This is a genomic window from Modicisalibacter sp. MOD 31.J, from assembly GCF_020147985.1.
GTDB lineage: Bacteria > Pseudomonadota > Gammaproteobacteria > Pseudomonadales > Halomonadaceae > Modicisalibacter > Modicisalibacter coralii.
Genome location: NZ_JAGXFF010000002.1, coordinates 223,810 through 278,557 on the forward strand (window position 1 = coordinate 223,810; position 54,748 = coordinate 278,557).

Consider the following 54,748-nt stretch of genomic DNA (forward strand, 5'->3'; position numbering starts at 1 on the left):
CGTGCACTCCCAGGTGATCAAGCAGGAACTGCCGCTGCTGGCGGTGGCGACGCTGATCGCCGGGGCACTGCTGCTGAACGGCCGCATTTCGCGGCTCGATGGCGCCGTGCTGCTGGTGCTGCTGGTCGGGTTGATGGGCCTGACCATCTGGCGCGCCAAGCGCGGCGCGGGCGATACGCTGGGTGTCACGACCGAGGCGAACATGGCCGAGCATGCCATGTCACTGCGGGCGGGCATCGTCTGGACGCTGATCGGGCTGGTACTGCTGATCGTCAGTTCGCGGCTGCTGGTCTGGGGGGCGGTATGGATCGCCCAGGCGCTCGGGGTGAGCGATCTGATCATCGGCCTGACGGTGGTGGCGGTCGGCACCTCGCTGCCGGAACTGGCCTCGGCGATCACCGCGGTGCGCAAGAACGAGCACGATCTGGTGCTGGGCAACGTGGTGGGCTCCAACCTCTTCAATCTGCTGGCGGTGGTGGGCCTGGCCGGGGTGATCACGCCGATCGACGTCAGCAGCGAGGTGCTCTGGCGGGACTGGCCGGTGATGGCGGTGCTGACCCTGGCGTTGATGATCTTCGGCATCGGCTGGCGCGGCCAGGGGCGCATCAACCGTTTCGAGGCCGGCGCGCTGCTGCTCGCCTACCTCGGCTACAACGGCTATCTGATCGGCACCCTGGTGCAGGGCGCCTGACAGGGCCGAGGGCGGCGGCGACGGCATTGTCTCGGCGGCGGTTTTGCCGACTACACTCTTGGCACCGAGGGAGACTCGCCGGTCGGCCTGCGTCAACGGACCTCACCGGCGCGTCTTAAGGTGGGCCTCCCCGGACGGGTATCATGAGGTCGTGCCAGTACTTGGCCGATGGTCATTCCGCGCGTCCGGGGATGGCTGGCCAAATGCTGGATGCTGGGTCGTTGTGACCGACAAGAACGGCTTTTGGGCCGACAACAAGCAGAAATGCGCACCAAAACCCTGTCGACGACGGCCCCAACCGATGCTGGGTTGAGGAGTCGCCATGGAGCTTGATCCGATTCTGCTGTCGCGATTGCAGTTCGCGTTCGTCGTATCCTTTCACGCCATCTTTCCGGTCTTCACGATCGGTCTGGCGTCCTATCTCGCGCTGCTCTACGGGCTGTTCGTGAAGACCGGCAACCCCGCGTGGGAGCGGCTCGCCGAATTCTGGACCAAGGTGTTCGCCGTGGTGTTCGGCATGGGGGTGGTGTCGGGGATCGTCATGTCGTTCCAGTTCGGCACCAACTGGAGCAACTTCTCCCAGGCGGCCTCCAACTTCATCGGCCCGATGCTCAGCTACGAGGTGATCACCGCCTTCTTCCTCGAGGCGGGCTTCCTGGGGGTGCTGCTGTTCGGTCGCGAGCGGGTCTCGCCCAAGGTCCATCTCTTCGCCGCGCTGATGGTGGCGCTGGGCACCTTCGTCTCGGCCTTCTGGATCCTCGCCACCAACAGCTGGATGCAGACCCCGGCCGGGGTCGAGATGCGCGACGGGCTCTTCCACGTCACCTCCTGGCTGGAGGCGATCTTCAACCCGTCCTTTCCGTATCGCTTCGCGCACATGGTGATCGCCTCCTTCCTGACCGGCGGCTTCGTGGTCTCCGGGGTGAGCGCCTGGTATCTGCTGCGCGGTCACGACGTCGAAGCCAACCGCAAGGCGCTGTCCATGTCGATGTGGCTGCTGCTGATCGCCGCGCCACTCCAGGCCTTCGTCGGCGACATGCACGGGCTCAACACCCTCGAGCACCAGCCGGCCAAGGTCGCCGCCATGGAAGGCCACTGGCAGCAGGAGGGCGATGGCGTGCCGCTGCTGCTCTTCGCGCTACCCGATCAGCAGGCCCAGACCAACCACTTCGAGGTGGCCATACCGCACGGGGCGAGCCTGATCCTCACCCACTCGTGGAACGGCACCTTCCCCGGTCTCAGCGAGGTGCCGAAGGCGGAACAGCCGCCGGTCTGGATCGCGTTCTTCTCGTTCCGGATCATGGTCGCGCTGGGGCTGGCGATGATCGGTTTCGCCCTCGTCGGGCTGCTGCTGCGACGCGGCGGTCGACTCTACACCCATCGCGCCTTCCTGCAGGGGCTGCGGTTGATGAGCGTGGCGCCGTTCATCGCCGTGCTCGCCGGCTGGTTCGTCACCGAGACCGGTCGCGCGCCCTGGCTGGTCTACGGCATGATGACCCAGGCCGAGGCCGTGACCCCCTCGCTGACCGGCGGCATGGCGCTGTTCACGCTGATCGGCTACGTGCTGGTCTATGCCGTGGTGTTCTATGCCGGGGTCTACTACCTCACGCGGGTGATCCGCCAGGGCATGACCGAGGGCGAGGTCCACGACGTGGAGAGCGCCATGCGGCCGATGTCCGCCTCGCACGTGGCCTATGACGACGACTATCCCGACGGCTACACCACTTCAGGGAGCTGAGCCATGGCGACTATCGACCTTTCTCTGATCTGGGCGGTGATCATCGCCTTCGGCGTGATCATGTACGTGCTGATGGACGGCTTCGACCTGGGCGTGGGCATCCTGTTTCCCTTCGCCCCGGACGAGGAATCGCGCGACGTGATGATGAATTCCGTGGCGCCGATCTGGGACGGCAACGAGACCTGGCTGGTGCTCGGCGGCGCCGGGCTGCTGGGGGCCTTCCCGCTGGTCTACTCGGTGCTGCTGCCGGCGCTCTACATCGGCGTGTTCCTGATGCTCGCCGGCTTGATCTTCCGCGGTATCGCCTTCGAGTTCCGTTTCAAGGCGCGCCGTTCGCGGCAATGGTGGAACGCGGCCTTCGCCGGCGGTTCGGCGGTGGCGACCTTTGCCCAGGGCGCGGTGGTCGGTGCCTACATCCAGGGCTTCGAGACCGCCGACCGGGTATTCACCGGCGGCGCCCTCGACTGGCTGACGCCGTTCTCGGTGCTCACCGGGCTGGGCATGCTCGCCGGTTACGCCCTGCTGGGCGCGACCTGGGTGGCGATGAAGACCGAGGGGCACATCCAGCGCTGGGCGCGTCGCCTGGTGCCGTCGCTGCTGGCCGCGGTACTGCTGGTCTTTGCCGGGGTCAGCCTGTGGACGCCCTACATCGATCCCGGGGTCTGGGAACGCTGGTTCAGTCACCTGCAGGTGATCTGGATCCTCCCGGTGCTGGCATTGGGCTGTGCCGCGCTGGTGTGGTGGGGCGTGAAGCGCGAGCGCGACATCCTGCCGTTCCTGGCCACCATGGGCATGTTCGTCTTCACCTATCTGGGCCTGCTGGTCAGCCGCTGGCCCTACGTGATCCCGCCCGAGTACACCCTGTGGGACGCCGCTTCGGCACCGGGATCGCAGCTCTTCCTGCTGGTCGGGGTGCTGTTCGTGATTCCCATCATTCTCGGCTATACCGGCTGGGCCTACTGGGTGTTCCGTGGCAAGGTGCGTCCGGGTGAGGGCTACCATTGACGCCGCCGCTGGCGGCGGACACCACACCCCGGGGCTGGCTGCGTGACCTGGCCGGTGGCGTTCGCCACTGGCTGGGACTGGCCGCTGCCGCTGCCTTGCTGGCGGGTCTTTGCACCCTGGTGCAGATGGGCCTGCTGGCCTGGCTGGTCGCGGTACTGATCAACGACTCGCGGTCGGTGGCGAGCCTGACGTCGGTGTTCGTCGCGCTGCTCGGCGTGCTGGTCCTGCGCGGGCTCGCCCAGTGGGGTCAGGAGCGGGCCGCCTTCGAGGCGGGATTGCGGGTCCGTGAGCGGGTCCGCGAGTCGCTGCTCGACCATCTCGCCGCGCTGGGCCCGGTGCGCCTGGCGGACCGCCACAGCGCGGCGCTGGGCCAGCAGCTCGTCGAGCAGGTCGAGGCCCTGGACGGTTACTTCGCGCGCTTTCTGCCGCAGTTGCGGCTGGTCATGCTGTTGCCGGCGATCATCCTCGCGGTGGTCGCGTATCTCGACTGGCTGGCGGCGCTGTTGCTGCTGCTCTCGGCACCGCTGATTCCGCTGTTCATGGCGCTGCTGGGGATGGGCGCCGAGCGGCTCAATCGCGAACAGTTCGTGGCGGTGAGCCGGCTCGCCGGGCATTTTCTCGACCGGGTACGCGGGGTGAGCACCCTGCAGCTCTTCAACCGCACCCGCGCGAGCATCGACGAGGTGTACGCCGCCGCCGACGACTACCGCAGGCGCAGCCTCAGGACCCTGCGCCTGGCCTTCCTGTCGTCGGCGGTGCTGGAATTCTTCGCTTCGGTGGCGATCGCCCTGGTGGCGATCTACATCGGCTTCGGCCTGCTCGGCTACATTCGTTTCGGCCCCGCCGACGGACTGACGCTGTTCAGTGGGCTGTTCGTGCTGTTGCTGGCCCCGGAGTTCTTCCAGCCGCTGCGCACCCTGTCCCAGCACTATCACGATCGCGCCGCGGCGCTGGGGGCGGCAGACGGGTTGATCGAACGGCTCAAGCAGCCGGCGCCGTCCATTCCCGCGTTCGCGACGGGCGATACGGTCCCGCCGCGTATCAGCCTGCGCGGCGTATCCCTCGCGCATGCCGGCCGCGGGCGGGTGCTCGGCCCCCTCGATCTGGACGTCGCCCCGGGCGAATGTCTGGTCCTGGTCGGCCCCTCGGGCAGCGGCAAGTCCTCGCTGCTTCAGGCGATGGCCGGGTTCGTCGAGCCGGCAGCGGGCACCCTGGACGTCGAGCCGCGCGGGCCGAGCGCCTGGATGGACCAGCGTCCCTGGCTGATCCAGGGCAGCCTGGCCGACAACCTGCGGGTGGTGGCGCCGGACGCCGACGACGCGGCACTCGAGGCGGCGATCGCCGGGGCGCATCTCGGCGAGGTCGTCGCGGCGTTGCCCGACGGGCTGGCCACCCCGCTGGGCGAGCGCGGCTTCGGCCTCTCCGGGGGCCAGGCCCAGCGGCTGGCGCTGGCGCGGGTGTTCCTGTCGCGGGCCCCGCTGATACTGCTCGACGAGCCGACCGCCGGGCTGGATGCGATCACCGAGGCGGCCATCGTCGAGGCCTTGCAGGCGTTGCGTCGCCAGGGCGTGACGCTGGTGATCGCCACTCATCATCCGGCACTGGTCGCGTTGGCCGATCGTGTCGTCGATCTGGCGCGGCCGCCAACGGCGGAGGAGAGGCCCAACGATGTCTCGGCATGAGCGGCGGCGCGTTCCGAACGGCGATCAGGGTGCTGGGTCGCTGGGCGCGGATTTTCGTCCCTGGCTGACCCGTCTGGGGCGTCGCCGACGGCGCCTGTGGCTGGGCGCCGCTCTGATGCTGCTGACCGCGGTCTCGGGGATCGGCCTGCTGGCGCTCTCCGGCTGGTTCATCACCGCCACGGCGTTGACCGGCGCGCTGATCGCCGCGGGGGTCGCGGCATCGATCGACGTCTACGTGCCCGGGGGCGGCATTCGGGCCTTCGCGATATCGCGGACCGTGGCGCGCTATGCCGAGCGGCTCTACAACCACGACACGGTGCTGCGCGTGCTCGCCGACCTGCGGCGCGATGCCTTCGCGGTGCTGACCCGCCTCGATGGCCGCGAGCTGGCCAGGCTGCGTGCCTCGGAGTGGCTCAATCGGCTGACCGCTGACATCGACACCCTGGATGGCCTCTATCTGCGGTTGCTGGCACCGCCGCTGGTGGCCCTGCTGGCGGCCCTCGGCGTCGGCGTGCTGCTGGGTGTCTTCGTGCCGATCGCGGCGCTTGCCGTGACGTTACTGCTGCTGGCGTTGTGGGCCTGGTTGGTGATCGGTCAGGCGCGGTTGGGCATGGCGCCCGGTCAGCGGCGGGTCGCCACTCAGGATCGCCTGCGCAGTCGGATCATCGAGCTGCTCGAAGGCCTCGCCGAGCTGCGTGGCCACGGGGCACTGGATGATTACCGGAGGCGTCTCGGCCTGGAAACGCGGGCGCTCTATGCCGATCAGCGGCGGCTGGCCAGCCGTCAGGCGCTGGGTAGCGCGCTGGCGGGGTTGGGCGTGAGCGCCGCTGCCGTGCTGGCGCTGTGGCTGGGCGCCCGGGCCTACGAGGCACAGCGGATCGGCGGCGCCGTGATGGTGATGCTGCCGCTGGCGGTGCTGGCGCTGAACGAGGTGTTCGGTGCCCTGCCGACGGCGTTCACGCCACTCGGCGGTACGCGCGCGGCGGCCCGGCGGCTCAATGCGCTGGAAGCCCGGCAGGGTGGCATCGCGGCCCCCGGGACGCCACAGCCATTGCCCGACGGCCGGCCCGGTATCGCCTTGCAGGCTGTCACACTGCATTATCCCGGCGCCCCGGTGCCGGCGCTCGATGACGTCTCGCTGGCGATCACGCCCGGTGAGCGGCTGGCGCTGCTGGGGGCCTCGGGAGCCGGCAAGTCCTCCATCGGCCAGTTGCTGGTCCGCCAGCTCGATCCCACCGCGGGTACGCTGCGTTTCAACGGCGTCGACCTGCGCCGGGTCGCACCGGCCCGGCTGCGCCGGCGTATCGGCTATCTCACCCAGCGCAGCGAGCTATTCCAGGCCAGCCTGGCCGACAACCTGCGCCTCGCCGATGCCCAGGTCGACGAGGCGGCCCTGTGGCGGGCCCTGGAGATCGTCGAACTCGCCGACTGGGCGGCCGCGCTGCCGGTGGGGCTGGAGACCTGGGTGGGCGAGTCGGGGCGCCGGCTTTCCGGCGGTCAGGCGCGGCGTCTGGCATTGGCGCGGGTACTGCTGACCCGGGCCGAGCTGGTGATCCTCGACGAGCCGTTCACCGGCGTCGATGCCGCCACCGCCGCGCGTATCGCCGCGCGGCTGGACGCCTGGCTCGAGGGGCGCACGGTGCTCTACCTGGCCCATGACGACGCCTGGCTGCCCGGCGTGACGCGAACCCTGACGTTACGCGAAGGGCAGCTCTGAAGCGGACTTTGCCCGATCGGTCAGCTCAGGCAATATGGCATGGACTCATATTGCGGGAGACCCCCATGCACGACTGGTTGAAGGGCCTGCCCAAGGCCGAACTGCACCTGCACATCGAGGGCACCCTGGAGCCCGAGCTGATGTTCGAGCTGGCGGCGCGCAACAAGGTGTCCTTGCCCTACGCGTCAGTGGATGAGGTCCGCGCCGCCTACGATTTTCACGATCTGCAGTCGTTCCTCGATCTCTACTACCAGGGCATGGCGGTCCTGCGCACCGCCGACGACTTCCATGACCTGGCGATGGCCTACTTTCGCCGGGCCCATGCCGACGGCGTGGTGCATGTCGAGTTGATGTTCGACCCGCAGGCGCATCTGGCCCGAGGCGTGGGACTGGCCCCGCAGATCGAGGGCTTGCGCCGGGCGATGCGCGCGGCCGCCCGCGAGCTGGACCTGTCGAGCGCGCTGATCCTGAGTTTCGTGCGCGACCGCCCGGCCGACGAGGCGATGCAGGTGCTCGAGCAGGCCAATTCCTACCTGGAACTGGTCGATGCCGTGGGGCTCGACAGCGCCGAGCAGGGCCACCCGCCGGACAAGTTCGCCGAGGTCTTCGCCCGGGCCGGGGATCTGGGCCTGGCCCGGGTCGCCCATGCCGGCGAGGAAGGGCCGCCCGAGTACATCCACCAGGCGCTGGATACCCTCGATGTCTGCCGCATCGACCATGGCGTGCGCTGTCTCGAGGATCCGGCGCTGGTCGCGCGGTTGCGCGACGCGCGGATGCCGCTGACCGTGTGCCCGCTGTCCAACACCCGGCTCAAGGTGGTCGAGACGATGGACGCGCATCCGTTGCCGGCCATGCTCGACGCCGGTCTCACCCTGACCCTCAACTCCGACGATCCGGCCTATTTCGGCGGCGGCATGCTCGACAATTTCCTGGCCTGCCACGCGGCCTTCGATTGGGACCGCGCGACCTTCCGCACGCTGGCTCGCAACGCCGTGGAAGCGGCCTTCATCGAGGAGCCGCGGCGCGAGGCGCTGCTGGCGCGTATCGATGCCCACTGAGATTGAGCCGCTCGACGTCGCCTCCTGTCCGGAAATCGAAAAAGCCCGCCTGACGGCGGGCCAATAAGGGAAATGATACGCCGACCGACGTTCAGTCGACCGGTTCCTCGGCGCCGGCCGTCGCCGCCGGAGCGGTGCTGGTGTCGCGCATCTCGCCCGAGGGCAGCAGCAGGCTGCAGGCGATGGCGGTGAGCCCGCCGGTGGTGATCGACGACGAGAAGATCTTCTGCGCCAGCGGGGGCAGGCCGGAGAGCACGTCAGGAACCAGCAGCACGCCGAGGCCGGTACCCAGCGAAGTGGCAATGGTCATCAGCGTCTTGCGATCCATGGTCTGCTGACTGAGGATGCGGATCCCCGATACCGCGATCAGGCCGAACATCAGCGTGGTCGCGGCACCCAGCACCGGGCGCGGTATCTGCTGCAGCAGCTGGCCGAGCGCCGGAATCAGCCCCAGAACGATGAGGATCCCGCCCACGTACCAGCCCACGTGGCGACTGGCGACGCCGGTCAACTGCACGACACCGGTGTTCTGGCTGAAGGTGGTGTTGGGAAAGGTGTTCAGCACCGCGGCCAGCGCGGAGTTGACGCCGTCGGCCATCACGCCGCCGCGGATTCGCCGGCGATAGAGCGGGCCGTCGACGGGCTCGCCCGAGGCGCGGGAGGTGCCGGTCAAATCGCCGACGGTCTCGATGGCGGTGATCAGGAAGATGAAGGCCACCGGGATGAAGGCGGCGAGATCGAAGTTCAGCCCGTAGCGCAGCGGTTGCGGCACGCTCAGCCAGGTGGCGTCATTCAGCGCGGGCAGGGTCATGTGGCCGGTCAAGGCGGCGACCAGGCAGCCCACCACCAGACCGATGAAGATCGAGCCGATCCGCCACCAGGGATGGCGCGCGAGCTGACAGCCCAGCACGGTGACGATCACCAGCCCGCCCAGGCCGAGGTTGGCCAGGCTGCCGAAGTTCTCGGCACCGAAGCCGCCGGCCATGTCGGTCACCCCCACTTCGATCAGCGACAGACCGATCAGCGTCACCACGATGCCGGTGACGGTGGGCGTGATGATGCGCTTGAGTTGCCCGAGCACGCTGCCCAGCGCCACCTCGATCAGGCTGCCCGCCAGACATACGCCGAACAGCGTGGCCAGTACCCCGGTGTCGTCGGCGCCGCCCGCGCGGGCGGTCTGTCCGGCGATGATCAGCGCGCCGACGAAGGCGAAGCTGGTGCCCTGGATGCTCAGCAGGCCCGAACCCAGAGGTCCGAGGCGCTGCGATTGCAGCAGGGTGGCGAGCCCCGAGACGAACAATGCCATGCTGATCAGGTAGGGCACGTAGCCCTGCAGGTCGAGAGCGCCGGCGATGATCATGCTCGGTGCGATGATGCCGACGAAGCTGGCGAGCACGTGCTGGAAACCGGCGAGCAGCGCCTTCGCCGGGGCCGGTCGCTCGTCGAGCCGGTAGAGGGGCGTGTCCACGGACATGAGGGTTCCTCGGTATGCTGTTGTATACAAAAGATGCGCGATGCGTCTTCTCTTCTGTATGCAATTCTTCTGCCAGACGCCCGCGGTGACGGCAAAGCGCCTATGACCGGTCGCTGAGGCGGCTAGGCGGCGAACGCAAACGCCGCGGTACGCGACGCAAAAAGAGCGGCAGGCCCGAAGCCATGCCGCTCGACAGCGCGAGACAAGTCGCAGGAAGAGGGGGCTGATCAGGCGGGTTGGCCGATGCGCTCCGATGGTGCGTCGTGCGGGGCGCTTGCATCACGCTGATGCACGAGCCGGCCGTGGGCCCAGGTGGCGTACACGGCCCGGTCGTCGCCGAGGATCATCAATGCGAAGAGCCGTTCGGCCAGGCACTGGGTGCGAGCGGTGCGCCGGGCGAGCAGCGGCGTGGCCTGGGGATCGAGCACCACCAGGTCGGCCTCACCGCCCTCGCGCAGGCTGCCGATGTGAGCGTCCAGATGCAGGGCGCGGGCGTTGCCCAGGGTCAGTCGGTAGAAGCCCTGCCAGGCGGTGAGCGGCTGGTCGAGCAACTGGCCGACCTGATAGGCCGCCTTGAGGGTGGCGAAGCCGGACAGGTCGGTGCCGGCGCCCACGTCGCTGGCCAGCGAGACGTTGAGACCCGCCTCGCGGCAGGCCAGGCGATCGAACAGGCCGCTGCCCAGATACAGGTTGGAGGTCGGGCAGAAGGCAATGTTGGCGCCGGCCTGGGCGAGCCGCTTGCGCTCGTCGGGCGACAGGTGGATGCCGTGGGCGAAGGTGCTGCGCGGCCCGACCAGCCCGTACCGTTCGTAGACGTCCAGATAGTCGCGGGACTCGGGGAACAGCTCGGCCACCCAGTCGATCTCGCCGCGGTTCTCGGAGAGGTGCGTCTGCAGGTAGAGATCGGGGGCGTTGCGCAGCACCGCGCCGGTGGCGTCGAGCTGCTCGCGGCTCGAGGTGGGCGCGAAACGCGGCGTCAGGGTATAGCCGAGCCGGTCGGTGCCGTGCCAGTCGGCGATCAGCCGCTCGCTGTCGGCGAGCCCGCCCCGGGCGGTGTCGACGAGGCCGTCAGGGGCGTGACGGTCCATCAGCACCTTGCCGGCGAGCATCCGCAGGCCGCGGCGCCGGGCGGCCGTGAAGAAGGTGTCCACCGAGACCGGATGCGAGGTACAGAACACCTGCGCGGTGGTGGTGCCGGTGCGCAGCGTCTCGTCGAGAAAGGCCTCGGCGACGTTCTCGGCGTGGGCGCGTTCGGCGAAGCGGCACTCCTCGGGAAAGGTGTATTCATTGAGCCAGTCGAGCAGCTGGCGACCGTAGGAGGCCATGATGTCGAGCTGCACGTAGTGCACGTGGGTGTCGATGAACCCCGGCATGATCAGCTTGTCGCGATAGTCGACGATCTCGAGCCCGGCCGGCAGGTGTGGGGCGAGCTCGGCGTAGTCGCCGATGGCGCGGATACGGCCGTCCTCCAGCCACAGCGCGCCGTCCTCGAGGTGCAGGACGCTGCCGGATTCCGGGGTATCGCTCTCGCCGGGATCATTCAGAAAGCTCAGCAGGGGGCCGCGCAACAGGCGGGCATCGGTCATGGTCGGTCTCCTGAAGCGGTCACGGGGCCGATCGTGGGGGAAACGTCGCCCGCAGCACCTGCGGTTCGACGCCGCGCCGATCCGACGCGGCGGCCTGGGGTTTGAGAGTGAGCAGTTCGGCGGCCACCGCCACGGCGATCTCGTAAGGCAGCTTGCCGTGGGCGCCGGCAATGCCGATCGGGCAGCGGACGCGACTCAGCGCGTCGTCCGGGTGTCCGGCATCGCTCAGCCGGCGACGGAAGCTCGCCCACTTGCTGGTCGAGCCGATCAGGCCGAGCGAGGCGCAGTCGCCGCGTGTGAGCAGGGCATCGACCAGGCGGCGGTCCTCGTCGTGGTCGTGGGTCATCACCAGGGCGTGGCAACCCGGGGGCAACGCCGCCACCGCCGCGTCGGCATCCGCGGCCGGGCGGCGGCTCAGGCGCGGCTGGTTCGCCGCCCAGTCGGGGAAGCCGGTGTCGCGGCTGTCGTGCCACAGCACGCGCCAGGGCAGCGGCGCCAGCAGGCCGGCCAGGGCCTGGCCGACATGGCCGGCGCCGAACAGCGCGACCGTCAGCGCCGCGCCGGGAAACACCTCGAGCAGGACGTGGACGTAGCCGCCGCAGCACTGGCCCGAGCGGGCGCCGAGCGGAAAGGCCTCCAGGCGCGTTCCCGGTTCGGCGTCGGCCAGCGCCTGACGTGCGGTATCGATCACCTGGTACTCGAAGCTGCCGCCGCCCAGGGTGTCATGGACGGCATCGGCGGTGATCACCATCTTGGCGCCCGGTTCGCGGGGTGTGGACCCTGCCGTGCCGATCACGCTGGCCAGCACGTGGGGCTCGGCGGCGTCCTGCAGGCGGTGCAGCGCCTCATGCCAGATCATGCCGGGTCTCCCGCGATGCCGCCTGGGCGCCCCCTTGGCGCAGGGCCTCGGCGGCCATCAGGACACGCTCCGGCGTCGCCGGGGTGTCCAGCCGCGGGCAGACGTGATAGTCCACCAGGCTGGCCAGGGCGTCGCGCAGCGCCGACCATACCGACATGCCGAGCATGAAGGGCGGTTCGCCCACCGCCTTGGAGCGGTAGATGCTGGCCTGGGAGTTGGGGTGTCCCTCGAGCAGCGCGACGTTGAACACCGGCGGCTGGTCGCCGAAGGTGGGAATCTTGTAGGTCGCCGGCCCGTCGGAGATCAGTCGCCCCTCGGCGTTCCACTTGAGTTCCTCGCTGGTCAGCCAGCCCATGCCCTGGATGAAGCCGCCTTCCACCTGGCCGATGTCGATGGCCGGGTTCAGCGAGTCGCCGACGTCGTGGAGGATGTCCACCCGGGTGAGGCGGTACTCGCCGGAGAGGGTGTCGACCTCGACCTCGGAAACCGCCGCGCCGTAGGCGTAGTAGTAGAAGGGGCGCCCCTTGCCGGTCTCCCGGTCGTAGTGGATCAACGGCGTCGAGTAGAAGCCCTTGGCCGACAGCGACACGCGGCCCAGGTAGGCGGCCTGGACTAGCTCGCCCCAGGGGATGCGACGGTTGAAGGCGACGAGTTCGCCGTCTGCCAGGCGCATGCCCTCGCGGTCGAGCTGGTAGTGCTCGGCGGCGAAGTCGAACAGCCGCTCGCGGAGCTGACCGGCGGCGTCGCGGGCGGCCATGCCGTTGAGGTCGGCGCCGCTCGAGGCGGCGGTGGGCGAGGTATTGGGGACCTTGTCGGTGCGCGTGGCGGTGATGCGTACCTGTCGGGTATCCAGGCCCAGCTCGCGGGCCACCACCTGACAGACCTTGGTGTGAAGGCCCTGGCCCATCTCGGTGCCGCCGTGATTGATCATCACGCTGCCGTCGGTGTAGACGTGCAGCAGCGCGCCGGCCTGATTGAGGTGCTTGGCGGTGAACGAGATGCCGAACTTCACCGGCGTCAGCGCCAGGCCCTTTCTGATGACCGGGCTGGCGGCGTTGAACGCGGTGATCGCCTCACGCCGCTGCCAGTAGTCGCTGCTCGCTTCCAGGCGTTCGATGAGCTCGCTCATCAGCGGGTGCTGGTCGACGCTCTGGCCGTAATGGGTCACGTCGCGTTCGGCGCGGTAGAGGTTGCGCTTGCGCACCGTCAGCGGGTCCTCGCCCACGTGGCGGGCGATGTCGTCCATCGCCTGCTCGATGATCATCATGCCCTGCGGGCCGCCGAAGCCGCGAAAGGCGGTGTTGGAAGCGGTGTGGGTGCGGGCGCGATGGCCGGTGACTCTCGCGTCGCCCAACGAGTAGGCGTTGTCGGCGTGGAACATGGCGCGGTCGACCACCGCCTCGGAGAGATCCGGCGAGTAGCCGCAATCGCCGATCACGGTGATGTCGCCGCCGGCGAGCACGCCCCGGGCATCGAATCCCAGCCGGTAACGGTTGTGGAACGGATGGCGCTTGCCGGTGGCGCGCATGTCCTCGGCACGCGGCAGGCGCAGCCGGGCGGCGCGCCCCGTACGCCGGGCGACGAGCGCGGCGATGCACGCCCAGGGCGAGGCCTGGGTTTCCTTGCCGCCGAAGCCGCCGCCCATGCGCCGGGTCTCCACGGTCACCGCATGGAAGGGGATGTCGAGTACCTCGGCGACCAGCTTCTGGGTCTCGCTGGGGTGCTGGTTGGAGGTATAGACGACGACGCCCTCGTCCTCGGTGGGGGTGACCAGACACGCCTGGCCTTCCAGGTAGAAGTGCTCCTGACCGCCGACGAACTGTTCGCCCTCGAGGGTGAACGTGGCGCCCGCCAGCGCCGCCTGCCAGTCGCCGCGCTCCTGGACGTGGGTGAGGCGAACCACGTCGCCGCGCTCGGCACTGGCCACCGGGTCGAGGCTCGCCGGCTGTTCGTCGATCTCGACGATGGCTGCCTTGACCGCCAGGCGTGCCGCCTTGTAGCTGGTGGCGGCCACCGCGAACAGCGTCTGGCCGAGATAGCTGATCTCGTCGTCGACGAACAGCGGGTCGCCGGGGAAGACCGGGCCGATATCGGTGTGGCCGGGCACGTCGACCACGGTGAAGACCTCGACCACGCCCGGGGCGCGCTTGACCGCCTCGAGGTCGAGCCGGGTCAGGCGGCCGTGGGCCACCGGCGAGAAGCCCAGCGCCACGTGCAGGGCGTCGGCGGGCGCCGGGATGTCGTCGATGTAGGCGGCCCGCCCGGTGACGTGCTTGATGGCGCTCTCGTGGGCCTGGGCCGTGCCCGCGCCATTGGCTCGGGTGTCACGGGCCTCGCGCGCCAGCGGGCCGTCGCCCTTGTTGCGGCCGTCCTGGTCGTGTCGGGCGCGGGCCGACTCGGCATCGAACTCGGCCGGCTGGCCGGTGGCGGAGGGGGTGTCGGACGCTGTGCTGGACAGCTTAGTGAGCGTACGCATCGAGACACACCTCCGTGGCCGGGTCGTTGTCGGTATCGAGGGTCAGGCGCAGCCGCTCCAGCAGATTGGCCGCCGTGACCAGGCGATACTCGCGGGAGCCGCGGACATCGTCGAGCGGATCGAATTCGCCGCGCAGGGTGGCCCTGGCCGTCGCGAAGAGCGCCTGACCGGGCGCCTGTCCTTCCAGCACGGCTTCGGTGGCGCTGGCGCGTCTGGGGATGCCGGCCATGCCGCCGAAGGCCAGGTGGACGTCGCGCATCACGCCGTCCTCAAGGCGCCAGGCGAAGGCGGCGAGCACTGCGGAGATGTCGTCCTCGCGGCGCTTGGAGATCTTCCACACCTTGAGCTGCCGGTCCGCGGTCGGTTTGGGCACGAAGATCGCGCTGAGGAACTCGCCGTCCGCGAGCGCCGTCTTCTTGTAGTCGAGGAAGAATTCGTCGATGGGCAGCTCGCGTTCGCCGTCGGGACCGTCGAGGCGCAGGGTCGCGTCGAGGGCGAGCAGCACCGGCGGGGTATCGCCGATCGGCGAGGCGTTGGCGACGTTGCCGCCCAGGGTGGCGCGGTTGCGGATCTGCTGCGAGGCGAAGCGGTGCATCAGGTGCGAGAAGGCGGGATAGGCCTCTTCGAGCAGCGGCTCGATGCGGCGATAGGTGACGCCGGCGCCGATCCACCAGCCATCGTCGTTCTCGTCGATGCGCTGCAGTTCGGCGACCCGGGTGACGTCGATCAGCGCGTCGAAGGACTTGAGCTGCTGGGTGCTTTCCAGCCACAGGTCGGTGGCGCCGGCGACCAGGCGAGCCTGGGGCGCCTGCCGGCGGCATTCACGCAATTCGGCGAGGTCGCGGGGCCGGGCGAAGGCCTCGGGCGTCTCGCCCGCCACCGGCGGCTGGCGGGTGGCGTCATGGGCCAGGGCGGCGACGTCGGCCGGCAACTGCGGGTCGTCGGCCCAGGCCGGGTGGGTGTCCGGATAGTCGTTCATGCGCAGGGCCGCATCGCGGATCGGCCGGTAGCCGGTGCAGCGGCACAGGTTGCCGCCGAGAGCCGCCTCGAGGCGTTGCGGCGTCAGCGGGGCGGGGGCGCGGCGCTGGGATTCGTGCAGGCCGAACAGCGACATCACGATGCCCGGCGTGCAGAAGCCGCACTGACTGCCGTGGCAGTCGACCATCGCCGCCTGGACCGGGTGCAGGGCATCGCCGCGGGCCAGCCCCTCGACGGTGACCAGGTGGCAGCCGTGGAGTTGGTGGGCGGGCATGATGCAGGCGTTGGCCGTCTGGTAGGTCAGCTCGCCGCTGCCGTCCGGCGTGCCGATCGCCACGGTACAGGCGCCGCAATCGCCCGAGGCGCAGCCTTCCTTGGTGCCGGTTTGACCCAGGTGGATGCGCAGCAGTTCGAGCGCACTGGTATCGGGCGGGATGTCGGCGCACTGCCGACGCTGCCCATTGAGATAGAAGTCGATCATCACGGGTCGCTCGTTGTTATCGGTGTTCGACGTCGAGGTCAGGAGGTTTTGACCAAGTGGTCAAGATGAATGAAGCGTGGCGTATTTGCCCGGTGAGTGCAAGCCGGGGCGTTTGAAAAATGGCGCTGATCCTGACTCGCGGGGGCGACGGTTCGGCAAGTGCTTGATCGACATTGAGTCCGGGCCCGAGGTACGGCAAGCTTGCGACTTTGAACCAGCGGGGTGCTGCGATGACCACAACCCCTTCGTCGGAGGTGTCGCGGGCGAGGGTGCGCAACGAGAAGGCGATTCTCGAGGCGGCCGAGGAGGTCTTCGCCCGGCACGGTTACCGGGGGGCCAGCGTGCAGGCGATCGCCGAGGCCGCCGGGCTGCCCAAGTCCAATGTACTGTATTACGTCGGCAGCAAGCGCAAGCTCTATGTCGCGCTTCTCGAGCGGATGATGAGCCGCTGGAACGCCATGCTCGACGACATCAGCGTCGACGACGATCCCGCCGAGGTGCTCGAGGCGTTCATTCGCAGCAAGATGGAACTGACGCGCACCCATCCCCAGGGCTCGCGACTGTTCGCCGCCGAGGTGATTCAAGGGGCTCCCTTTCTTCAGGACTATCTGCGCGGCGAATTGCGCGACTGGGTGCAACAGCGTGCCAGGGTCTTCGAGCAGTGGGCCGAACGCGGGCTGATGGATCCGGTCGACCCGGTCTGGCTGATCTTCCTGATCTGGTCGGCGACCCAGCACTATGCGGATTTCGAGGCCCAGGTGCTGGGTATCACCGGTCGCGAGACACTCGATACCGACGACTACCGGCGGATCACCGATTTTCTGTGCCGTGTCGTGTTGCAAGGCTGTGGCGTGAGGTCGCGCCGGTCCTGAACGGCCCTCCCCGGCACGACGGGTACCGCAGCGTCCGGCCCTTGACGACCCGCGGCGTGTGCGCGCCGGCGCCCGTCACGCCATACTTCGATTCTGGACAGGCATTCCCGGCGAGCGGCACGAATCGTGTCAGCGAGGCGTTGCGCTCGACGGGTCCTGTTCTTCGTACTTTTGGTCTGGAGATCGCCTCTTGTATGCAAAAAAGGGGCAGAAAGCGCCAGCGAGACGGTGCGACGCCCGGCGAGGGCACTCTGATACCCTCGAAAACGCTCCGAAAAGGGTCCCGATTGTCGTGTATGTGGGGGATCCTCTGACGGGATCTTGTGCAGCGCGCACATGATTGCCCGTGGCCCCTCATCGTTGTTCATGCCTTTTCCTGAGGCGAGTGGTGACAATGTCTGGCGGGGTCGTGGATCCAAAAATCGTGTCCGATTGCATACACATGGCCTTGCCGGGCATAACGTGCGAAGGTGGAACTCGTAACGACAACGCGAGGTGGCTATGAACAAGCCATGGCAGGAAACGATGCTGGCCGATGCGCCATCCGGCGGCCGGATCAGCGACCCGCAGATCGTCGCTATGATTCGTCGGGCGGTGCTGACCCAGCGCCTGCCACCGGGGACGCGTCTGCCCGAGGTCACCCTGGGCGAGATCTTCGGGGTCAGCCGTTCGGTGGTGCGCAAGGCGCTGACTCGCTTGGCCTCTGACCACGTGATCGTTCAGCAACCCAACCAGGTGGCCCGTGTGTCGGCCCCGGACGTGGCGGAAACCCGCGAGATCTTCGCCGCTCGCCGCCTGGTCGAGGGTGAGGTCGCCGGACTGCTGGCCGGCCGCCTCGAGGAGGCGCAACGCCAGGCCCTGGCCGATATCATCGCCCGTGAGCACGAGGCGCATCAGCGTGGCGACGAGGCGGAGCGTGTCGAATGCTCGCAGGCGGTGCACCATTATCTGGCCGAGCAGTCACCCAATCGCGTGCTCGGCGCCATGCTCGCCGACCTCATCCTGCGCACCTCGATCGTCATTGCCCTCTACAAGCGTTCGGGCATGGAGGCTTGCTATCTCGATCACGATCATGCCGACCTGCTGACGTTGCTTGAGCACGGGCCGGCCGACGAGGCGAGGCGTCGCATGCACGACCATCTGAGTGCCCTGGAGGCGCTGCTGGATCTCAGGCCCCAGGAGTCGCGCATCGATCTGGCGGCCATTCTGGGCGGTGCCGCCTGAGGCCAATGCGCCTGGCCTCGCGTCACGGGTAGGTCTTGTATAAGTTTTTCCGGTGCTTTCGTATTCCTCAGTATTTTTAGGCCTAATTTACGCGTTTCTGGCTATACCAACCTTGTACTCGGGCCATGGCTGTCCTATCGTGAGAGTGTGTTCAACGCTCCCTGCTGTCCCGTTTGAGCACATGTTGCCGGTCCGTTCGCGGACCGGCTTTTTGTTGTGTCTCCTCGTTGCCGACAAGCCCGTGTCGCCCTGCGGGCGAATTCCTGTATTGCCGCAAGCGATCGGTCGGGAGTCAACAACCGGTCATACGAAGCGTGGTACCGTCGGGCTTCACCCATCCACGGAAGGAAGGCGGGACACCCCATGTCGAATCGTTTCAGGACAGCCGTCTGCCCGGTATGCCGCACCGATAACTCATGGCCGCAAGGGAGCGAACCCGCTGCTGCCGCTGCGTTGCATTGCCAGCATTGCCAGGCCTTCATCATGACCTATCACGCCTATCTCCAGGGCATGTTGCGCCGCGAGATCACTCGGGTGATGGCGTGTTATGCCGACCCTGACTCGGACTGCGAGTTGCAGTTGCTCAAGCGGGCGCTGGCCTACTCGCCACGGCAGGAGCCGAAGACGCCGTCGCTTCGTGTCGAATGACGGCCAGGTGCGCCGATACGGGGAAGGCCATTCGCGGGGGGGGGCGAGAAGGAAGGAAAGCGTCCGGCGGCAGCCATATCGCCGCGCTGAGATCCGCCAGTGGCCCCGGTCCTGGCGACCGGGGCGGGTCTCGGCGTGAGCCTTGCCTTCGGTTCAGTGCATCACTTTCCAGAGTTGCAGCAGGGGTTCCTTGACGCCATTGCGACGGGCGATGTATTCCGCTTCCCGCCGGGCGTTGGCGGCCTGCTCGAGACTCATCGGGCCGTCGTCCTCGTCACGCCGGGTGGTGGCAATCGTGTGCTCGGCAGTGTAGGCCTGAGCCGGGCCGATATGGGGGCCGAGCGTCGCTGGCGCCTGTTGCAGCTTGTTCATGGGAGCTCTCCTTGGCATTGGTCAGGGCGTCACGTGCCCTCCATTACCACGATAGTACACATTTCGTTACGTTCAAGGAGCGGCAGCGCAAGACGAGACCACGACTCGAGGTGCTTGGCGCCTCCCTCGTCATGACCGACGATGGGAGACGTGACAGGCCCGCCCTATCGCGACGCTGACGCGGAACGCCCACGGGCGAGCCCGGAAGGTCCGGTTGATCGAGGCACCGACCCTGGTTACCCGATCACCGGCGAGCCAACAACCTCAAGAGCGAGCAACGACGATGAGTCTCTATGCACTCGACAATAAGGCGCCGCGGCGCGATGCGACGGCCTTTGTCGCGCCGAATGCCGCCGTGATCGGCGATGTGACCCTCGGCAAGGATGTCAGCATATGGTTCGGCGCCGTGATCCGTGGCGACAACGACAGCATCGTCATCGGTGACGGCACCAATATTCAGGAGAACTGTGTGCTGCATACCGATCCGGGTTTCGCGATGCGGATCGGAGAGGGCGTCACGGTCGGCCATCTGGTCATGCTGCATGGCTGCACCATTGGCGACGGCACCCTGGTGGGGATGCATTCGACGATCCTCAATGGGGCGCAGATCGGTGCGCAGTGCCTGATAGGGGCCGGTTCGGTGGTCACGTCCAACAAGACATTCCCGCCGCGCTCTTTGATCCTGGGCTCGCCGGCGAAGGTCGTACGGGAACTGAGTGACGAGGAAGTCGCCGGCCTGGCCGAGAGCAGTAGCGGGTATGTCGAGCGCAAGACCCGTTATCAGACGCAGCTTCGCGCGGTCGACGAGCGTCGATAGCCCGGCAGCGTGGCGTTCGGATGCGCCAACGCAAGGGAAGCCGGCTCGGTCGTGCGTCCACCTCGCTCGGCTTTCCCTCGCTGTATCCGTAACGGTGATGCGATAGCTAGCGGGCCGGGTAGGGAGACGACGACAAGTAGCGCCAGCGACCCCGCACCTCTTCCCGGTGGAGCGGCGTCTGACCGGGCTGGTGGGCCCGTTTCATGCGATAGAACTCCCGTCGCACCTCGGTTTCGTCCGTGACGCCACGATAGATCAGACGCTGGTCGTCGCTGCCGATGAGGCAATCGGGTACGGGGCCCAGATGATCCTCGATTAACCAGATCTCCACGCCGCTGGCGCGGTCGGGTCCCTCATTCGTTGCCGCCAGCAAGTAGGTCTGGCGGTGGTCGAGATCGACGAAGTAGTCGATGCCTGTCTTGTTGCTCATCACATGCTACCTCCTGACATCACGATCAGCGATGGCGATTTCTCGCATCGCTTCTTCAGCGTAGCAGAGAATTTCGGTTTTCAAACGCTGTTCGCAATCCGGCGTGAGTCGCCCGGAAGACCGGGCGAGCAGGGGAGAGAGACGGGAAATGATCTAGGCAGAGCGCGCCTGGTGTCGAACGCTGCCAATTACTGGCTTCTGACGTACCGGCGCGGACGCTTTGCCGGCCGCAAGCGCCGGCGACGAACAGTCACGGCTGCGATGCGCCGTGGGTGTGGCAAACCTATGTTGGTTATTTTCTGTAAATTTGCGCAATGGTTAACTTGGGTTATATGTAGGCAGCCCGTTAGCGGCCTACGCTGAGTACAGCGAAAGAATCGCTGACAGGGAAGAACGAGCCAGGAAGGCTCGACAGGCCAAGGAGGCACGAACAGGACGTTCGTGGTCAGCCAGCAAGGAGACGCAGCGCTTGGAGGCCTGCCCGCGAGGGTGGGCCTTCTCTTTGTGGACTGAGAAGCCATTCTCCTTGGGTTCACTGGTCGCCAGGCTTTGTGCGAAAACTGTCTACGTTCGACAATACGGCGTTAAAAATCGGCTGGAGGGCCAGCCCGGTCAAAATGCTCATTTACACCCCGTAAACTGGTGCGTCAGCCGGGTCCGTTTTTCGCCAATTCTTGCCTTAGCTACGCGCCCCGGTCTTGCCTTCGCTCGCCGACTTTTCGTATAAATCCTAGGTTATGGCTTATCGAAGTCTGGCCACGGTGTCGCCTATCCAGCGACATAGGCGAGGATAAAGGCTATCCAAGAGCCGTAGTACCAGAACGAAGAAACCCGTAATGGCAAGCGGTAGAGTGGCTTGCATGCTGGGTTCGTTGATAAGCACATCCCAAGGGCGCGGTGCCAGGTCTCTACGGCTACTGTCGCTGTAGCTGCCGATGTCCAGTGAACGTCCACTGGCGTGGCAGGCGAGTTCGATCCCTCGGCCTCCCATTGATCCGTTCTGGACCGAGAAAAGGCAGGTGAACAGTGCAGTCGCTGACGATTGATCCAGAGCGTTCTTTTGTGAGTCGGGCTCAAACTGGCCGTTGACATTGACCGTATCACCAAGGTGCAGTGTTGTTTGCATCAAGGTATACACCTGACCGGATATCAGTTTCCGGCCAATTATCGATATCTCGCCATGGCGCAGTAATGGGGGCGAGGCAGGCATGGTTGGCTGGTATGGATCGCCGCCGATCGTGCCGATACCATTGAGAGTCCCGTTGAGTGGTGCGTCTCCTATGTCGACTAATAGCTTGGCTTGATGAAGCGCCAGGGGCTTGGTAAGGCGTTTTTGGTCGTCAGATATCTCGTCTGAAGTGCAGGCGGATTTTCCTGTCGTGTCGAGCATGGCATCGCCATCATTGATACAATCCAGGGGCTCCATAGTGGCTGCCGGTATCATATTGTTGAACGAGCGCTGACTGGAGGCGTTGCTCTCGATGGTAACTACTAATGGACCTGCCCCTCGGCGTGTCATGGTTACAATGGCATTAGGCCCGATATGCAGGTAACCATGGAAATGGTTGATTTTGGGTTCAGGTGTGTTGAAGTCAATTTCGATAAGCTCGGAACCCATCTTCGAGGCATCGCCACGTGTGGGTTTTGGAAGGCTTTGAGTGTCTGAAGTCTGTTTCTCGACTTCTGCTATCCGTTGCACGATTCGTGCGTTTGGTAGATACCAGGTCGTCGAGTTGAGCTCTCGTGTCGTGAGCCTGAGGATCTCGCTATTGGCATCTACATAGATCGTATAGGGGCGCTCGAGCGCCTTGGTAAAAACCTGTAAGAGCAGGGGGATGGCTGCCAGCGTTACAGCCAGGCCTAGCAGGGTTTGGCCGATGGGGCGTTCCATCAAACCATGACCCCCCGCCCGGCTGGGCGCCATTATCTTGCCAACTCTACGGGCACTTTCCCCGCGAGACTGGCGCCACTGCGGCGGACCAGTTGCATCTTGCGGAGATGCGGCATTCCTTCTTGATTAAGCTTGTCGAGATCCAGCCGACAAACGGTGTCATACGCAATACGATGCGGTGCCTCAATGGGCTGGCATTTTACAGCGAGATAGCGAGTGTTCCCGGCATCGGTGACTGGCATCGCCAGTAGGGTTTCCAGGCGGCTGCTATTGGCAAGTACGATGAGCGTCTTGAGGTCCGGCGAAGAGTCCCAGGCTGCCATAAGAACGGCCTCACGTTGGCTGGTGGGACGGCAATCCGGCTTCAGCTCTGCCAGCACGGCCAACTGGTGGGGGGACCTATTCTGTTTATAGTGTTTGTAGTATTCAGCTTTCTGGCTGACAAAGTTCACCTGCACAGGGCGGCCGGGACTCGATGGGATTGACTTGAGCGGTAAGGAGAGTAGGGCGCTGTATTGACCATCCCGGGAATTGAGATTGATGCAGGCGTGCTCTGATGTGCCATATTCTTCGGGCAACCAGAGGTACAGCTGCTGATTGTTGCCGTCGTTGGGCTCTCCGCCGGGCTCAACCATCATCCCCATGAGCGTCCTCCCGGATACACTGACTTCCGGAACATAGCCTTCGTTCAGTACGGTTGCATTCACCGTGGTTCGGGGTTGATCAACGGCTTGGGCGCCGAGGGGGGCGAGCGTGAGCAGACCTATCATGAGACTACCGCGCTTGATCGGCAGTTTCATGACAGCCGAATCCTGAATGGGAGGCTGGCACGGTTGCCTCCGGCGTAATCCTCTCCAGTCGCCCTGCCACCAATCGCACATTCCAGGGAACCGTTCAGATTGACGCCGTCGAGTTCGGAAAGGGTCAGGTGACAGTTGTAGTACCCTGCGGCGAGCTGCATGAGCCAGCCACCGCGAGTCAGCTGACCGGAAAAGGTTTGTGAGTTCCCAAAGCCGGCGCTCCTGAATCTTCCGCTGACTTCATCGCTGAGGGGGGCGATTTTTAGTTCGAGTAAAACGAGTTCGCGCCAGATATTGTAGGTATAGGCCTGTGGCTGGGAGGGGTCCATGGGCTCGATGAGCTCCACGGCGATGAATTCACGCTCTTCGATCAGCTTACGCAGAGCCGCCGTCTTGAGACGTTCGTCGTCGTTGCTGAAAGCCGTTTCCATCGCCATGCTGCGTAATACGGGGTCGTCATCTTTCATGACTTGTTCGAAAACCGCCAGGCGAACCGAAGGACTATCATCGGATAGCAGGTTGCGAATCTCGTCGATCATGGCCGCACGCTCCCTGGCGATTTCTAGGTCCTGCTGATCCATGGCCATGGTTGAGGTGGTCAACATTCCCAGGATCAGTCCGGCGATTGTTTTTCGTATTAATGACATGGTGATTTCTCACTATTGAGGTGTCATAAGAACTTCACTGTTATCGGGAATTTGACCGGGTGGATTGACGAAGATGTACTGGCAAGCACTTATCCATCAGGGGGTGTGGTATTGCGTACACGAACATATCCCTCGGTGGTCTGCCACCAAGGGCGCCCAGAGACTTTGCCGCGCAGCTCAATGCTTTCGCCCACCTCGAGCCATCTCACCACCGGCGACCAAGGAGTGGGTTGCTGACGCACGGCAGTTCTTGCTGTTGTCATGACATGGCCATGTTGTATCTCTACCGGCAGGGCAGTCGTGGGCATTCGAGGGGGGCCGACGGCGAAAAAACCGTTGATGCGCTGGTCCAGGGCATCCTTGCGATAGGCCCGAATGAACCTGCCCTTGCCAGTGAGTTCGAGAACAATGCCCACGAGGCGACCATCGAGTAAGAGTTGAGAGCCGCTGATCCCTTTGAAACCCTCTCTGTCGAGAATCAGTGGAGCGGCTTCGATATGTCGATCGTCAAGGGCGGTAAAACGGACTGGCAAGGATTCGATTCCTCCTGTTTCACGGATACGCAAGACAACGCCTTTGTGTCCCTGGGCGACGGCAGTATGCAAGCGCTCTTCCAGGGAGTCGGGGCGGGGCCAGTTGGAGTGGCAGGTTAGACGCCCCTCGGCTTCGACCCGGATGACCGCTATGTCGTCCCCGAAATTCGTCAGTGCTTCAGCCGGGGCGCGGGTTCGGTCGGCGTTGACGGCTTCGAGATCAAGCCCCATCCCGACAACATGCTGTGGAGTAACGGCAAAGCACTCGCCACCACGGGCGCGCAGTATGCCCTGACCCCGCTCGAGGCCTTCCACCAATACTGCCTAGGTCGCGGAAGCAGGCAGGCTGGCAATTACCAGCGTGCCGAGAAATCCTGCGGTCGCAGTCTTTCGCATCCGTTAACCCTCGCCGTCAGTTCCCTATGACAAGGTAGCCGAAGCTGTCGTGTGATAGCGTTTGTTATGTTTAGTACTCGTCAGAACCATTGAAATGGTGCTTTTCGGACTGCGCTGCTGGCTTTTAACAATTCGAGAGTTTGTTTAAAAAGTGGTGGGGCATAGATGACAGCTTATCTCCATGCGAGAAGTCTACTGCCAAGAAACGGTCATTGATTGGACTCAGGAGGGGAAGCCGCAACGACTGTTGATGGAAGGTGGCGATGACAATGCTACGGGCTATCCCCTCTCTCAATCTGGCTCTGTATTCCCGCCGCCCGCTTGGTGGCGTCTGATGCTTCCATTGTGTGTGGTCGATCCGTCCCGGTTCCCGGCGCTGTCCGACCATCCCGGAATCTTCTCGCATCATGAGGTCACGCCATCAGATCCTTGAGTCGTGCCACACAGGCCTGAATGGCACTTGCCGCTGCGTCGGCATCCAGGTCGTCCAGTGCCACGACGCCGACGCTGCCTTCGAAGCCCGAGCGGGATGCCGGATCGCACAGCGGACAGGCCACGCCCACGGCGCCACGCTGGAGTTGCCCGCGGGTAATGCTGTAGCCCTGGCGGCGAGCGTCGCGTACCGCGTCGCTGTCCGATTCGGACTCGGGGCGCGCCGAGAGGATGGCAATGCCGGCGGCGCCGATGGTCAGGGGGTGTCGGCTCCCCACCCGGTAGCCGACCCGGAGCAATGCCTCTTCGGGTTCGGCCACCATCAAGGCTACGCACTCGTCGCCTTGGGCGGCGGACAGGTAGGCTGTGGTGTTCGTCTCGCGGGCCAGGCGGCGCAGCAAGGGTTCGGCCACGCTGCGTAACTGCGGCTCGAATTGCGCGGCGAGGCCGAGAATCCCCCCGCCCAGGCAGATGGCCCCGTCCTTGCGGCGATAGACGAGGGCGTTAGCCTCCAGTGTCGCGACGATGCGGTAGACGATCGCCCGGTTGATCCCCAGCGTCTCTGCCAGCTCGGCAATGCTCAGGCCGCCCGGGTGGCGGGCGATGATCTTCAGGGCCTGGAGACCCCGATCGAGGGTTTGCAACTGACTCATCGTGCTGGCTCGCCGTTCAGAAATCACTGCTTAGACTTTGGACTAGAAAGCCCGGGGTATCCGCTGTCCTCCCCTTGACCCCGGTCGAGGGCTTACCTATGTTCGTTCACAGAACAAGTCTTTTCAATAAAAGTAAATAACGAGACTCGCCATGCCCGCGCCCCGGACCTCACCGCGCGCCGACGAGGGACGTTGTCCTTTTCACGCCGCCGCCTCTCATGCCTTCGATGTCGCGCCGAACGGCTGTCCGGTATCGCCGCAGGCGGCAGCGTTCGACCCCTTCGAAAGCGACTATCAACTGGACCCGGCGGAGGCGCTGCGCTGGTCCCGCGATCAGGAACCGGTCTTCTACAGTCCCAGGCTCGGCTACTGGGTGGTCAGCCGTTACGCCGATGTGAAGGCCATCTTCCGCGACAACCGGACGTTCTCGCCGTCCATTGCCCTGGAGAAGATCACGCCCGTCACCCAGGCCGCACAGGACACGCTCAAGCGCTACGGCTATGCCATGAACCGCACCCTGGTCAACGAGGACGAACCGGCCCACATGGAGCGCCGCCGCGCCCTGATGACGTCCTTCGAACTGGACGAGCTGGCGCATCACGAACCCATGGTGCGGCGCCTGACGCGTGACTATCTGGATCGGCTGGTCGACAAGGGCGAGGCGGACCTGGTCGATGAAATGCTCTGGGAAATCCCGCTGACCGTGGCGCTGCACTTTCTCGGTGTGCCCGAGGAGGACATGGACACGCTGCGCGAGTACTCCATTGCCCACACGGTGAATACCTGGGGACGCCCCTCGCCGGACGAGCAGGTGGCCGTCGCCGAGGCGGTGGGCAAGTTCTGGCAATATGCCGGCCAGGTCCTGGAGAAGATGCGACAGGACCCTTCCGGCCACGGCTGGATGAAGTACGCCATTCGCCGCCAGCAGGAGCTGCCGGAGGTGGTCACCGACTCCTACCTGCATTCGATGATGATGGCCGGCATCGTCGCCGCCCACGAGACCACGGCGCATGCCACCGCCAACATGTTGCGCCTGCTGCTGGAAAATCGCGCGGTCTGGGAAGATCTCTGCGCCAACCCGTCGTTGATCCCCAATGCCGTCGAAGAGTGCCTGCGTCTGTCGGGGTCGGTGGCCGCCTGGCGACGTATCGCCACGACCGATACACGGATCGGCGACGTGGCGATCCCCGAGGGGGCGAAGCTGTTGATCGTCAGTGCCTCGGCCAACCATGACGGCCGGCACTTCGAGAATCCCGACGAGCTGGACATCTACCGGGACAACACCACCGATCACCTGACCTTCGGCTACGGCAGCCACCAGTGCATGGGCAAGAACCTCGCCCGCCTGGAGATGCGTATCTTCCTCGAAGAATTCACGCGTCGCCTGCCGCACATGGCCCTGGTTCCCGAGCAGACGTTCAGCTTCGTGCCCAATACATCGTTCCGTGGCCCGGAGCACTTGTGGGTGCGCTGGGACCCGACCCAGAACCCCGAGCGTCGCGATGGCTCGATCCGTGAGCAGGGGCGCGACTTCCCGCTGGGCGCGCCCTCCCGGCGCGATGCCGAGCGGGAGGCGGTGGTGACTCGGGTCACCCGCGAGACGCCCGATGTCATCCGCCTGGTGCTGGAAGATCCGCGCGGGCGACCGCTGCCGCGCTGGACGCCGGGGTCCCACATCGATCTGACCGTAGGCGACGTCACGCGCAAGTATTCCCTGTGCGGTGACCCGGACGACGAACATCGCCTGGAAATCGCCATCCGCCGGGAAGCACCGGGGCGGGGCGGCTCCCGCTACATCCATGACACGGTCGAGCCACAGGCCCGGGTGCGTCTGCGTGGCCCGCGCAACCATTTCCGGCTGGACGAGACCGCCGACGACTACCTGCTGATCGCCGGGGGCATCGGCATCACCCCGATCATCGCCATGGCGGATCGCCTCAAGCGGCTCGGCAAGCGTTACACCATCCACTACGGCGGCCGTTCCCGAGCCGCCATGCCGCTGCTGGCGCGTCTGATGCGGGATCATGGTGAGTGTCTGCACCTGTATCCCGCGGACGCCGGGCGGCGCCTCGACCTTCCCGCCGTCCTGGCCGGACGCGGCGAGGCCCCGGTCTATGCCTGTGGCCCGGAACGGCTGCTCGATGCGCTGGCAGAACTCACCCTGGACGACGCGGATGCCATCCATGTCGAACACTTCAGCGCGGGTCAGGCGATCCTCGATCCTCGCCAGGAGCAAGCCTTCGAGGTGGAGCTGACGGACTCCGAACTGACCGTGCCCGTGGCCGCCGACCAGACCGTGCTGCAGGCGCTGCGCGCGGTCGGTGTCGACATGCCCAGCGACTGTGAAGAAGGGCTGTGCGGCACCTGCGAGGTGGCCGTGATGGCGGGCGAGGTTGACCACCGCGACAAGGTTCTGACCGCCGACGAGCGAACCGCCAACCGGCGCATGATGACCTGCTGTTCCCGCGCGAAGTGCGGCAAGCTCGTGCTGGGGCTCTAGTTGATCGATAACGACTTCCTCCTGGCCCCTGACGGCCGAACAACAAGACCAATCCCACCTCCGCGCCTGCGGAGCAATCAGGAGTTCCCCGTGAACAACAAGACACTCACCCTGGCCACGCTAGCCGCCGGCGCGACGCTGCTGATGTCGCAAGCCGCCTCCGCCCAGACCACGCTCAAGGTCAGCCATTACCTGCCTCCCGTGCATGGCATCCATACCGATTTCATCGTGCCCTGGACCGAGCAGGTCACCCAGTGCACCAATGGCGAGGTCCAGTTCGAGATCTATCCGGGCGGCACGCAGCTGGGCAACGTCGCCAAGCAGCAGGAGCAGGTGCTGGCCGGGGTCGTGGATATCGCGCACGGCCTTCAGGGCATTCCCCGCGGGCGCTTTCCGCGCACCTCGTTGATCGAGTTGCCGTTCATGACGCGCGACGCCGGGGCCGCCAGCGAGACGCTGTGGGCGATGTATCCCGAGTACCTGGCACCCGAATATCGCGGCCTCAAGGTGCTCGCATTGCATGCCCACAACGGCGGGCTCATCCACACGGCGGACAAGAAGGTGGAAACCATGGAGGACATGCAGGGGCTGCGCCTGCGGACTCCCAGCCCTGCCGTCTCGCAGATGCTCACGGCGCTGGGGGCCACCCCGCAGGGTCTGCCGCCGGGTGAGGTCTACGAGAACATCCAGAAGCACGTGATCGACGGAACCGTCTTCCCCTGGGACCCGGTGAAGTCGTTCGGCCTGAACGAGGTCCTCCATTATCACCTGGACGCCGGCGCCTATACGGTCCCGTTCTTCTTCGTGATGAATCAGCGCAAGTACGACTCGTTGCCCGGGAACGTCCAGGCGTGCATCGACGAGGCGTCGGGGGACTCGCTGGTGGCCAAGTTCGGAGACTGGTGGGACAAGTGGGATGCCGCCGGCCGCGAGGAGGCCGTGGCCTCCGGGGATGTCATCACCCACCTGACGGACGCCGAGCGTGAGCGCTGGCGCGAGGCGCTGCAGCCCACCACCGAGGCGTATATCCAGGAGACCGCCGATCACGGGGTCGACAACGCGCGCGAGATCTACGAACGCATGCGCGAGCTGCTCGCCGAGAAGCAGCAAGACGACGCCTCCTGAGCCTCCTCGCGTGGGGCGGCGCCCGTCAGGGTGACGGCCCGCCGTCTTTAGGGTGACCCTGTTTATGCGCTACGTGATAACTGCCTTGCGATCCCTGGTCACGCTGACCGCCGTGATCGGCGTCGCGGCCTATGCGGCGGCCGCGCTGCTGACGGTGGCCGACATCATCGGCCGCCAGGTCGGCCACCCCGTACCCGGTGTGGTCGACCTGGTCCAGCTGTGCGTGCTGGGCGGGGCCTGGCTGGTCATTCCCTACGCCTTCATGACCGGGGCCCATGTGGGCGTGGATCTGCTCGTCGAGTCGCTGCCCCGTCGGCTGACGCGCGTGCTGCGGGGCGTCGCCGGGCTGGCCGCCATGGCGCTGCTGGGCATGATGCTCGACTTCTGTTACGCCACCTTCCAGCAGCAGGTCATGTTCGGCGATCGTTCGCAGCAACTGGGTATCCCGATCTTCTACTACTGGGTGCCGCTGCTGTTTGGTGTCGGCCTCTCCATCGTCGGAACCGGACTCGGCCTGCTGCCGTCCTCTCGGCCGGCCACAGCCTCGGAGGTCGCCTCATGAGTGGTGCGATGCTCGGTCTGGCCGGTTTCGGCCTGACACTGGCGTTGATCGCCTTCGGCTTCCCGGTCGCGGTGGCCATGGCGCTGGTGGGGGTCGGCGGCTTCTGGTGGCTGAACGGGCTCATGGGGGCCGGGTTCATTCTCGGCTCGTCACCCTTCGAGGCGATCTTCCCGTACTCGCTGAGTGTCGTGCCGCTGTTCGTGATGATGGGGGTCTTTGCCGCGCGCGCCGGGCTGTCGCGCTCGCTGTTCGACATGGTCAACAGCTTCCTGGGTCATGTCCGAGGCGGGCTCGCCGTCACCGGGGTCGGCGCCTGCGCCATCTTCGGCGCCATCTGCGGGTCGTCCCTGGCCACGGTCGCGACCATGGGGCGCGTGGCGATCCCGGAGATGGAGAAGCGCGGCTATGATGGCTCGCTGTCATCCGCCTCCATCGCCGCGGGCGGCACGCTGGGTGTGTTGATCCCGCCCTCCATCCTGCTGGTGATCTACGGCATCCTCACCCAGACCTCGATCGGCCAGCTGTTCATCGGCGCTATCCTGCCCGGGATCATCGGGGCGATGCTCTATGGGCTGGCGATCATCGTGCGGGTACGCATGGCCCCGCATCTGGCGCCTTCCACGCCCCGGGCGGGGTGGGGCACACGGCTGGCTACCCTGCGTCGGGTCTGGGGCGTGCTATTGCTCTTCGCACTGGTGATCGGGGGCATCTATCTGGGCTGGTTCTCGCCCACCGAAGCCGCCGCGGTGGGGGCCGTCGGTGCCTTCGGCCTGGCGCTGATTTCCGGGGAGCTCGATCGCCGGGCACTGTGGGGGGCGGTGCGGGAGACCGCGGGCCTGACCGGGATGATCTTCTTCATCCTGATCGGCGCGTCGCTTTTCAACTATTTCCTGGAAACCACCGGGCTGCCCAGCGCGCTGATCGACGGCATCGAGGCCAGCGGCCTGTCGCCGGCCATGGTGCTGGTGCTGATCATGCTGTTCTACATCATCCTGGGCTGCTTCATGGATGCCATGTCGATGATCCTGCTGACCGTGCCGTTCCTGGCGCCGGTCGCGGCCTCGCTGGATTTCGACATGGTGTGGTTCGGCGTGCTCGTGGTGACGGTGGCCGAGATCGGCCTGATCACCCCGCCCATCGGCATGAACCTGTTCGTGGTCCAGGCCACCCAGCCTCATCTGACCCAGCGAACGGTGATCCGCGGAATCCTGCCGTTCATCCTGGCGGATGTCGTGCGGCTGGTACTGCTGGCGGCGCTTCCCGCGCTGACCCTGTGGTTACCCGGGAAGATGTTCTAGGCGTGAAGTCCCGCGGAGTGATGGAGGCCTTCAGCACCCTGGCAGGTTTCGTCACCGGCGGGAATCGAGGATGGCTTTCCGGCAGGCTGTGAGGTGGTGCTTTATATGGCATAGGGGGGAGCGCGTCGAAATGTGGGACGAAATGGAACCGGGCGGGACTAAGCGGGATAGTGATCTTGCAAAACTATCAATAGCTTACGCGTAATATGGCAAGAGCGGAGGCTATACGACAAACACCGGATCAATGCCAAAGGCACGCTAATCAGAAAAAAGGCCGTCTCGCTATGAGGCGGCCTTTTTTGCTCTACATTTGGCACCGGCCTAGTAGGGGTCCAAATTGCTCCAAGTCCTACCTGCAGCCTTTGTCACCAGAATCGAACTCTCTTTGCCTACGCGTCCAGCTGCCCGCTTGGCACGCCGAAGAACTTCATGCATGTCGTCTATTACACCATCGTAATTGTATTCTGCATCAGGTAGTTGCACCTTGTTATCGTTCTTGCCAATCAGGTAACGCAGGAACCCCAGCTGCTCCATAGCTTCATGCAAGTCTTCGTAATCTTCCCAAGATGCTCCCTGCAACACCACACGCACTGTGAACTTAGCCATTCCTGCCTCCTCTTATTTTCAGTGAGTTACTACAGCCACCCCGCTGCCCATACGGCACGGCCGATGATCTCCAGCTCGTCGAGCCGGTCACGAGGCACCAGGATCTCGCGATAGGCGGGATTCGCACTGATGATGGCGACGCCATCGAATTGGCGCTGCAGGCGCTTGGCGTACAGGTGGCCGTCCAGGCGGATCACGTAGATCCCTTCACCTTCGATTGTCGTCCTGGTGTGATCGACCAGCACGGTGTCCCCACTGTGCAGTACCGGCTCCATGGACTCCCCATCCACACGGATCGCCGATAGGTGATCGGGCGTGAGGCCCTGTTTGCGCAGGCTATAGCGCGTGAAGGAAATATGCGTGAGCACCCGACAGCCCTCGTTCCAGGCGCCATCACCCGCGCTGCACTGGGCGTCATAGAGCGGAACGAACGCGTACTCGTCGTCCACCACCCCATATTCCGCCTGGGCATCTGAAACGTTCGTGCCTTCTGGTTCTTCGCCGCTCGCCAACCAGCTCAGGGACACCCCACCAGTCTTCGCAATTGCAATGAGCGCCTTTCTGCTCGGTTCGCTCCCCGTGAGGTAGCGCTGAAAACCGCTCTGCGACAGCCCGGCGGCCTTCGCAAAAGCGGTTGCGCTCCCCACTTTTGCGATCACCGTTCGTAGCCGCTCGATGAAGGCTTGGTTACTTTCAAGTTCCTCCAGTGAACTTGAAAGTGGTTTTTCCGCTGACACGGGCGCTTTCATGTTTCTTAAAGCCCTGATTTTAAATGTATTTTTGCACCTCCCACCTGCGGGAGCCTGCAATTGAACTTGAAACACTCAATTGAGGTTGACCGATCACCTCAATAGCGTTTATGTTTATGGGGAAAGACAGGTTAGACACCCCAAAAAAACGCCATCGAGGTGACGCCATGAACCAGGAGATACCTATCAATCCCACTCAGCGCTGGGAGTGGCTGAAATACCAACTCCGCAGCCGGGGCAGCTCGTTCCGCAAGCTCAGTGACGAGTTGGGCGTCTCCAGCAACGCGGTCCTCATGGCGAAGTACGGTCCCTATCCGCGCATGGAGCGAGCTATCGCCCGCAAGCTCGACCTGTCGCCTTCCACTATCTGGCCCGAGCGCTGGAATGCCGACGGCACTCCGAGCCGTCAGCGCCCCAATCGCGCTGAGCGTCAGGCCATTTCATATCGAAATAGCAATTTTGATCACAAAGATGATAGCGGGTCTAACGCTATCGCGCACCGTCAAGCGGCTGGGGGTGCGTGACCATGAGGCGCGTCAAGGACACCCAGACGCTAGACATCTTCGAGGTGCCGGTGCCGATCGTCCCGACACCCGGTAGCGGCAACTATGCGGCCCAGGTCAGCGAGTTGGTGGGAGCAACGCTCAAGGATTGCCCGATCGATCGCTACGAGGTCGCGGCGCAGATGAGCCGGCTCTCCGGTGACGACGTCTCCAAGCACATGCTGGATGCCTGGAGCTCACCTGCGCGAACCGAGCACAACATCCCGCTTTATCGGGTCCCTCTCATCGAGGAGGTGTGCCAGAGCCACGCCTTCACGGACTGGCTCGTACACCTGCGCGGTGGTCGGGTCGCCTACGGTCGCGAAGCGTTGGCAGCCGAGTACGGACGTCGTCAGCAGATGATGGACAAGCTCAAGTCGGACATGCGCGAGCTGAAGAAACTGATGGGAGAAGAGGAATGATTGATCGAAGCCCTATCGAGCAAGCCGCTGCGCGTCGAGAGCATCAACAATTGACTCGGCTAAAGGCACGTATTCATCGCACCCAGGCAGATCGCGATACAGGCGACACCACCGCCGAATCATTTCTTGCCGATCCTGCTCTTGAAGAACGCCCTGCGTCTCAAGCTCCAACAGGAGAAAAGCAATGAAGTCCGTCTGCGCGTTCGTAATCTCGCGCATCTGCTTCAGCGAGGCGCGGATCGGTTCAGGTACATCCTTTAGAAGCTCGTCGAATCCATCGTTTTCCATTGAGAGTTCCTCTGCTGAGTTGGGTTTGGTTGGCGCCTCTCAACTTAGCGAAGAAAGGGACTCTCGCCCATCCGTGGGAGGTCGGTCATGAACTGCCAGACTTCTCCCATGACCCACGGTTGGTATAGCGCTAAAGAACTGGCCGGGCTTCCGGGCATGCCGAGCACGGTCCAGGGCGTGAATACGCGCGCCAAGGCTCAAGGCTGGGAAGCGCAGAAGCGCATGGAGCGCGGTGGCGGTTACGAATACGCCTTCGCCGTGTTGCCCACCGAGACGCAAAACGCCTTGCTCGCGCGGACTGTCGGCGAACCGGAAGCCGCCCTCGTCGAGCCTGCCGCGACAGACGAGCCGCAGGATCTCCCTGAACAACGCAGGCTCACCGACGCCCAGCGCCAGGTGATGGCCGCGCGGGTCGCCTTCGTGCGCGAGATCGAGCGCATGACGAAGATGGTCAGCCAGCAGCGTGCCATCGACACCTTGGTCGCCCTGGCGCAAAGCGGCGATCTCTCGCCGTACCTCGCTCAGCGGGTGGTGATGGCCAACGACCGCAAGACGCCGACCCGGACCCTCAGCGAGCGCACCCTCAAGCGCTGGCTGGCCGAGTTCCGCAAGCATGGCGAGCGGGGCCTGGCGCCGAAGCGACGCCAAGCTGATATGAGCATGCCACCCTGGGCTGAAGGCTTTCTCCAGCGCTACCAGCGCCCTCAGAAACCCAGTGTCGAGGCTGCCTATCAGCAGTTGGTCGAGCAGACCAAGCCGCCGCATCCGAGCATCCACCAGGTTCGCCGCTGGCTCGCCAAGCTCAGCCCGGAGGCTCGTGAGCGTGGCCGCATGGGGCCGCGCGAACTCAAGGCGCTGCAGCCGTTCAAGCGGCGGACCACCGACGGCCTGTGGCCCAACGACGTATGGGTCGCCGACGGCCATACCTTCGACGCCGAAGTGATCAACCCGCTGACCGGCCAGGCGTTCCGGCCCGAGGTCACGATGATCATCGACTGGGGCACGCGTCGTATTACCGGCTTCGCGCTCAACCTCGCCGAGTCGACCCTGGCCACCCTCGACGCATTGCGCGACGCCGTCAGCCGCGCCGGCATGTTCAACCTGTTCTACGTCGACAACGGTTCCGGCTTCGATAACGCCAGCGTCTATGAAGTGGTGGACCGCTTGGGCGGCACCATCACCCACTCGCTGCCGTACAACTCCCAGGCGCGCGGCGTCATCGAACGCGTTCACCACTCGATCCTGGTCAACCTCGCCAAGACCCTGCCGAGCTACATCGGCGCTGACATGGATAAAGAGGCCGGCACCCGCGCGCACCGGCTGTCGCGGCGCGACATCGCCAACGGCCTGAAGCCGGCGCAGATCCCGAGCTTTCAAGAGTTCTACGACCGGCTTTGCCAGGCAATCGACACCTATAACCATCGCCCCCACAAGGGCCTGGCGAAGATCCGTGATCTGGAGTCGGGCCGGATGCGAAATCGCAGCCCCATGGAGGCCTGGAAATCGGCCGAGGCCGACGGCTTCGAGGCACTGACAGCACCGGCCGACGTCGTCGCCTCGCTGATGCGCCCGCAGGAGGTCCGCAAGACCCACCGTGGCGAGGTACGCATCAATTCCGGCATCTACTTCCTGGATGCACTGCGCGACTTCCATGGCGAAGAGATCCGCGTCGCCTGGGACTACCGCGATACCGGTGCCGTGGGCGTCTACACCCTCGACGGCGAATGGATCGGCGAAGCCACCCTGGACGGCAATGCCACCCCGGCGATGCCGGCCAGCATGATCCAGCGCGCCGCCGACAAGCGGGAGAAGGGTCAGCTCAATCGCCTGGTCAAGAAGGCCAAGACCATCACCGGCCGGGACGTCGAGATCCGTGCCATCGACCCCGAACCGGCCCAGCCCGATTACAACGCCAGCCAGCTCGAGGACGCCCGGGCCTACGCCCGCCATCTCGAGGACCAGCGCACACGCTTCGAGATCCCCCAGGACAAGGTCCAGCGGTACCGCCTTTGGCACAAGTTGGATGCGCGCCTGCGCGCCGGGGAGGCCCTCGGCGAGGCCGAGCAGCGCTGGCATGAGAACTACCGGAATCACAGCGACTTCCGCGCGATCGAGCGCGTGATGGGCGCGGACGGGAAGCCACCCGCCCGCACCCGGCGGGCCATGTGAGCGCATGGCCCATGACACCCAAGCCAATGAGGAACTGAAATGAGCGTCAACACCATTGTACCACTCACCAATGTCGCCTTACTGGCGAGCGCCGTCGAGTCTGCCGCCAACCGCCCACCGGAGTTGCCCGGGCTGGTGGTGATGTACGGCCCGTCCGGCTACGGCAAGAGCCTGGCGGCCGCCTATGCCGCCAACCTGCACCGCGCCTACTACGTCGAGTGCCGCGAGAGCTGGACCAAGAAGGCGTTTCTGGTCGCGATTCTTCGCGAGATGGGGATCATCCCCATGAAAACCCTCAGCGAGATGGTCGACCAGGTCGCCGAGCAGCTCTCCCGCTCCGGCCGGCCGCTGATCGTCGACGACGTCCAGTACGTCATCGACAAGGCCGCCGCCAACGTCCTCACCGACATCTATAACGCCAGCCAGGGCACCCTGATCCTGATCGGCGAGGAACGCGTGCCGGCGTCCATGGGGCGCCTCGAGCGCCTGCACAACCGGGTGCTGGAATGGGTACCCGCGCAGGCCGCCAACCTCGACGACATCCGCGCCCTGGCCGAGAAGTCCTACCCCAACGTCGAGATCGCCGACGACCTGCTGGAGACCGTCAATCACCGGGTCAAGGGCTGCCTGCGCCGGGTCGCGGTGAACCTCTACCAGATCCACTCCGAGGCTCTGGCCAACGGCTGGCAGCGCATCGACCTGGCCACCTGGGGCGAACGCCACATCCACACCGGCCAGCCGCCGGCGCGTCGGGGGTGAGCATGGTTCGAGCAATGTCCCGCAGTGCCACGACCGCCGTGCCCAACCGCCAACGGATCTGGGAGGCCATCCGCGCCCTGCACGCCGACGGTCAGCCGATCACGGCACGCGACGTCTGGGCCGGCATGCCCGACACCATGCCGCGCACCCGCGTCGACGACTACATCCGCAGCCTGGTGGCCGGTGGCTACCTGAGATGCCGGAACCCGGAGCGCCGCCGTGGCGTGGCCGCCGAATACGCGCTGGTTCGCGATGTCGGCGTCGAGGCCCCGCGTGTGCGTCGCGACGGCACCCAGCCACCGACTCCGGGGCGCGAGCAGCTCTGGCGCACCCTCAAGATCGTCGGCGACTTCACCGCCACCGAGCTGGCCGATGCCGCCAGTACCCCGACCACGCCGATCGCCCAGGCGACCGCCGCCGAGTACTGCCATTTCCTCAAGGGGGCGGGCTATCTACAGGTGACCCGCCCGGGCGCGCCGGGCGTGGCCGAGCGCTACCGGCTGATTCCCAGCCGCTGGACGGGGCCCCAGGCGCCGATGATCCAGCGCACCAAGCGGCTGTTCGATCCCAACACGGGCCAGGTGGTCTTCGAGCGCGTCACCAAGACCGAAGGGGGTGAGCCATGAGCCGCGTCGACATCAGCGCCTGGGGTGACGAGCCACCGCGCTGGGTGCAACTGCTCGCCGCCGAGGTCGAGGCCAGCAACCGCAAGCGCGCCGCCGAGCGCATCGGCATGTCGCGCACCGCCGTCTCGCTGGCCCTGGCCAATCGCTATTCGAGCCCCAGCACCGCCGGCATCGAGCGCCGCGTGCTCGACGCCCTGGACGGTATCGACTGCCCGGCGCACGGCGAGACGATCAGCACCCAGCAGTGCCGGGCCTATCGCGAGCGGCCGGCGCCCACCCACAACCCCATGGCGATGCGCGTATGGCGCGCCTGCCAGGGCTGCCCGCACAACCCCGCCAATCAGGGAGGCGACGACCAATGACCATCCGAGGCATCTGCCCCGAATGCGGCATGAACGCCGATCTCGCGGCGTTCGTCGCGCAGGGCGAAAACAACCAAGCACTGGCCGCCGCGCTGGAGATCCCCTCGACGCTCGGCCCGCGCGTGATCCGCTATCTCGGCCTGTTCCGACCGCCCAGCCGCGCGCTGGCCGCCAGCAAGGCGCTGCGCCTGCTCACCGAGTTGCGCGACACCATCGCCAGCGGGCGCATCGACCGCAAGGGCGTCAGCCGCCCCGCGCCGGTCAGCGTCTGGGCCGCCGCCCTGGACCAGCTCCTGGAGCGTCCGCCGAGCAAGCTGCCACTGACCGGCCACGGCTATCTGTTCGAGATCGTTGCCGGCATCGCCGACAAGGTCGACGCCGAGCAGGAGCGCCAGCGCGAGACCGCCGCCCGTAGCGGTGCCAAACCCGCCGCCAACGTCACCCCCACCACCGCAGTGCGCGAGCGCAGCACCGATGAAGTGTTAGCCGAGCACCGTCGTCTCGCGGCCAGTGGTAACGCCCGCGTTAGCGCGTCGACCACCCAGGCCGGCCCCAAGTCACTGGGCGAGTTGCTCAGGCAGGCCCCCAACCCCGAGGAGCGTGAGTCATGACCCGTTACCCCGACGAAACCCTGGCCTACTACGCCGATCGATTCGTGCTGCTCGGGCTCGCCCGCCACGACATCACGCTCGAGCAGTACCTGGCGAGCCCCGAACGGACCGAGGGTCTGGCGCGGTACCGGGCGCTGCGCATGCACCGCCACGGCATCACCTGGGGGCAGTACCTGGCCGACCCGCAGTACTGCGAGGCCCGCGCCCTCGATCCCGAGCCGCCGTCGCCCGAGCAGCACGGCGCCATCCTGCGGCTATGGGCGCACCAGGACACCGGGCTCGCGGTCGCTCCGCAGCCCGTTCCGGCGCCGGTCGAATCGCCCTGGACCGAGAGCTGGCAGGACGTCCTGGAGCGCTGCCGCGCCGAGGTCGACCACCTGCCGCAGCGTAACGGGGCCATCGTCGAGCCGCTGCATCACCACCGCTTCAACCGCCGCAACAACTGCCATTTCAGCAAGCGAGGTGCCTGACATGAACCCCATCATGCGACTGATCGATACCGACGAGATCGGCGCCGCCACCGTTCGCGAGCTGCTCCACGACATGGGCGCGGACGGCGATCGGCAAGCGGCGATCGCCATCGTCAAGCGTCACCACTTCACGCCCCATGCGGCCTTCGTCTGTCTGCATGGCGCCCACACCGCCCGCTACATGGCGGCGATCGAAGCCGTCACCCGAGAGATCAACCAGGAACAGGAGCCGCGCTCATGACCGCACAACCCCAGATCCCCGACGGCTATCGCCTCGACGCCAAGGCGCGGCTGATCCCTGAGGACAGCATCAAGCCCATCGACAAGGCCCGCGACGAACTCGTCCAGGAGCTGGTCACCACCGCCATCGAGCTCAACCGGGCACTGGCTCAGTTCAAGGCTGCCGCCTTCGGCGACATTGAAAGTTTCGTCCAGCTCTCCGCCGAGGAGTACGGCGTCAACGTTGGCGGAAAGAAAGGCAACGTCAGCCTGCTGAGCTTCGATGGCCGCTACAAGATCCAGCGCGCCATCCAGGACCACATCGTGTTCGACGAGCGCCTCGAGGCGGCGAAGGGGCTGATCGACGAATGTCTCAAGGACTGGACCGACGGCGCCCGCTCCGAGATCAAGGTGATCGTCCAGGACGCCTTCCGTACCGACAAGCAAGGCAACCTGCGCACCGGCGCGGTGCTCGCCCTGCGCCGCCATGACTTCGACGATCCGCGCTGGCTACGCGCCATGGATGCCATCTCCGATGCCGTCCAGGTGACCGGCTCCAAGTCGTACATCCGCATCTACGAGCGGATCGGTGACAGCGACCAGTACCGCCCGATCAGCCTTGATATCGCGGGAGTGTGAGATGAAGTCAGCCACCATCCGCGTCCGCGACGCCATGGGCGGCTATGCCGCCACGCTCCAGGGCCAGCGCGCGACCTGCGCCTGGAGCCACGAAGAGGCGGCCCGACGGGTCGCCCGGAAGGTCTACGGCGACGAGGTGGACGTCGTCAATGACTACCTGCGCGACGGCGATGTCGCCGCCGGGGTCAAGTACCGCTACCACGTCGCCCACAACGCCTGAGAGAACACATATGACGGATTCAATCGAGCAGTTCCCGCACCTCGAAGATCTGGTGCGCGAGGCTGACAAGGCAGAGATCCCGGAGCAAGCCATGAGGGTGATTCTGCGGGCCGAGCAGCACCATCAAAAGGTCCGTGATCAGCTCCAAGAGATAGTCACGCTGGGCGATCGCGGCGCCAGTATCAGTCTGGGTGAAGGCGGACTGGAGCTGGAACCCGGTACGCAGCTTCACAAGGGCTTCGTGACGGGTATCCAAGTGGCTCTCCACCTGGTGGGTAAGTTCCCGCTGAAGGTGAAGCACGCCAGCGAGATCGATACGGAAGACGACTGAAGCGAAACGCCCCCGGTCGGGGGCGTCTGCCGGGCGTGGTGGCCCGGTACTGATGAGCAGCCACCTGGAGTTCTCATGGACCGCAAGACCCTCGACAAGATCAAGAAATGCCTGGCGCTGGGCCGTTCCAGCAACGTCCATGAAGCGGCGGCCGCAATGCGTCAGGCACAGAAGCTGATGGACGCCCATGGCGTTACGCCCGGCGACGTCGCGGCCAGTGAGGTAGAGAGCCACATCGCCCGGGCGGGGGCCGGCAAGACGCCGCCCACCCACATCGCGATGCTCGCCAACATGGTCGCCAGGGCCTTCGGGGCCGAGCTGGTGTATCGCCCGCTGCCCGCAGGCAACCGCTGGATCGGCTGCGTCGAGTTCTACGGCGTGAACGGTGCCGGCGAAGTCGCGGGCTACGCCTTCGAGGTGCTGGGCCGCCAGTTGAACCGCGATCGCAATGCCTACCTGGCCACCCTCAACAAGCGCATCAAGCGGACCACGAAGATCCGCCGTGGCGATCTCTACGCCCAGGCCTGGGTCGAGACCGTTGCCCAGCAGGTGACGACGCATCAGCGCACCGAGGCCGAGGACCAGATCATCGCCACCTACCAGGCGATGCGCTGGTCGACACCGCTCGAGGAACGCCAGGGACGGGACAACACCAAGGGCATGCGTAGCCACGACGTGGACGCGCTGTACCAGGGGCGCCGGGACGGCAAGAAGGTCAGTTTCCACCAGGGCGTGAACGGCACACGTCAGGCTGTGATCGGGAGCCAGTCATGATCAGTAAGGGCAAGTTGGCTCAGATCCATATCGCGAAATCCCAACTGGGACTCGGTGACGATGAGTACCGGGCGATTCTCGCCCGTGTCGCTGGTGTGAGCAGTGCCAAACAGCTCACAAACCGCAACGTCGGCGCAGTGATCACCGAGTTCCAGCGCCTGGGCTGGACGCCCAAGCCGGCCAGGAAAGCCGGCCGCCGGGCGCCACGCCCGCCGGCAACCCGACAGGCGGTGATGGCCAAGGTCGAGGCGCTGCTGACCGATGCTGGCCGCCCCTGGGCCTACGCCGATGGCATGGCCCAGCGCATGTTCCAGACCGAGCGGGTCGACTGGCTCGACGACGACCAGCTCCAGCGGCTGATGCAGGCGCTGATCATCGACGCCAAGCGTCACGGAGGTGACGGCTGATGTCTGACGATAACCTGGATATGGGCTTCGAGATCCCCGACGATGCCCTGGAGCGCTTGCAGGACCCCGAGATCCTCAAGAAGTGGCCCCAGGGGCTTAGCGATATGCTCTCGGTGATCGAGTCGGCACACCGTCGCGCCGGCGACGATGACGAGACCGCCCGCATTCGGGCGTTTCGTGCCGTCCGGGCCCTGGCTGGCTTCGCCGGCGGGCGCTCATTCTACGTACCCAAGGGCGAGGCGCTGGAGCGAGCGCTGCGCGACAGGGAGATATGGGAGTCGTTCGATGGCGGCAACGTCTCGACGCTCGCGACGCGGTACCATCTCACCGAAGCCCAGATCTACTCGATCCTGGCCGAGCAGCGTAAGCTTGCCCGGGACCGGGTACAGCCTGGGCTGTTCTAAAAGAAAAGCAGACGCAGGGGAACATCATGAAGAGGATCACTATCGCAGTAACCAGTATGCTTGTCGTGCTGCTATCAGGTTGCGGGAAAGACCCGATTTCCATGAGCGAAGCTCAAGCAATAGCCGCGCAGTCCGATGATGCAGGCCGCTACCAAAATGAGTTTGCCAAGGCCATCCAACAGCTGAGTACCAAAGATGACTGTCAAACGGAGGTCATGCGTGATTTTGGCGGCTTCTCTCGAGTGACCGGGGACAACTTCTACTTCATCTACTGTGGTAAGCCCATGAACGCAGCCCGGCGCTGGTACTACAGCCCTTTTAGCGAGAAGCTGAGTCGAATCAAGGCGGAAATGTGATGCGTATCTCGCTCCAGCAACCGCTTTACAGAGCCCGTTAATCAGCGTTGAATGCTTCGCAGATCATCCCGATGCCCCGCCCCTGAGCGGGGCATTTTCGTAAACCGCTTGATTCCCGCCGCATCCCACCCGCGCTCTAGCCTGACATCACGCTAACACTTGCCTGATGTCACCCGCTGGAGATTCCCCGTGTACGCCAAACTCCGTGACACGCTGCGCATCGGCCCGTGGCTGATCCTCGCCCTGATCATGACCACCGCCGTGGGCATGCTCTATCCCCACCAGCTGGGTCTGTTGCTGTGGTCGCTGGCGAAGCTCTCCTGGGGCGCCTATCTCGGCTACTGGATCGACCGCTCGCTGTTCCCCTATGCCCGGCCTGGGGCATTCACCGTCAGCAACACCAACGGGCTGCAGTCTGTCGCGCTGCTGATGCTGCGCCGGGCGATCATCATCGCGGCTGCACTGATCGCCCTGGGCCTGGGGGTGTGACGTGATTACCGCGCAACGTCGGCTGCTCGAGGCCGTCGATTCACTGCAACGCGAGCGGCGCGCGCCGGTCCCCGATTGGCTGATCCCCGTCGCCGTCGCCGTCAACGTCATCGGCGGCGCCGAGCGCGACGCCCTGGTCAAGCGCGTGCGAGGGCTGATCGATGACGGCCTGTTGAGCGAGGCGCGCGACCACCCGCTGGGTGCCGGCATCGAGGTCACCGCCCAAGGGCGTCAGGCCCTGGCCGGTCTGGCGTCCGGGAGCGAGACACCCGACAAACCCAAGCCGTCGCGTGATGCCGACGCACCGTATGCGTTGCCCGACGATGACCACCTGCTCGCCGAGAGCTACGCACTGGTACTCGATTGCGCCGATGCGCTGGCGCGGCATCAGCACACCGATTCCACGCTGCTATCGCTCTATCAGCGCATCGAGACTCACTGCAAGACGCTCTGGCAGCGGCAAGAGCAAAAGGAAGCGTCGTGCGCCGATTGATTCTTCTCGCCATCCTCGCGCTCATCACGTGCGCGCCGGCACACGCTTGGCAAGTGCCGGTCGCTGCCGAGCGTTACCAGCGCGAGCTGGTCAGGGTGGTCGAACAGGAGTGGGGGCTCTCCGCGCCGGTGGCCATTCATGCCGCGCAAATTCACCAGGAGAGTGCCTGGCGATCGGATGCACGCAGCCCCGTGGGTGCCGAGGGGCTCAGCCAGTTCATGCCTGGCACGTCGGCCTGGATCGCCGAACTCTACCCGGACCTGGGCGAGGCCGCGCCGTATTCCCCGGGCTGGGCCATGCGTGCCCAGGCCCGTTACAACCGCTTCAACTGGCGCCGGATCGATGCCGGCGACGCCTGCAGTCACTGGGCGATGACGCTCTCCGCCTACAACGGCGGGCTGGGCTGGGTGCATCGTGACCAGCGCCTCGCCAGTGCCGCAGGTGACGATCCGAGCGTGTGGTTCGGCTCGGTCGCCACACACACATCGCGGGCCGGCTGGGCCGAGCGGGAGAATCGCGGCTATGTCGCGCGCATTCTGCTCACGCTGACACCACGCTACACCGCGGCCGGCTGGCCGGGAGGTGCGCCGTGCTCTCGCTCCTGACCCGGCTCATGCCGGGCTACGCCTGGCTGGCCTTGCTCGCTCTCGCGCTGTCGATCGGTGGCTGGGTGATCAATGGCTACCGGATCGACCGCCTCAAGGCCGAGCGCGACAGTGCCGAACAGCTCGCGCAGACCGAATCGCGCCGCGCCGACGAGTGGCAGGCCCGGGCCGAACAACGCCAGGCGGACCTCGAAGCGGCCCATCAGGAACGCCGCGAAGCTCAGGCTTCGGTGCGGCAGCTCCAGGAAGACCTCGCCACCCAGGACGCGAAGTACCGCCAGCTCCAACAACGTATCGCTCAGGCACCGCCCGAGGACGACGGGCCCGTTGCGCCGGTACTGCGCGATGCGATTCGCGACCTCCCCGAGGTGGCGCCGTGAGGTTTGCGACAGCCATGATGCTCGCGCTGCTCGCCGGCTGCGAGAGCGTGCCCGACCAGTCGGCGCCACCGCCCGATGCCGCGCCGGTGGTCTGCGCGCTGCCGGCGGGAATGACCGAGCGGCAGGCCGAGCCGGTACGGCCGACCGGGGACTACCCCCAGAGCGTCGCCGCCCAGTACCTCACGTCGCTCCACCAGTGGGGCGCCGAAGGCTGGCGGCGTCTCGACCGGGCCGACAACTACAGCCGCGCCTGCGAGGCGCGACACGAGCAAGCGAGGGACTGATGGAATCCTTGATCAATTGGAACGCGATGAAGGTGCTGTTCGACGTGCTGCAAGCGCTATTCATGGTGCTGGTCTCGGTCTACGTGTGGTGGACCAATCGCACGCGCGCCAACGGTCGCACCATTCAGGGCATCAACAAGCGCATCGATACTGTGGAGCGTGAGGTGGGCAGCATCAAACAGACCGTCGACAACATGCCGCATCACGGTGACATGGATCAGCTACGCAGCGAGATCGGGCAGCTCAACCGCGGCCTCGCCGAAGTCGTCGCTGAAATGAAGGGCAGCAACCAGCTGCTGCACCGCCTGCATGACTATTTGCTGACCGAACGGGGGAACGGACGATGAGCCAGGCATACCAGGACTTCGAGACCGAGGGCCGTCGCCTTGCGATCCTGCGCATTCTGAGCCGACGCAACGAGTACAGCACCAACGAATACTCCCTGCGCGACGAGCTGGCCGGTGCCTACGCCCATAACGTCAGCCGCGACAAGCTGCGTGGGGATCTCGCCTGGCTCGAGGAACAGGACCTGGTCATCACTCAGGCGCCGCGTGCCGGCTGGATCGTCACGTTGACCGCCCGGGGCAGCGACGTCGCCGCTGGTACTGCCCAAGTGCCGGGCGTCGCCCGCCCGCGCCCGGGAGTGTGAGCCATGGGTCAGCGATCCAAGGTGTTCGATCTGCCGCCGGAAGTCCGCGAGGAACTCAACGAACGGCTGGTCAGCACCGGCTTCCAGGGCTACAGCGCGTTAGCCGAATGGCTCTCCGAGCGGGGTTATAACGTCTCGCGTTCGTCCGTGCATCGTTATGGCCAGGATCTCCAAGAAGAGTTCGAAGAAGCCATGGGCAACGTGCGAAAGACCACCGAGATGGCCAAAGCCATGGCCGATGCGGTGGAGGATGACGAGGGCAACCTGATTGACGCCACTGCCCGCATCGTCCAGGAACAGTTGCTGCGTGTTTCGCTCGCCTTGCGCAAGGCCGAGCATGACCCGGAAGTCTCTGCTCATCATCTGGCCAAGGTATCCAAAGCCTTGACGAATCTGGGGCGTGTCTCGATCGCGCAGAAGAAGCATGCCAAGGAAGTGCGTCAGGAAGTCGCCCAGGAAGCCGCCGAGGCTGCTGATTCGGCCATGGCCGGCCAGGGCATGAGCCGCGAGGCGATCGACACCATCAAGCGGGAAATCCTGGGGATCGCCGGATGACTGTCGCCATGCCCGAGTCGGTCCTGCTGCCGTATCAGCAGGCGTGGGTCGAGGATGAGTCCGACCTCAAGCTCGCCGAGAAGAGCCGCCGTACCGGGATCACCTGGGCGGAGGCCGCCGACGCGGTGCTGGCCGCCAGCGCCGCGCGCACCGCCGGCGGCACGAACCACTTCTACGTCGGCTCCAACAAGGAGATGGCGATCGAGTTCATCGACGCCTGCGCGATGTGGGCCAAGGCCTTCGGCAAGGCGGCCTCGGCAATCCAGGAGGAGGTCCTGCACGACGAGGACAAGGACATCCTCACCTTCAACATTCACTTCGCCAGTGGCTTCAAGATCCAGGCGCTCAGCTCGCGGCCGTCCAACCTGCGCGGCCGCCAGGGCAACGTCACCATCGACGAGGCCGCCTTCCACGAGCAGCTCGCCGAGGTGCTCAAGGCGGCGCTGGCACTGACCATGTGGGGCGCCAAGGTGCGGCTGATCAGCACCCACAACGGCGTCGACAACCTCTTCAACGAGCTGATCCAGGACAGCCGCGCCGGCAAGAAGCGCTACAGCGTCCACCGCATCACCCTCGACGATGCCTGCGAGCAGGGGCTGTACCGGCGTATCTGCCAGGTGCGTGGCGAGACATGGACTCAAGCAAAGGAAAACCAGTGGAAGGCCAACCTGCTGGCCGACACCGCGACCCGCGAGGACGCGCTCGAGGAGTACTACTGCGTGCCCAAGTCGGGCGGTGGTGCCTACCTGTCGCGCGCCCTGGTCGAGTCACGGATGGTCGACGCCCCGGTGGTGCGCTTCGAGGGCTCGGCCGAGTTCAACGCTACCCCGGAATACTTGCGCGCCGCCGACATGCACGACTGGTGCGAACGCGAGCTGCGCCCGCTGCTAGAGCAGCTCGATCCCCGCGACGTGCATTGCTTCGGCGAGGATTTCGGCCGCAGCGGCGACCTCACGGTCATCGCGCCCATGGCCATCACCCAACAACTGAAGCGCGTCGTGCCGTTCCTGGTCGAGCTGCGCAACGTGCCGTTCAAGCAACAGGAACAGGTGCTTTACTACATCGCCGATCGGCTGCCACGGCTCCAGGCCGGGGCGCTCGATGCCCGGGGTAACGGCCAGTACCTGGCCGAGCAGGCGGTGGAGCGCTACGGCAGCGGCATCATCGAGGCGGTGATGCTCTCGCAGGCCTGGTACCTGGAGGCCATGCCCAAGTTCAAGGCCGCGCTCGAGGACGACGACCTGGCGATCCCGCGCGACCGTGACGTCGGCGACGACCTGCGCGCCATCGAGGTGATCAAGGGCATTCCCAAGTTGCCGGACGGCAAGACCGGTGACAGCAAGGTCCGCCACGGCGATGCCGCCATCGCGCTGGTCATGGCCTATTACGCGTCGCTGCTGGAGACCACCCCCATCGACTTCATCGCCGTGCCCAAGTCGGGCCGCGCGAGCCCGGACGATGACGACATCAGTGACCTGCACGATCTTCACGACGGTCTAGGAGGCGGATGGTGAGCCTGACTCAGAAACTACGTGCGCTCTTTGGCACCGGCCGTGACGAGCAATCGCGCGCCCTGGACGAACAACAGACCGCCGACGCTCGCGTGGGCCAACTGAAACGCGAATTCGCCGAGCACCCCTCGCGCGGGCTGACCCCCGCACGCCTGCACCAGATCCTGGAAGGCGCCGAACAGGGCGACCTCAAGTCGCAAAGCGAACTGTTCGACGACATGGAGGAGAAAGACCCGCAGATCGGCGCAGACCTGGGCAAGCGCCGCCAGCTCGCCGCCGAGCTGGAGTGGCAGATCGTCCCGCCGGATAACGCCAGCGCTGCCGAGAAGCGCGCCGCCGACCAGGCCGCCGAGGTGTTCGACGGGATCGAGGTCGAGGATCTCATCCTGGAGCTGGGTACCGGCATCGGCCACGGCTGGGCCAATCTCGAATTGACCTGGGGCCGGGACGGCGCCCAACGCTTTATCGAGCAGCCCGTGCTACGGCCACATTCATGGTTCCGCCTGCACGGCGAGGATCAGAACCGCATCACCCTGCGCGACAGCTCAAACAACGGCGCCGACCTCTGGGCGCTGGGCTGGGTGCAGCACCGCCATCGTGCCAAGCCAGGCTATGTGGCGCGGATGGGTCTGGGGCGCATGCTCGCCTGGCCCTACCTGTTCCAGAACTACGCCCTGGGCGACCTGGCGCAGCTGCTCGAGATCTACGGCCTGCCGGCACGGGTCGGCAAGTACCCCAAGAACGCCACCCAGCAAGAGAAGGCGACATTGCTGCGCGCCGTGGTCTCCATGGGCAAAGACGCAGCAGGGATTGTGCCGGAGGGCATGGCCATCGAGTTCATGGAGGCCGCCGGCGGCCGCGCCGATATGTTCGAGTCGATGATCCACTGGTGCGAGCGCGCCAAGGCCAAGGCGATCCTGGGCGGCACCCTGACCTCCGGTACCGGCGAGGGCACCAACACCAACGCGTTGGGCAACGTCCATGAACGGGGCCAGACGTCGCTGATCCGCTCCGACATCCGCCAGTACGCCGGCACCATCCAGCGCGACATCCTGTGGCCGCTGGCGGCGCTCAACTTCAACATCGACAGTCGCCGGCGCGCGCCGCGCTTCATACTCGATATGGGCGAGACCGAGGACTACCAGACCCTGGCCAAGACGCTCCCGACGTTTGTCGATATGGGGATGAACATCCCACGCTGGTGGGCTCACGAGAAGACCGGCATCCCCGAGGCGACCGACCAGGACGAGATCCTCACACCGCGTGCTCAACCCTTCGGCCAGGCCATGCTCAGCACCGGCCGGCCGCCGGGGCTGGCCGCGCTGCGCGAGGCGCCGGCAACACCCACACCGGCCCAGCCCGAGCACTACCGCGAGCCGGCAGCCAGCGTGCTCGAACGCGCTGCGCAGCCGGTGCTCGATGGCTGGATCGATCAGGTACAAGCGATCGTCGATCGGGCCGAGTCGTTCGAGGATCTGCAGTCGCGCATCCTGGCGGCGTTCAGCGACCTGGACGAGAACCAGCTCGCTGAGGTGATGGGCCAGGCGTTCCTGGCCGCCAACCTCGCCGGACGTTCGACCGTCAGCGACGAGGTGCAACGTAGCGAGAACGACCGTGCCAACGCTTAGCGCCATGTTCCGGCGGCCGTTCGCCGAGCAGCTCGCCTACTTCCGCAAGAAGCTCTCGGTGCCCAGCGAGCGCTGGGACGATCTGGTCCGCGACCAGCACGACAAGGCGTTCGTCGTCGCCGGCGCCACCAAGGCGGATCTGCTTGCCGACCTGCGCGCGGCCGTCGACGACGCCATCGCGGGCGGCCAGAGCCTGGGCGAGTTCCGCCGCCAGTTCCGTGAGATCGTCGCCAAGCGCGGCTGGACGGGCTGGACCGGTGAAGGCACCAAGGCCGGGACGGCCTGGCGAACCCACGTCATCTACAAGACCAACATGGACACCAGCTACATGGCTGGGCGTTGGCAGCAGATGACCGACCCCGACGTGGTCCGCGCGCGGCCGTACTGGCGCTACGTCCACAACACCGTCGAAAACCCGCGCATCCAGCACCAGCGCTGGGACGGCCTGGTGCTACCCGCCGGCGACCCATGGTTCCACACCCACTGGCCACCCAATGGCTGGGGCTGCAACTGCGGCGTCGAGACGATGAGCCGACGGCAGCTCGAGCGCAGCGGCCGCACCGGGCCGGACACCGCGCCCAACGACGGTACCGTCGAGCACGTCAACGACCGCACCGGTGAGGTCACCGAGCTGCCGCGCGGCGTCGGTTACGGCTGGAACTACGCGCCCGGCAAGAGCGCGGTGGAGACCGCCATCGCCGCCCGGCTCAACCGGCTGGATACCGTCGAGGCCAACATCGCTCGGCGCAACGTGGCCGACCTGGTGGCCAGCGATCTATTCGCACGGTTCTTCGCCGGCGAGGTCCAGGGCGAGTTCCCGATCGCCGTGGTGCCGCCGGTGGAGCGCGAGATCCTCGGCGCTGAGTCACCCACGGTGCTGCTCTCGCAAGCGAGCCTCGCCGCGCATATCGAGAAGCACCCGGAGATCGGCCTGGCTGACTATCGGCGCGTGCAGACGCTGCTGGACCAGGGCGAGGTCTACCGCCGTGCGGGCGAGGATGGCCGGCTTATCTATCTGACAGTGGACGGTGTGACTTACCGCGCCGCGCTCAAGCGCACGCGGGATGGCAAGCGCAACTACTTCCTGACGCTGTTCAAGGTCAGAGACCCCGAGGCGGATCGGGTAAGGAACAACGCGGAGCGAGTCAGGTAAGGCTGAGAGAGAGAAGTGCGAGGCTGGTACGCCATCCCCAGATACCTCATCTGCCGTAGCAGGGTACGCCAGGCGCATATTGGCCTCTCGCACTCGTAGACTCAGTTTGCGCCGCTGATGGCGCGCGATCAAGACCAGGAGCCAGCATGTCCATCACCCTCGACGACGACCAGGTGCTACGCGCCCTCAATGAGATGCAGCAACGCTCGGTTCGGCTGCATCCCGCCTTCAAGGCGATCGGCGAGGCGATGGTGGCCAGCACCCACGAGCGCTTCCAGGACAAGGAGGCACCCGACGGCACGCCCTGGGCGCCACTCTCCGAGACCACCGTCGAGCGCAAGGGCCACTCGCGCATCCTCGAAGGCGAGACCCACCAGCTCGCTCGCCAGATCAGCTACTCGGCCAGCGACGACGCCCTGGAGTGGGGCAGCTCGATGATCTATGCCGCCATGCAGCACTTCGGCGGCGACCAGGCCGAGTTCCCGCATCTCTGGGGCGACATCCCCGGCCGGCCGTTCCTGGGTGTCTCCGAGGAGGACCGCGAGGAGATCCTCGACGTGCTCTCCGGCTACCTACGGGGGGATTTTTGACCGAGCGCCTGTGAGGCGCTGTGAGGCGTTTGGCGCGCTGCTGGCTACCAAGGCCCACCGTGAGCCGTTTGAATGCGCACAGCGATTTTTAAACGGGGTTTAATCGGGGGTAGGAAGGAGCCAGTGGCTCAGGGTTGCGATCGGGCCTCTGTGAGGGCCTGTGAGGCGTTTTGACCCGAGACCCGGGCCAGCGGCGGCGTTGGCCCGGCAAGGCGGGTTAGAACCGCGTTAGATTGCCGATAAGAGGCATGGATGAAGTGATGTTTGGTCTATTGAAACGATTTGTGTCCAAGACGCTAGACGATATGATGGCTCCCCAAACGAAGGGGACGCCTTGTGACGGACGACAAATCAGAAGAACGCTACGAGATAGAACTGCCTCTCAAGCTGCACTTCGAGACCAAGCAGCCTGTTGCGATCAAGGATATCGCCACCTCGCTGACGGCGCTGGACAAGCTGAGCAAGCGCCTACCGGCAATGATCAGCCACCTCAGTGGCGTGGAAGTCGACGGGTACCAACTCAATGTATCGAGCATCGAGTCTGGCAGCCTAATCGAGACGCTAGGCCTGATCGTCTTTTTGAGTACTCCAGATCAGCAGCAGGCCCTACGGGACTATTTGGAAAATTCAGCCATGGGTAAGCCAATCAAGTACACGCTGGTGAGCCTCCTCGTCGTAGCGCTTATGAATGACGCTTATTCCATCCTGACGAAGTTCACGAAAGACGACGCTCCGAACATCCAGGGCAATAACAACACTGTCATCAACATCACGGCCGACAGTATCGGCGTGTCCCCTGAGGAACTCAGAAGCGCCATCAGCCAGGTGAACGCCGGAGGAAGGAAAGAGCTGGTTCGTGCGTCGCTGGATGTGGCCAAGCCGATTGCCAACCATGAAAATGCCGCACTATTTGCTGGTGATGTCGAATCGCCCGTTTCGATCCCCTCTGAAGTCTTTGAAGAAGTCCCGTTCGACGCTGACCTGAGCGCCCATGAGAGAGACTTCCCCTACGAGGACGTGCTTCTGCAGATCAGAGAGCTGAACCGCGACAGCAAAGAAGTCGGATGGAAAGGGATCGTGCCTAATGTTGTAGGCGATAAGAAGCTAAAGATCGTTTTCGAGGACGGCGTGGACCCTGGTTTGGCGACAACTGTGCCTGAGGTTCGAGCAGACGTAGTCATCACCTATAAAAACGATATCAACAAGTCTGTTCTCGTTCCCAAGTACGTTACGGTCACGCGTGTCTACCCCTTGCGCGGATCAGGCACTGCAACAGAACAGCCTGGCAACAGCTCCGAAAATTCCTAAAACGCTTTAAATCCAGCCCCACCCCCCATGCGCCCATGCTGGGCGCATGAACACGACACCTTCGCTCCATCCCATCGCCGCCTGCAGTGCGGCCACCCGCCGGCCCCCGGTGGCGGTCTGCGCGCTCCAGGTGCGCACCGACGCCGCCAAGGTGCGGCTGATCCCGGCCGGTGAGTTCGACGCCCCTCGTGGCTCCATGGAGGGGCAAGGGCCGTGGCAACTCGACGCCGCCGGCGCCCAGGCGATCATCGCTCGCGCCGCGACCCGCGCCACCGACATCGTCGTCGACTACGAACACCAGACGCTGCTCGCCGATCGCAACGGCCACCCGGCCCCCGCAGCGGGCTGGGTCGACCCGCGCTCGCTGGAATGGCGCGACGACGGCCTGTATGGCGCCATCGCCTGGACCGCCTCGGCCAAGACCGCGATCGAGGCCGACGAGTATCGCTATCTCTCCCCGGTTTTCCCCTACGACGCCGAGACCGGCGCCGTGCTCGACCTGCTGCACGTTGCCCTGACCAACACCCCGGCCATCGATACCGGCGTCGCCGAGCTGGCCGCCGCGCGCATGGCGCCGACCACCGTAGATTCCCACCAGGAGGACGACCCCGTGAAACGCGAGGATCTGATCAAGCTGCTCGGGCTGGCGAATGACGCCACCGACGAGCAGATCGAGAAGGGCCTGGCCGCGCTGAAGGCCGGCGCCCAGCAGGCCAGGACGCTGCGCGAGGCGCTCGGCGTCAAGGACGACGAAAAACCCGAAGACGCCGTCGCCGCGCTCAAGACGAAGGCCACCGACGCCAAGCCGGACATGACCCAGTTCGTGCCCAAGGCCGTCTACGAGGAGACCGTCGCGGCACTCACCGCCGCCAAGGCCGGTGGCGAAACCGCCGAGATGGATCGCCTGATCGAGGAAGGCCTCCAGGACGGGCGCATTCCCGGCAAGGCCACCGCCGACTGGCTCAAGGGCCAGGGGCTCGCCGCACTTAAGGCCCACCTCGAGGACGCCCCCAGCATCGCCGCACTCAAGGGCAGCCAGACCCGCGGCGCACCACCGGCCGACGACGCCAAGAAGGACGGCAAGTTGAACGACGAGGAGCTGGCCGTCTGCCGCGCCATGGGCATCTCGCCCGAGGACTACCGCAATGCCAACCCGGTCGCCGAGTAAACCAGGAGGAGCGCCCCCATGGTCGCCGCTACCCAGAACCGCAACACCCCGACCCGGGCCGGCCACCTGCGTGGCCACCCGGCCGCCGCCGGCTCCGTCGGCTACGCCGGCGCCATCGCCGTGATGAACGCCAGCGGCTATGCCGAGCCGGCCAGCACCGCCACCGGCCTGATCGCCCTGGGCGTGTATCACGAGGGCGTCGACAACAGCACCGGCGCGGATGGCGACGAGAACGCCATCATCGAGCGCGGCTACTTCCGCTTCGCCAACTCCAGCGGGACCGACGAGATCACCCGCGCCGCGATCGGCTCGGCCTGCTACCTGGTCGACGACCAGACCGTGGCACTGACCGACGGCACCTCCACCCGCTCCAAGGCCGGGATCGTCGATGACGTCGACGCCGCCGGTGTCTGGGTGCGGATCGATCCCACCAGCGGCATCAACGCCTAACCCGAGGTTTCGATATGGATCTCACGTCCGCCAATCTTCAGGCCCTGTTTCGGGGCTACAACACCAACTTCCAGCAGGGCTTCAACTCGCTGGGCGAGCAAGGCGCGCTCTACGAGCAGTTCTGCACCACGGTGCCGTCGACCACCGCCGTCGAGGTCTACCCCTGGCTCAAGACGCTGCCGCGCATGCGTGAGTGGCTCGGCGATCGCGTCGTCCACGGCCTCGAGGGCGCCGACTTCGCGATCAAGAACCGCAAGTTCGAACTGACCGCCGGCGTGCCCCGCGATGCGATCGAGGACGACACCTACGGCCTCTACGGCCCCACGTTCGAGGAGTTCGGCCGCTCCAGCCGCGAGCACCCCAACGAACTGACCGTCGAGGTGCTGACCCAAAACCCGGTCTGCTACGACGGCCAGCAGCTGTTCGACACCGATCACCCGGTGCTGGACAAGGACGGGAAGGAAATCAGCGTCTCCAACGACCTGGGCGGCACGGGCCCGGCCTGGTACGTGATGGACCTCTCGCGGGCCATCAAGCCGATGATCTTCCAGCGTCGCCGCGACTACTCGTTCCGCGCGCTGACCGATCTCAACAGCGATCGCGTGTTCATGACCGACGACTTCATGTTTGGCACGGATGCGCGGGTCAACGCCGGCCCCGGCCTGTGGCAGCTGGTCGTGCGTTCCCGCCAGGACTTCACCGCCGCCAACTACGAGGCTGCGCGCAAGGCGCTCCAGGAGATGACGGGCGACTACGGCCGGCCGCTGGCCCTGCGCCACAGCCACACCATGGTGCCCAACGGCCTGGAAGGCCCGGCGCGCAAGGTGCTGCAGAACGAGCTGACCACCGGTGGCGAGACCAACCAGTGGGCCAACACCTCGCAACTGATCCTCAACCCCTGGTTGCCGAGCGCCGCGTAAGCGGCGCCGGGCCTCAACTCACCTGAGGAGACAGCGACATGGCCACCACCCAACGCAAGCGGGCATCCCGTGCCAAAGCCGACGCGAATACCGCCGCCAAGGCGCCCGAGCCGTCGCCGGCGACGTCCGAGGAATCGACGGCAGCGACGGAGTCCGCCGCTGCCAACCGTCAACTCATGACGCCCGACGCCGGTGAGCACACCGCCGAGGGCGCCATGAACGACCCGCCCCTGGAGGAGATCCCTGCGCTGTTCATTCGTACCCGCAAGGCGGTACCGCGCCGCCGGCGTGCCGGCTTCGTCTTCACGCCCGAGGGTCACGGCATCGCACTCGCCGCGCTGAGTGCCGACCAGATCGCCGCGTTCGAGAGCGACCCGACGCTGATCGTCGAAGAGTGCACGTTCCCGGCTGATGCAGAGGACGCTCAGTGATGGCCTACGTCGATCAGGCCGCGCTGACCACGCGCTTCGGCGAAGACGAGCTGCGCGCGCTCGCGCCCGACGGCAGCGGTGGCATCGACGCCGACACCGTGCAACGCGCCTGCAGCGATGCCGAGGCCGAGATCGATGCGCGCCTGAATGGCGCCGGCTACGCCACGCCGCTGTCGCCGGTGCCGGCAGCGCTCGCGGCCCATGCCGCCGACATCGCCCGCTACCGGCTGTACGA

General features: G+C 65.6%; 63 protein-coding genes and 1 other RNA gene (2 of these 64 running past the window's edge). 49 read left to right on the plus strand and 15 right to left on the minus strand.

Annotated elements, in window-relative coordinates; genetic code table 11:
• The 6 genes from KGR00_RS06520 to KGR00_RS06545 form a co-directional block, all read left to right on the plus strand.
• Positions 1-691, plus strand: partial view of a calcium/sodium antiporter gene (locus KGR00_RS06520; RefSeq protein WP_224417247.1) — the 3' portion only. Its footprint begins 284 nt before the window's first position; only the last 691 of its 975 coding nucleotides appear in the window; its start codon lies off the left edge, out of view; the stop codon is at positions 689-691.
• Positions 692-1,013: 322 nt separating this feature from the next.
• A complete protein-coding gene (locus KGR00_RS06525; protein ID WP_224417246.1) occupies positions 1,014-2,429 on the plus strand; it encodes a cytochrome ubiquinol oxidase subunit I in 1,416 nt (471 codons plus the stop codon).
• Positions 2,430-2,432: 3 nt separating this feature from the next.
• The gene (cydB, locus tag KGR00_RS06530) at positions 2,433-3,434 is read left to right on the plus strand and encodes a cytochrome d ubiquinol oxidase subunit II (RefSeq protein ID WP_224417245.1); all 1,002 of its coding nucleotides are present in this window, start codon (positions 2,433-2,435) and stop codon (positions 3,432-3,434) included.
• The gene (gene cydD, locus KGR00_RS06535) at positions 3,431-5,116 is read left to right on the plus strand and encodes a thiol reductant ABC exporter subunit CydD (protein ID WP_224417244.1); all 1,686 of its coding nucleotides are present in this window, start codon (positions 3,431-3,433) and stop codon (positions 5,114-5,116) included. Before cydB ends, cydD begins: the two co-directional genes overlap by 4 nt.
• The gene (cydC, locus tag KGR00_RS06540; protein WP_224417243.1) at positions 5,103-6,833 is read left to right on the plus strand and encodes a thiol reductant ABC exporter subunit CydC; all 1,731 of its coding nucleotides are present in this window, start codon (positions 5,103-5,105) and stop codon (positions 6,831-6,833) included. The genes cydD and cydC overlap by 14 nt, the downstream gene beginning before the upstream one ends.
• Before the next feature lie 65 nt (positions 6,834-6,898).
• On the plus strand, positions 6,899-7,891 hold the full coding sequence (locus tag KGR00_RS06545; protein ID WP_224417242.1) for an adenosine deaminase: 993 nt from the start codon (positions 6,899-6,901) through the stop codon (positions 7,889-7,891).
• Positions 7,892-7,982: 91 nt separating this feature from the next.
• On the opposite strand, the gene KGR00_RS06550 is transcribed toward KGR00_RS06545, so the two are convergent.
• From KGR00_RS06550 to xdhA, 5 genes are all read right to left on the minus strand, one after another.
• Positions 7,983-9,365 carry a nucleobase:cation symporter-2 family protein gene (locus KGR00_RS06550; RefSeq protein ID WP_224417241.1) on the minus strand — a complete coding sequence of 461 codons (1,383 nt, stop codon included), beginning with the start codon at positions 9,363-9,365 and terminating at the stop codon, positions 7,983-7,985.
• Between the two features lie 227 nt (positions 9,366-9,592).
• Positions 9,593-10,951, minus strand: a complete 1,359-nt coding sequence (guaD, locus tag KGR00_RS06555) for a guanine deaminase (protein WP_224417240.1) — start codon at positions 10,949-10,951, stop codon at positions 9,593-9,595.
• A gap of 19 nt (positions 10,952-10,970) precedes the next feature.
• On the minus strand, positions 10,971-11,810 hold the full coding sequence (gene xdhC / locus KGR00_RS06560) for a xanthine dehydrogenase accessory protein XdhC (RefSeq protein WP_224417239.1): 840 nt from the start codon (positions 11,808-11,810) through the stop codon (positions 10,971-10,973).
• The gene (gene xdhB / locus KGR00_RS06565) at positions 11,797-14,286 is read right to left on the minus strand and encodes a xanthine dehydrogenase molybdopterin binding subunit (protein WP_224417238.1); all 2,490 of its coding nucleotides are present in this window, start codon (positions 14,284-14,286) and stop codon (positions 11,797-11,799) included. Before xdhB ends, xdhC begins: the two co-directional genes overlap by 14 nt.
• On the minus strand, positions 14,270-15,745 hold the full coding sequence (gene xdhA, locus KGR00_RS06570; RefSeq protein ID WP_224417237.1) for a xanthine dehydrogenase small subunit: 1,476 nt from the start codon (positions 15,743-15,745) through the stop codon (positions 14,270-14,272). Before xdhA ends, xdhB begins: the two co-directional genes overlap by 17 nt.
• Before the next feature lie 230 nt (positions 15,746-15,975).
• Between xdhA and KGR00_RS06575 the strand changes: the two genes are divergently transcribed.
• From KGR00_RS06575 to KGR00_RS06585, 3 genes are all read left to right on the plus strand, one after another.
• On the plus strand, positions 15,976-16,617 hold the full coding sequence (locus KGR00_RS06575; protein ID WP_129138419.1) for a TetR/AcrR family transcriptional regulator: 642 nt from the start codon (positions 15,976-15,978) through the stop codon (positions 16,615-16,617).
• A 501-nt stretch (positions 16,618-17,118) separates the two neighbouring features.
• The gene (locus KGR00_RS06580) at positions 17,119-17,841 is read left to right on the plus strand and encodes a GntR family transcriptional regulator (protein ID WP_224417236.1); all 723 of its coding nucleotides are present in this window, start codon (positions 17,119-17,121) and stop codon (positions 17,839-17,841) included.
• A gap of 483 nt (positions 17,842-18,324) precedes the next feature.
• Positions 18,325-18,489, plus strand: coding sequence for a hypothetical protein (locus KGR00_RS06585; protein WP_162500794.1), 165 nt, complete (start codon positions 18,325-18,327; stop codon positions 18,487-18,489).
• Between the two features lie 153 nt (positions 18,490-18,642).
• Here KGR00_RS06585 and KGR00_RS06590 read toward each other — a convergent pair whose 3' ends face one another.
• Positions 18,643-18,861 carry a hypothetical protein gene (locus KGR00_RS06590; protein ID WP_129138417.1) on the minus strand — a complete coding sequence of 73 codons (219 nt, stop codon included), beginning with the start codon at positions 18,859-18,861 and terminating at the stop codon, positions 18,643-18,645.
• A 283-nt stretch (positions 18,862-19,144) separates the two neighbouring features.
• On the opposite strand from KGR00_RS06590, the gene KGR00_RS06595 reads away from it, so the two are divergent.
• Positions 19,145-19,678 carry a gamma carbonic anhydrase family protein gene (locus KGR00_RS06595; RefSeq protein WP_224417235.1) on the plus strand — a complete coding sequence of 178 codons (534 nt, stop codon included), beginning with the start codon at positions 19,145-19,147 and terminating at the stop codon, positions 19,676-19,678.
• 106 nt (positions 19,679-19,784) lie between these two features.
• Here the strand turns inward: KGR00_RS06595 and KGR00_RS06600 are convergent, their stop codons facing one another.
• The 6 genes from KGR00_RS06600 to KGR00_RS06625 form a co-directional block, all read right to left on the minus strand.
• On the minus strand, positions 19,785-20,108 hold the full coding sequence (locus tag KGR00_RS06600; RefSeq protein ID WP_224417234.1) for a hypothetical protein: 324 nt from the start codon (positions 20,106-20,108) through the stop codon (positions 19,785-19,787).
• Between the two features lie 742 nt (positions 20,109-20,850).
• A complete protein-coding gene (locus tag KGR00_RS06605) occupies positions 20,851-21,999 on the minus strand; it encodes a hypothetical protein (RefSeq protein ID WP_224417233.1) in 1,149 nt (382 codons plus the stop codon).
• A gap of 32 nt (positions 22,000-22,031) precedes the next feature.
• A complete protein-coding gene (locus KGR00_RS06610) occupies positions 22,032-22,799 on the minus strand; it encodes a hypothetical protein (protein ID WP_224417232.1) in 768 nt (255 codons plus the stop codon).
• The gene (locus tag KGR00_RS06615; protein WP_224417231.1) at positions 22,796-23,446 is read right to left on the minus strand and encodes a hypothetical protein; all 651 of its coding nucleotides are present in this window, start codon (positions 23,444-23,446) and stop codon (positions 22,796-22,798) included. The genes KGR00_RS06610 and KGR00_RS06615 overlap by 4 nt, the downstream gene beginning before the upstream one ends.
• A gap of 89 nt (positions 23,447-23,535) precedes the next feature.
• Positions 23,536-24,210: a hypothetical protein gene (locus KGR00_RS06620; protein ID WP_224417230.1), complete on the minus strand. Its 675-nt coding sequence runs from the start codon at positions 24,208-24,210 to the stop codon at positions 23,536-23,538.
• A gap of 578 nt (positions 24,211-24,788) precedes the next feature.
• On the minus strand, positions 24,789-25,460 hold the full coding sequence (locus KGR00_RS06625; protein WP_224417229.1) for a helix-turn-helix domain-containing protein: 672 nt from the start codon (positions 25,458-25,460) through the stop codon (positions 24,789-24,791).
• 151 nt (positions 25,461-25,611) lie between these two features.
• Here KGR00_RS06625 and KGR00_RS06630 point away from each other — a divergent pair, with 151 nt between their 5' ends.
• From KGR00_RS06630 to KGR00_RS06645, 4 genes are all read left to right on the plus strand, one after another.
• Positions 25,612-27,960 carry a cytochrome P450/oxidoreductase gene (locus KGR00_RS06630; protein ID WP_224417228.1) on the plus strand — a complete coding sequence of 783 codons (2,349 nt, stop codon included), beginning with the start codon at positions 25,612-25,614 and terminating at the stop codon, positions 27,958-27,960.
• Between the two features lie 90 nt (positions 27,961-28,050).
• On the plus strand, positions 28,051-29,085 hold the full coding sequence (locus KGR00_RS06635; RefSeq protein ID WP_224417227.1) for a TRAP transporter substrate-binding protein: 1,035 nt from the start codon (positions 28,051-28,053) through the stop codon (positions 29,083-29,085).
• 64 nt (positions 29,086-29,149) lie between these two features.
• Positions 29,150-29,647, plus strand: a complete 498-nt coding sequence (locus KGR00_RS06640; protein ID WP_224417226.1) for a TRAP transporter small permease — start codon at positions 29,150-29,152, stop codon at positions 29,645-29,647.
• Positions 29,644-30,945 carry a TRAP transporter large permease gene (locus KGR00_RS06645; RefSeq protein ID WP_224417225.1) on the plus strand — a complete coding sequence of 434 codons (1,302 nt, stop codon included), beginning with the start codon at positions 29,644-29,646 and terminating at the stop codon, positions 30,943-30,945. Before KGR00_RS06640 ends, KGR00_RS06645 begins: the two co-directional genes overlap by 4 nt.
• 321 nt (positions 30,946-31,266) lie before the next feature.
• Here KGR00_RS06645 and KGR00_RS06650 read toward each other — a convergent pair whose 3' ends face one another.
• Together KGR00_RS06650 and KGR00_RS06655 are read right to left on the minus strand one after the other, a co-directional pair.
• Positions 31,267-31,551: a hypothetical protein gene (locus KGR00_RS06650; protein ID WP_224424172.1), complete on the minus strand. Its 285-nt coding sequence runs from the start codon at positions 31,549-31,551 to the stop codon at positions 31,267-31,269.
• Positions 31,552-31,580: 29 nt separating this feature from the next.
• A complete protein-coding gene (locus tag KGR00_RS06655; protein WP_224424173.1) occupies positions 31,581-32,300 on the minus strand; it encodes a helix-turn-helix transcriptional regulator in 720 nt (239 codons plus the stop codon).
• A 167-nt stretch (positions 32,301-32,467) separates the two neighbouring features.
• Here KGR00_RS06655 and KGR00_RS06660 point away from each other — a divergent pair, with 167 nt between their 5' ends.
• Entirely contained in the window at positions 32,468-32,824 is a 357-nt protein-coding gene (locus KGR00_RS06660; protein WP_224424174.1) for a helix-turn-helix domain-containing protein, read from the plus strand.
• Positions 32,825-32,826: 2 nt separating this feature from the next.
• Entirely contained in the window at positions 32,827-33,264 is a 438-nt protein-coding gene (locus KGR00_RS06665) for a hypothetical protein (RefSeq protein WP_224424175.1), read from the plus strand.
• Positions 33,265-33,276: 12 nt separating this feature from the next.
• On the opposite strand, the gene KGR00_RS06670 is transcribed toward KGR00_RS06665, so the two are convergent.
• Entirely contained in the window at positions 33,277-33,552 is a 276-nt protein-coding gene (locus KGR00_RS06670; RefSeq protein WP_224424176.1) for a hypothetical protein, read from the minus strand.
• A gap of 108 nt (positions 33,553-33,660) precedes the next feature.
• Between KGR00_RS06670 and KGR00_RS06675 the strand changes: the two genes are divergently transcribed.
• The 33 genes from KGR00_RS06675 to KGR00_RS06835 all read left to right on the plus strand — a co-directional run.
• Positions 33,661-35,721, plus strand: a complete 2,061-nt coding sequence (locus KGR00_RS06675) for a DNA-binding protein (protein ID WP_224424408.1) — start codon at positions 33,661-33,663, stop codon at positions 35,719-35,721.
• 39 nt (positions 35,722-35,760) lie between these two features.
• Positions 35,761-36,480 (plus strand): ATP-binding protein, encoded by a 720-nt coding sequence (locus KGR00_RS06680; RefSeq protein ID WP_224424177.1) that lies wholly within the window; start codon positions 35,761-35,763, stop codon positions 36,478-36,480.
• A 14-nt stretch (positions 36,481-36,494) separates the two neighbouring features.
• Positions 36,495-37,106 carry a hypothetical protein gene (locus KGR00_RS06685; protein WP_224424178.1) on the plus strand — a complete coding sequence of 204 codons (612 nt, stop codon included), beginning with the start codon at positions 36,495-36,497 and terminating at the stop codon, positions 37,104-37,106.
• The gene (locus tag KGR00_RS06690) at positions 37,103-37,468 is read left to right on the plus strand and encodes a hypothetical protein (RefSeq protein ID WP_224424179.1); all 366 of its coding nucleotides are present in this window, start codon (positions 37,103-37,105) and stop codon (positions 37,466-37,468) included. The genes KGR00_RS06685 and KGR00_RS06690 overlap by 4 nt, the downstream gene beginning before the upstream one ends.
• The gene (locus KGR00_RS06695) at positions 37,465-38,079 is read left to right on the plus strand and encodes a hypothetical protein (protein ID WP_224424180.1); all 615 of its coding nucleotides are present in this window, start codon (positions 37,465-37,467) and stop codon (positions 38,077-38,079) included. The genes KGR00_RS06690 and KGR00_RS06695 overlap by 4 nt, the downstream gene beginning before the upstream one ends.
• Positions 38,076-38,549 carry a hypothetical protein gene (locus KGR00_RS06700; protein WP_224424181.1) on the plus strand — a complete coding sequence of 158 codons (474 nt, stop codon included), beginning with the start codon at positions 38,076-38,078 and terminating at the stop codon, positions 38,547-38,549. Before KGR00_RS06695 ends, KGR00_RS06700 begins: the two co-directional genes overlap by 4 nt.
• Position 38,550: 1 nt before the next feature.
• Complete coding sequence (locus tag KGR00_RS06705; protein WP_224424182.1) at positions 38,551-38,790, plus strand: hypothetical protein; 240 nt, start codon at positions 38,551-38,553, stop codon at positions 38,788-38,790.
• Complete coding sequence (locus KGR00_RS06710) at positions 38,787-39,407, plus strand: DUF3164 family protein (protein WP_224424183.1); 621 nt, start codon at positions 38,787-38,789, stop codon at positions 39,405-39,407. Before KGR00_RS06705 ends, KGR00_RS06710 begins: the two co-directional genes overlap by 4 nt.
• Position 39,408: 1 nt before the next feature.
• Positions 39,409-39,627 carry a hypothetical protein gene (locus tag KGR00_RS06715; RefSeq protein WP_224424184.1) on the plus strand — a complete coding sequence of 73 codons (219 nt, stop codon included), beginning with the start codon at positions 39,409-39,411 and terminating at the stop codon, positions 39,625-39,627.
• A 10-nt stretch (positions 39,628-39,637) separates the two neighbouring features.
• Entirely contained in the window at positions 39,638-39,958 is a 321-nt protein-coding gene (locus KGR00_RS06720) for a hypothetical protein (RefSeq protein WP_224424185.1), read from the plus strand.
• Positions 39,958-40,024, plus strand: an RNA gene (locus KGR00_RS06725) — hammerhead ribozyme type II. The genes KGR00_RS06720 and KGR00_RS06725 overlap by 1 nt, the downstream gene beginning before the upstream one ends.
• Positions 40,025-40,033: 9 nt before the next feature.
• Positions 40,034-40,732 carry a DUF2786 domain-containing protein gene (locus tag KGR00_RS06730; RefSeq protein ID WP_224424186.1) on the plus strand — a complete coding sequence of 233 codons (699 nt, stop codon included), beginning with the start codon at positions 40,034-40,036 and terminating at the stop codon, positions 40,730-40,732.
• Complete coding sequence (locus tag KGR00_RS06735; RefSeq protein WP_224424187.1) at positions 40,729-41,139, plus strand: regulatory protein GemA; 411 nt, start codon at positions 40,729-40,731, stop codon at positions 41,137-41,139. The genes KGR00_RS06730 and KGR00_RS06735 overlap by 4 nt, the downstream gene beginning before the upstream one ends.
• Positions 41,139-41,543, plus strand: coding sequence for a Mor transcription activator family protein (locus KGR00_RS06740; protein WP_224424188.1), 405 nt, complete (start codon positions 41,139-41,141; stop codon positions 41,541-41,543). The genes KGR00_RS06735 and KGR00_RS06740 overlap by 1 nt, the downstream gene beginning before the upstream one ends.
• A gap of 26 nt (positions 41,544-41,569) precedes the next feature.
• A complete protein-coding gene (locus KGR00_RS06745; RefSeq protein WP_224424189.1) occupies positions 41,570-41,899 on the plus strand; it encodes a hypothetical protein in 330 nt (109 codons plus the stop codon).
• 189 nt (positions 41,900-42,088) lie between these two features.
• Entirely contained in the window at positions 42,089-42,388 is a 300-nt protein-coding gene (locus tag KGR00_RS06750) for a putative holin (protein ID WP_224424190.1), read from the plus strand.
• Between the two features lies 1 nt (position 42,389).
• Entirely contained in the window at positions 42,390-42,881 is a 492-nt protein-coding gene (locus KGR00_RS06755) for a hypothetical protein (RefSeq protein ID WP_224424191.1), read from the plus strand.
• Positions 42,869-43,486, plus strand: a complete 618-nt coding sequence (locus tag KGR00_RS06760) for a transglycosylase SLT domain-containing protein (RefSeq protein WP_224424192.1) — start codon at positions 42,869-42,871, stop codon at positions 43,484-43,486. Before KGR00_RS06755 ends, KGR00_RS06760 begins: the two co-directional genes overlap by 13 nt.
• The gene (locus KGR00_RS06765) at positions 43,471-43,866 is read left to right on the plus strand and encodes a DUF3450 family protein (protein WP_224424193.1); all 396 of its coding nucleotides are present in this window, start codon (positions 43,471-43,473) and stop codon (positions 43,864-43,866) included. The genes KGR00_RS06760 and KGR00_RS06765 overlap by 16 nt, the downstream gene beginning before the upstream one ends.
• A complete protein-coding gene (locus tag KGR00_RS06770) occupies positions 43,863-44,150 on the plus strand; it encodes a hypothetical protein (RefSeq protein WP_224424194.1) in 288 nt (95 codons plus the stop codon). Before KGR00_RS06765 ends, KGR00_RS06770 begins: the two co-directional genes overlap by 4 nt.
• Positions 44,150-44,497 carry a DUF2730 family protein gene (locus tag KGR00_RS06775; RefSeq protein WP_224424195.1) on the plus strand — a complete coding sequence of 116 codons (348 nt, stop codon included), beginning with the start codon at positions 44,150-44,152 and terminating at the stop codon, positions 44,495-44,497. The genes KGR00_RS06770 and KGR00_RS06775 overlap by 1 nt, the downstream gene beginning before the upstream one ends.
• Positions 44,494-44,799, plus strand: a complete 306-nt coding sequence (locus tag KGR00_RS06780) for an ArsR family transcriptional regulator (RefSeq protein WP_224424196.1) — start codon at positions 44,494-44,496, stop codon at positions 44,797-44,799. The genes KGR00_RS06775 and KGR00_RS06780 overlap by 4 nt, the downstream gene beginning before the upstream one ends.
• Before the next feature lie 3 nt (positions 44,800-44,802).
• Positions 44,803-45,354 carry a DUF3486 family protein gene (locus KGR00_RS06785; RefSeq protein WP_224424197.1) on the plus strand — a complete coding sequence of 184 codons (552 nt, stop codon included), beginning with the start codon at positions 44,803-44,805 and terminating at the stop codon, positions 45,352-45,354.
• Between the two features lie 8 nt (positions 45,355-45,362).
• Positions 45,363-46,868 carry a hypothetical protein gene (locus tag KGR00_RS06790; protein ID WP_224424198.1) on the plus strand — a complete coding sequence of 502 codons (1,506 nt, stop codon included), beginning with the start codon at positions 45,363-45,365 and terminating at the stop codon, positions 46,866-46,868.
• The gene (locus KGR00_RS06795; protein WP_224424199.1) at positions 46,862-48,493 is read left to right on the plus strand and encodes a DUF935 domain-containing protein; all 1,632 of its coding nucleotides are present in this window, start codon (positions 46,862-46,864) and stop codon (positions 48,491-48,493) included. Before KGR00_RS06790 ends, KGR00_RS06795 begins: the two co-directional genes overlap by 7 nt.
• On the plus strand, positions 48,480-49,646 hold the full coding sequence (locus KGR00_RS06800) for a phage minor head protein (protein ID WP_224424200.1): 1,167 nt from the start codon (positions 48,480-48,482) through the stop codon (positions 49,644-49,646). Before KGR00_RS06795 ends, KGR00_RS06800 begins: the two co-directional genes overlap by 14 nt.
• 146 nt (positions 49,647-49,792) lie before the next feature.
• Positions 49,793-50,236: a phage virion morphogenesis protein gene (locus tag KGR00_RS06805; RefSeq protein ID WP_224424201.1), complete on the plus strand. Its 444-nt coding sequence runs from the start codon at positions 49,793-49,795 to the stop codon at positions 50,234-50,236.
• A 336-nt stretch (positions 50,237-50,572) separates the two neighbouring features.
• Positions 50,573-51,544 (plus strand): hypothetical protein, encoded by a 972-nt coding sequence (locus KGR00_RS06810; RefSeq protein WP_224424202.1) that lies wholly within the window; start codon positions 50,573-50,575, stop codon positions 51,542-51,544.
• Between the two features lie 46 nt (positions 51,545-51,590).
• Positions 51,591-52,712 (plus strand): phage protease, encoded by a 1,122-nt coding sequence (locus tag KGR00_RS06815; RefSeq protein WP_224424203.1) that lies wholly within the window; start codon positions 51,591-51,593, stop codon positions 52,710-52,712.
• Positions 52,713-52,730: 18 nt separating this feature from the next.
• The gene (locus tag KGR00_RS06820; protein ID WP_224424204.1) at positions 52,731-53,162 is read left to right on the plus strand and encodes a hypothetical protein; all 432 of its coding nucleotides are present in this window, start codon (positions 52,731-52,733) and stop codon (positions 53,160-53,162) included.
• 14 nt (positions 53,163-53,176) lie between these two features.
• Complete coding sequence (locus KGR00_RS06825) at positions 53,177-54,082, plus strand: Mu-like prophage major head subunit gpT family protein (RefSeq protein ID WP_224424205.1); 906 nt, start codon at positions 53,177-53,179, stop codon at positions 54,080-54,082.
• Between the two features lie 38 nt (positions 54,083-54,120).
• Complete coding sequence (locus KGR00_RS06830) at positions 54,121-54,513, plus strand: hypothetical protein (protein WP_224424206.1); 393 nt, start codon at positions 54,121-54,123, stop codon at positions 54,511-54,513.
• Positions 54,513-54,748: the 5' portion of a DUF1320 domain-containing protein gene (locus KGR00_RS06835; protein WP_224424207.1), read on the plus strand. Its footprint extends 169 nt past the window's final position; the window shows 236 of its 405 coding nt (coding positions 1-236); it begins with the start codon at positions 54,513-54,515; its stop codon lies beyond the right edge, outside the window. Before KGR00_RS06830 ends, KGR00_RS06835 begins: the two co-directional genes overlap by 1 nt.

Bases quoted from the DNA above. Each gene is read 5' to 3' on its own strand.
- KGR00_RS06580 (WP_224417236.1), top strand. From the start codon at position 17,119: ATGAACAAGCCATGGCAGGAAACGATGCTGGCCGATGCGCCATCCGGC.
- KGR00_RS06600 (WP_224417234.1), bottom strand. From the start codon at position 20,108: ATGAGCAACAAGACAGGCATCGACTACTTCGTCGATCTCGACCACCGC.
- KGR00_RS06785 (WP_224424197.1), top strand. From the start codon at position 44,803: ATGGGTCAGCGATCCAAGGTGTTCGATCTGCCGCCGGAAGTCCGCGAG.
- KGR00_RS06825 (WP_224424205.1), top strand. From the start codon at position 53,177: ATGGATCTCACGTCCGCCAATCTTCAGGCCCTGTTTCGGGGCTACAAC.
- KGR00_RS06545 (WP_224417242.1), top strand. From the start codon at position 6,899: ATGCACGACTGGTTGAAGGGCCTGCCCAAGGCCGAACTGCACCTGCAC.
- KGR00_RS06640 (WP_224417226.1), top strand. From the start codon at position 29,150: ATGCGCTACGTGATAACTGCCTTGCGATCCCTGGTCACGCTGACCGCC.
- KGR00_RS06730 (WP_224424186.1), top strand. From the start codon at position 40,034: ATGGACCGCAAGACCCTCGACAAGATCAAGAAATGCCTGGCGCTGGGC.
- xdhB (WP_224417238.1), bottom strand. From the start codon at position 14,286: ATGCGTACGCTCACTAAGCTGTCCAGCACAGCGTCCGACACCCCCTCC.
- KGR00_RS06660 (WP_224424174.1), top strand. From the start codon at position 32,468: ATGAACCAGGAGATACCTATCAATCCCACTCAGCGCTGGGAGTGGCTG.
- KGR00_RS06585 (WP_162500794.1), top strand. From the start codon at position 18,325: ATGACCTATCACGCCTATCTCCAGGGCATGTTGCGCCGCGAGATCACT.
- KGR00_RS06740 (WP_224424188.1), top strand. From the start codon at position 41,139: ATGTCTGACGATAACCTGGATATGGGCTTCGAGATCCCCGACGATGCC.
- cydC (WP_224417243.1), top strand. From the start codon at position 5,103: ATGTCTCGGCATGAGCGGCGGCGCGTTCCGAACGGCGATCAGGGTGCT.
- KGR00_RS06575 (WP_129138419.1), top strand. From the start codon at position 15,976: ATGACCACAACCCCTTCGTCGGAGGTGTCGCGGGCGAGGGTGCGCAAC.
- guaD (WP_224417240.1), bottom strand. From the start codon at position 10,951: ATGACCGATGCCCGCCTGTTGCGCGGCCCCCTGCTGAGCTTTCTGAAT.
- KGR00_RS06595 (WP_224417235.1), top strand. From the start codon at position 19,145: ATGAGTCTCTATGCACTCGACAATAAGGCGCCGCGGCGCGATGCGACG.
- KGR00_RS06620 (WP_224417230.1), bottom strand. From the start codon at position 24,210: ATGGGGCTTGATCTCGAAGCCGTCAACGCCGACCGAACCCGCGCCCCG.
- KGR00_RS06815 (WP_224424203.1), top strand. From the start codon at position 51,591: ATGAACACGACACCTTCGCTCCATCCCATCGCCGCCTGCAGTGCGGCC.
- KGR00_RS06590 (WP_129138417.1), bottom strand. From the start codon at position 18,861: ATGAACAAGCTGCAACAGGCGCCAGCGACGCTCGGCCCCCATATCGGC.
- KGR00_RS06780 (WP_224424196.1), top strand. From the start codon at position 44,494: ATGAGCCAGGCATACCAGGACTTCGAGACCGAGGGCCGTCGCCTTGCG.
- KGR00_RS06605 (WP_224417233.1), bottom strand. From the start codon at position 21,999: ATGGAACGCCCCATCGGCCAAACCCTGCTAGGCCTGGCTGTAACGCTG.
- KGR00_RS06625 (WP_224417229.1), bottom strand. From the start codon at position 25,460: ATGAGTCAGTTGCAAACCCTCGATCGGGGTCTCCAGGCCCTGAAGATC.
- KGR00_RS06695 (WP_224424180.1), top strand. From the start codon at position 37,465: ATGACCATCCGAGGCATCTGCCCCGAATGCGGCATGAACGCCGATCTC.
- KGR00_RS06550 (WP_224417241.1), bottom strand. From the start codon at position 9,365: ATGTCCGTGGACACGCCCCTCTACCGGCTCGACGAGCGACCGGCCCCG.
- KGR00_RS06745 (WP_224424189.1), top strand. From the start codon at position 41,570: ATGAAGAGGATCACTATCGCAGTAACCAGTATGCTTGTCGTGCTGCTA.
- cydB (WP_224417245.1), top strand. From the start codon at position 2,433: ATGGCGACTATCGACCTTTCTCTGATCTGGGCGGTGATCATCGCCTTC.
- KGR00_RS06790 (WP_224424198.1), top strand. From the start codon at position 45,363: ATGCCCGAGTCGGTCCTGCTGCCGTATCAGCAGGCGTGGGTCGAGGAT.
- KGR00_RS06670 (WP_224424176.1), bottom strand. From the start codon at position 33,552: ATGGAAAACGATGGATTCGACGAGCTTCTAAAGGATGTACCTGAACCG.
- KGR00_RS06615 (WP_224417231.1), bottom strand. From the start codon at position 23,446: ATGTCATTAATACGAAAAACAATCGCCGGACTGATCCTGGGAATGTTG.
- KGR00_RS06710 (WP_224424183.1), top strand. From the start codon at position 38,787: ATGACCGCACAACCCCAGATCCCCGACGGCTATCGCCTCGACGCCAAG.
- KGR00_RS06720 (WP_224424185.1), top strand. From the start codon at position 39,638: ATGACGGATTCAATCGAGCAGTTCCCGCACCTCGAAGATCTGGTGCGC.
- KGR00_RS06775 (WP_224424195.1), top strand. From the start codon at position 44,150: ATGGAATCCTTGATCAATTGGAACGCGATGAAGGTGCTGTTCGACGTG.
- KGR00_RS06630 (WP_224417228.1), top strand. From the start codon at position 25,612: ATGCCCGCGCCCCGGACCTCACCGCGCGCCGACGAGGGACGTTGTCCT.
- KGR00_RS06820 (WP_224424204.1), top strand. From the start codon at position 52,731: ATGGTCGCCGCTACCCAGAACCGCAACACCCCGACCCGGGCCGGCCAC.
- KGR00_RS06525 (WP_224417246.1), top strand. From the start codon at position 1,014: ATGGAGCTTGATCCGATTCTGCTGTCGCGATTGCAGTTCGCGTTCGTC.
- KGR00_RS06700 (WP_224424181.1), top strand. From the start codon at position 38,076: ATGACCCGTTACCCCGACGAAACCCTGGCCTACTACGCCGATCGATTC.
- xdhC (WP_224417239.1), bottom strand. From the start codon at position 11,810: ATGATCTGGCATGAGGCGCTGCACCGCCTGCAGGACGCCGCCGAGCCC.
- KGR00_RS06805 (WP_224424201.1), top strand. From the start codon at position 49,793: ATGTCCATCACCCTCGACGACGACCAGGTGCTACGCGCCCTCAATGAG.
- KGR00_RS06685 (WP_224424178.1), top strand. From the start codon at position 36,495: ATGTCCCGCAGTGCCACGACCGCCGTGCCCAACCGCCAACGGATCTGG.
- KGR00_RS06645 (WP_224417225.1), top strand. From the start codon at position 29,644: ATGAGTGGTGCGATGCTCGGTCTGGCCGGTTTCGGCCTGACACTGGCG.
- KGR00_RS06680 (WP_224424177.1), top strand. From the start codon at position 35,761: ATGAGCGTCAACACCATTGTACCACTCACCAATGTCGCCTTACTGGCG.
- KGR00_RS06735 (WP_224424187.1), top strand. From the start codon at position 40,729: ATGATCAGTAAGGGCAAGTTGGCTCAGATCCATATCGCGAAATCCCAA.
- KGR00_RS06655 (WP_224424173.1), bottom strand. From the start codon at position 32,300: ATGAAAGCGCCCGTGTCAGCGGAAAAACCACTTTCAAGTTCACTGGAG.
- xdhA (WP_224417237.1), bottom strand. From the start codon at position 15,745: ATGATCGACTTCTATCTCAATGGGCAGCGTCGGCAGTGCGCCGACATC.
- KGR00_RS06690 (WP_224424179.1), top strand. From the start codon at position 37,103: ATGAGCCGCGTCGACATCAGCGCCTGGGGTGACGAGCCACCGCGCTGG.
- KGR00_RS06610 (WP_224417232.1), bottom strand. From the start codon at position 22,799: ATGAAACTGCCGATCAAGCGCGGTAGTCTCATGATAGGTCTGCTCACG.
- KGR00_RS06675 (WP_224424408.1), top strand. From the start codon at position 33,661: ATGACCCACGGTTGGTATAGCGCTAAAGAACTGGCCGGGCTTCCGGGC.
- KGR00_RS06830 (WP_224424206.1), top strand. From the start codon at position 54,121: ATGGCCACCACCCAACGCAAGCGGGCATCCCGTGCCAAAGCCGACGCG.
- KGR00_RS06795 (WP_224424199.1), top strand. From the start codon at position 46,862: ATGGTGAGCCTGACTCAGAAACTACGTGCGCTCTTTGGCACCGGCCGT.
- KGR00_RS06705 (WP_224424182.1), top strand. From the start codon at position 38,551: ATGAACCCCATCATGCGACTGATCGATACCGACGAGATCGGCGCCGCC.
- KGR00_RS06715 (WP_224424184.1), top strand. From the start codon at position 39,409: ATGAAGTCAGCCACCATCCGCGTCCGCGACGCCATGGGCGGCTATGCC.
- KGR00_RS06650 (WP_224424172.1), bottom strand. From the start codon at position 31,551: ATGGCTAAGTTCACAGTGCGTGTGGTGTTGCAGGGAGCATCTTGGGAA.
- KGR00_RS06665 (WP_224424175.1), top strand. From the start codon at position 32,827: ATGAGGCGCGTCAAGGACACCCAGACGCTAGACATCTTCGAGGTGCCG.